The organism is Curvibacter sp. Hmag1.1, from assembly GCF_059769165.1.
The window spans coordinates 1,171,201-1,227,991 of the sequence record NZ_JBMBGX010000002.1 but is presented as its reverse complement, the minus strand read 5'-3'; the positions used below and the strand labels follow the sequence as shown (position 1 = coordinate 1,227,991).

Here is a 56,791-nt window from a genome sequence, read left to right as displayed (position 1 = left end):
GACTTGGTGGAGTGGCAGTTGCGTGTGGCCAGTGGTGAGCCGCTGCCTTTGCGCCAGGACCAATTGCAGATCCATGGTCATGCCATTGAAGCCCGTATTTGTGCCGAGAACCCCGACAACAACTTCCTTCCCGCCACCGGCTCATTGCAGGTCTATGGTTTGCCCCCCCATGTGAGCTTCATGCGTGCAGAGCGCGGCGTGCGGGTGGACTCCGGTGTGCGCGAGGGCGATGCCATCAGCCCGTTCTACGACTCCATGGTGGCCAAGCTGATCGTGCATGGCGCCAACCGCTCCGAGGCGCTGGCCCGTTTGGACGCAGCCTTGGCGCAGACCCACATCGTGGGTATGGCGACCAATGTGCAGTTTTTACGCCACGTGACCACTAGCGCCTCGTTTGCAGCCGCCCAACTGGATACGGCGCTGATTCCGCGCGAAGCAGACGCCTTGTTCCACCAAGACAAAGTGGGTCTGCCGATGGCTGCGGCTGCTCTTGTCGCCCGTACTTTGCAGACGGGAGAACGCCAAGCGGCGCAACCCGATGCACGGGGCTGGCAAGACCCCTGGGCGCAGCGCGATGGCTGGAAGTCCCACGGCGCGCAGGTGCGCAGCTTTACCCTCGAATACGCAGGCGAGCCCCACACCGCTTTGTTGCGCATGGTGCGCGGTGGCACGCTGGAGCTGACGGTGGACGGGCAGACGTATCCACTGCAGTGGTCGGCGCAAGGCCAAGCCTTGGATGTGCGCATCGGTGAGCAGCGCAGCTTGGTAAATGTGTATGCGAATGGGCCTCTGGCGTGCGTATTCACTGCGCGAGGCGCTACACAAATCATAGCGATTGATGCCCTGGCCCATGCCGGCGACGCCCAGTCTGAAGGCGGTCGCCTGACCGCACCCATGCCCGGCAAAGTGGTGTCGTTTGCGGTGAAGGCGGGCGATGTCGTCAAAAAGGGCCAGGCCCTCGCCGTGATGGAGGCCATGAAGATGGAGCACACCATTGCCGCGCCGACCGACGGCACAGTGGACGAACTGCTGTTCGCGCCGGGCGATCAGGTAACCGAGGGCAGCGAATTGCTGCGCATGGCTGTCTCCGCATGAAGGAAGGCAGCCCGCGCTGCGGTGAAAATGCGGGTATGAGTTCTTTGCGCATTACCTACTATTCGGCCGATTACGACGAGGCCACCTGGATCCCCGGCCTACAAGCTGCCATTCCCGGCGCCGAGGTCAGCCTCTGGCAACCCGGCGCACCGGCGGCGGACTACGCGGTGGTGTGGAAACCTCCGCAGCAAATGCTGGACGAGCAGCAGGGGCTGAAGGCCATCTTCAACACCGGTGCTGGTGTGGATGCCCTGATGAAGCTGAACCTGCCGGCCGGCATCCCCGTCATTCGCTTGGACGATGCCGGCATGTCGGTGCAAATGGCGGAGTATGTGTGCCACGCAGTGATCCGCCACTTCCGTGAGTTCGATGGCTACGAGGCCGACATGGCCAACGGCAAGTGGTCCTTCCGCAAGCCGCGCAGCCGGGTGGACTACCCTGTGGGCGTGCTGGGGCTGGGGGTCTTGGGCGAGCGCGTGGCCAAAGCTGTGGCGCAGTTCGATTTTCCGGTGAATGGCTGGAGCCGTTCCCCCAAAGCGCTGGATGGCATGCAGTGCTTCCATGGGGAAGCGCAGCTGAAGGACTTTCTGGCGGCCAGTCGCATCGTGGTGTGCCTGCTGCCTCTCACGCCAGAGACTGACAGCATTCTCAATGCCCGCACACTGGCCCATATCCGCCCCGGTGGTTATGTCATCAACGTAGCCCGTGGTGCCCATGTGGTGGATGCTGATTTGCTCGCCGCCATCGATAGTGGCCATCTTGCAGGTGCCACGCTGGACGTATTTCGTGTGGAGCCGCTACCCAAAGGCCATGCGTTCTGGGCGCACCCCAAGATCACGGTCACACCGCACACCTCGGCGCGCACCCTGCGTTCGGAAAGCATTGCCCAGATCGCCCGCAAGATTGCAGCGCTGCAAAGCGGGCAGTCGGTGGCAGGGTTGGTGGATGCTGGGCGGGGCTACTGAGCGGCATGTCGGAAGTCGACGCCTTCACCGCTTTGGCGCGCGCCCGCACTTCGGTGCGCGGCTTTACGGACCAGCCGGTGCCAGACGCTTTGTTGCATGAGCTGCTAGTGAGCGCGCGCCTGGCTCCTAGCGGTGCCAACCTGCAGCCGGGCAGTTTCATTCAGGTGCGTGGCGCGGTGCGCGAGGCCTTGTCGCAGGCCATGTCTGTTGCCTACCGGGAAGGCAGCGCGGAGGCCGAGGACTATAGCTACTTCCCCGACCCCATGCCCGGCCATTTGCGCCGCCGGCAGGTGGCCGCGGCCCGTGCCCTTTACGACAGCATAGGCATTGCCCGCGAGGACCGCGCCGGGCGCGACCAGCAGTTTGAGCGCAACTTCCGTTTCTTCGATGCGCCGGTGGCGTTGGTCGTGACCATCGAGCGGGGCTTGGGCAGCGGCAGCTTCATGGATTTGGGCATGGCGCTGTACGGCCTGTTGTTGGCTGCGCAGTCCCGTGGGCTGGCCAGCTGTGCCATTGGCGCGCTGGCATCGTACCCCGGTCTGGTGCGCGAGCACTTGGGACTGGGGCCGGAGAGCCACATCGTGTGTGGCGTGGCCCTGGGGTACGCTGAAGAGGCGGCTCCGGTCAACCGTACGCGGACCAGCCGCATTGACGTGGACAGCTTTTACAAAGTGGTCGGCTAAGCCGTTTCGCCTAGCCACTCTACTAACGTAGCGGCGCCAATGCCGCCTGCGCCAGCCACCGCCGCCAAGCCAAACGCACCCGGTCGGCCCAGGCGCTGCAAATCCGCCAACACGCGCACCAAGGCAATCGCCCCTGACGCGCCAATAGGGTGGCCCCGCGCGATGCCTCCGCCCAGCCGGTTGATGGAGTCAGGGCACAGCCCCAAGGCCGCGCAATACGAGAGTCCTTGCACGGCAAATGCATCGTGCAGTTCGATCACCTCGCAGTCACTGGCATCCCGCACGTTGGCCCGAAGCAGCACCGCCCGCGTGGCCGCTTCGGCGGCCAGCAGCGGCATGGCGGGGTCCTGACCCACAGACGCGCTGGCGCGCAATTGGGCAGCAGGCCGTACGCCATGTTTGCGGGCAGCGGCTTCCGTCATCAGCAGCACCATGGCTGCGCCATCGGCGCGGGTGGAAATGGCCAGGGTGCTGACGGCGCAGTCCATGGGGGCTGTACCTGCATCTTTCTGAGCGCCCACCGCTTGCACCGGCAGCCGGGCAGCCGCAGCAGGACGCATGGCGCGCGGGTAGGCATCCCAATGCAGACCCGCCACGGGCACGATTTCAGTTGCCTGCAGTTCGCGATGCGCCAAAGCCCGCTCGTGGCTGTCTAGCGCGTAGTCGTCCTGTTGCACCCGGCTGATGTGGTGGGTTGCCGCGTAGTCCGCAGCCGCTTGCAGCAAATCGGGGTCGCGCGCCGGTTCAGGGGCAAAAGCGGGACGCTCGTAGGGTGTGGCGGGTTCGCCGGCCATCAGGGGGCGGTGCTGCCGTATGGGCGCGCGGCTCCAGGCTTCGACGCCCCCGGCCACCACGACTTCGGCCTGGCCGCTGGCGAGCAGCCCGGCGGCAACAGCCACTGCATCCAGCCCGGCGCAGCATTGGGTGTCAACAGAAAACGCTGCACAGCGGTCCGGTAGCCCGGCAGCCAGTGCCACCATGCGGGCCGGGTTGCCGCCTGCGCCTAAAGCGTTGCCCATGACCACGGCATCCACCGCGCTGGCCGGTATGCCGGCGCGCTCCAGCAGCGCTTGCAGCACTGGGGCGCCGATCTCATGGGCATGCAAATGACGGAACGCGCCTCCGTGCGGCGCGACCGCGCTGCGGGCCCACGCAGCGATCAACGCAGCGGTGTCAGGCATGGCGCGGCCTCGTGCAGGTGAGAGGGCAGGTTGCGGCTCAGTGCCGGGTGGTCCGTCTTGCCACTGGCCGTGAAGGCCCAATCAGCGTGGCCCCACACTTGGCGCGGTACCTTGAAGGCTTCGAGCCGGCTGCGGCACCAGCTTTGCAGCGCATGCAGGTCGGTTCGTTCACTGCCCGTTGCCCACTGGATGATCGCCACGATCTGCACACCGCGCTGGGCATCCGGCAGCCCATGCACCGATGCGCGGGCAATGGCGGGGTGGGCTTCCAGCACGGCTTCCAGTTCTTCAGGGAATAGTTTTTTGGCCATGGTGACCAGCATGCGGCTTTCGCGTCCGGCCACCCACAATCGGCCTTGCGCGTCCAGGTGCCCCAGGTCGCGCACGCAGACCCAATCGCCTTCGCGCAGGGCGGCGGTGTGGTCGTGGGCCGCGCCCACATAGTCCATGAACACCATGGGGCTGCGCACATAGATCAGGCCGTCCGGACTGTCGGGCGTTGCGCCACGCACATCCAGCTCCACGGAATCAAACGGACGCCCCACCACTTGGTCGGGCAGGTCGGGGTGGGACTCGGTCCAGGCGATGAAGCTGGTCTCGGAGGCGCCATAAAACTCGATGATGCGCGCCTCCGGAAACAGCGCTTGCAAGTCCGGAGTGCGGCTGCGAGTCCAGCGCGCGCCGCTGATCAAAATGAGCCGCACGCCACGCACGGGAGGCAGTTGCCGGTGGGCGGCCCACTCCAGCATCAGCAGCAACTGACTGGGCACCGCCACCAGGCAAGGTGTTTGCCCCGTGGCCAAGGTGGCCAGCGCTGCAGAAGCCGAAAACTGCTCCTGTACCACCACGCCTGCGCCCGTCCACAAGCCCAGCAACATGCCGAAGAGAAACAGTGAATGTGAATCCCTGCCCGGTGCGAGGATGCGGGTGGAGGCAGCGTCGCCAAAGGTGCTCAGGCACAGCGCGAAGCTTTCCGTCCAGGAACGGTGATGACGCCGGAAGCCTTTGGGCAGGCCGGTGCTGCCGGAGGTGAAGCCGGTGTAGAACGGACTCAGCGGGGTCAGTGCGGCACCGTCGCAGGGCGTATCAGGCAGATTGGCACGCACGGCAGTCAGCACCGCCTCTGGCCAGGCCGGGTCGCTCACGGCAGCACAACGGCCGCTGGCAATGGTGCCCAAGAAAGCGGTCAAGCGTTGCAGCAGCGGCAAGCCGCTGTCTTGCAACACAGTGGCTGGTGCGCGGGAGCGAGACAAAGCCTCCGCATGGGCTTGTACCCGCTGAGTCAACTCCGCGAAAGTGATATTGCCGGCTTCGCTCTGGATGGCGAGCGCCGTTCCCCGCTCCCGGGCCCAGCGGGACAGCCGGCTGTGCACCAGCTCCGGGGTCTCAGGCATCAGGCGCCTTGTTTGCCGAATTTCCAGTCGGGCAGGCCGCGGGCCACGGTGTGGCAAACCACAGCGGTGAGCACGCACTTGATCAGGTCACCGGGCACGAACGCGCTGGTGGCGATCAAAGCTTGGGTGAAGCTCATGCCGGCGATTTTCATCAGACCGACAACGCCGCTCGCGTGGATGACCAAGAGGCCGCCGATGGCGGAGGCTACAAAGGCACTCAGGGCAACACGGCGTGGCGAGCTGGCGGGCAGCGTGCGCATCACCAGTCCTGCGACGAAGGCGCCCAAGGGCCAAGCCAACAGGTAGCCTGCAGCAGGAGTCGTGAAAACGCCAAAGCCGCCACGGCCGCCGGAGAGCAAGGGCAGGCCAATGGCCACGGCCACCAGGAACAACACCAGTGCCCGTAAGGCGAGGCGGGGGCCCAACAGGCAGCCGGCGAGCATGACGCCCAAGGTTTGCAAGGTGATGGGAACGCCAAAGGGCAGGTCGATTTTTGGGATCAAGCCCAGTACCGCCATGAGGGCGGCAAACAGGGCGACAAGAGCGATGGAATGGTTACGTTGCATGGGGTCTATTGTCGTGCTTTTGGGCTCGGCGGTTCGCCCAAGCGAACGTCGAGCGTGTCTGCCACGCGGCGTGCGGTTTGCAGCATCTGGATGGTCAGTGGCGCCAGCAGTCGCAGGCCGCCACCCTTGCCGGTGCGCAGCCGGTGCGATTCGTCCAGGCGCGTCCACACCGCAAAAAAATGTTCGATAAAGCGCAGCATCAGTGCGAGCTGCAGGGCAAACCGGTCTGCCCGTATGCCGAAGCGTTGCAGGGGCGTCAGCAGCCGTTCCAGCACGTCTTGGAGTTCGCCGCTGCGGGTGGTCAGCGTTAGTGCGATGCTCAGCAGCGAGGCCCCCGCCATGCGCAGCACGCTCACTATGCCCACTATCGGTTGTCCCAAAATCGCATGGAATACCAGCACCAATGTGGCGGCGATGAGCAGCGCACGCAGCAATCTCTGCCCTTGGGCCATGGCTTTACCCAGCGAGAGGTACAGACACAGGCAAAGTGCACATGCCAACCCCAGCACTCCAGGCGACTGAATCCAGAAAATGCCCGTGCTCAAGACCACCAGCAGGCCCAACTTCCAGCCGGCGGGCACGGCGTGCAGCCAGGTGCGGTGTTCGCTGTAAAGGCTGCCCATGATTCAGCGCGTCACGGCAGTGCGGGCGGCAATCCGTGCGGCTACATCCGCGCGGTATTGCGCGCACACCGCTTCGGCGTCGCCATCGGCACGCACCCTACCAGAGTCCAGCCAGATGACGCGATCAAAGTCGCGCAAATGCTCCAGCACGTGGGTGGAGACGATGATCTGCTGTGATGCCCGCGCCATGTCGTCATGCAGCAGCGCCTGGCCCGGCAGGTCCAGGCTGGCAAAGGGTTCGTCCAGCAGGATCAATGCGGGTTGGCACAGCAGGATCGCTAGCCAGCAGACATGCTGGCGCTGCCCCTGGCTCAGGCTGCTGATGGCGCGTTCGGCCCAGGCTTCCAGACCGCGGGTGGCAAGGAAAGCGCGGGCTCGGGTGATGGCGTCGCGCCGCGGCAAGCCGGTGGCCGTCAGACCCAGCGCCAGCTCTTCTTGCACCGTGGGAAAGACGATCTGGTCGTCCGGGTTCTGGAACATCATGCCCACGAGATTGGGCCGCTGGGCGTTGATGCGGAATGCTTGCAAGCCCTGCACGGTGACGCTGCCACTTTGCGGCGCTTCCAGTCCGCAGGCCATGCGGAACAGGCTGCTTTTACCGGCGCCGTTGTCGCCGATGAGCCCGATGCGGGGCTCATTCAGTTGCAGGGTCAGGCCGTCGAACACCGGGGTGATTCCCCGCGTCAGGACGGCGTTGGAGATGCTTAGCAAAACGGGCGCCTCTTAAGTGCTCCGGATGGGTGCTCCGGGAAAAGCCTGCCACTATAACAATGCCTCTACCCAGGCCCTCCGGGGTGGCTTGCGGGTTCGCGGTTTAATACGAAGCTTCGCGTTTGAAACTCTGAGTACGCCCCATGAACACTCCCTCCCGCGTCAAGATCATCGACGTCGGCCCGCGCGACGGGCTGCAAAACGAAAAGCAACCCGTGCCTGCCGCCATCAAGGTCGAGCTGGTGCACCGCCTGCAGGATGCCGGCCTCAAGGAAATTGAAGTCACTAGTTTTGTTTCTCCGAAGTGGGTGCCGCAAATGGGCGACAACGCCGAGGTAATGGCGGGTGTGCAACGCCGCGATGGCGTGCGTTACTCAGTGCTCACGCCCAACATGAAGGGCTATGAAGCTGCGGTGTTGTCCCGACCCGACGAAATCGTGGTGTTTGGCGCTGCGAGCGAAGCTTTCAGCCAGAAAAACATCAACTGCTCGATCGAGGAGAGCATTGAGCGCTTCCGCCCGGTGGCCCAGGCCGCCAAAGAAGCCGGCATCGCAGTGCGGGGCGCCATCTCCTGCGCGGTGGGTTGCCCCTATGAGGGCGACATCGCTCCCGAACGTGTGGCGCAGGTAGCCCAACTGATGCGGGATATCGGCGTGGAGCACGTGGGCGTGGCCGACACCATTGGCGTGGGTACCCCGGTCAAGGTGCAGCGCGCCTTGGAAGCCACATTGCAGTACTACAGCGTGGACCAGGTTTCCGGCCACTTTCACGACACCTATGGCATGGCGCTGGCCAACACGCTGGCGTCGCTGGAACTGGGTATCTGGCACTTTGATACCTCGGTGGCCGGATTGGGCGGTTGCCCCTATGCCAAGGGCGCCACCGGCAATGTGGCTTCTGAGGACGTGGTGTACATGTTGCACGGCATGGGTATAGAAACCGGCATCGACCTCGACAAGCTGATTGACGCGGGCAAATTCATCAGCGATTTTCTGGGCCGCAAGCCGCATTCGCGTGCGGCCAATGCGCTGCTTACCAAGCGTCTGGGCTAACTACAAAGTATGTGTGGAGCTGAATTGACTGAATTACCTGAAGGCGTGCAGCGCGTAGCGGCTGCATTGCGAGAAAAAAATCATCCCCATGGCCCTGTGATGTTGGATGGTGCTGCGCGCACCGCTCAGCAGGCCGCAGACGCGCTGGGCGTGGCGGTGGGCCAGATTGCCAAGAGCATCATCTTCAAGCGGGTTGCTGATGAGGCGGCTGTGCTGGTCGTGACCTCTGGTGACCGTCGTGTGGACGAAGCCAAGGTGGCCGCGCTGGTGGGGCCGCTGGCGCGTGCAAATGCAGCGTTTGTGAAGGAGCGCACCGGCTTTTCCATTGGCGGGGTGAGCCCGGTGGCGCATGCCATGCCCGGTGTCACCTTGATTGACCGCGAGCTATTCCGCTTTGAACAAGTGTGGGCCGCAGCCGGCCACCCGCATGGGGTGTTCCAGTTGCACCCGCAGGATTTGGTAGCGCTGACAGGGGCACCGGTGGCTGATGTGGTGGAAGTGCCGGAGGAAGAAAACGTGCTGGATACCCTGGCACGTGAAAATGCTATCAAAACGCTAGCTGCTCGCGCAGTATCGGTGGGCGCCATGGCCGAAAATATTCCTAGCCCCTGTGTGAATGTGTGCCGCATGGACACGGGCAGTGGCTTGTGCGAAGGGTGCTTTCGCACCATCGAAGACATTCGCGAATGGGGCCGCAGTGACGATACCGCCAAGAAGGTGATGTGGGGCCAGATCACCGAGCGTCTGCGCCAGACGCACCCGGAAGCCTTTGTTTAAGCCGACCCAACACGCGCAAGCCTGACAAACCACCCGCACCCGGAGCCCGCATGAAGCAAATCACGTTTTATCTGGATTTCATTTCTCCCTACGCTTACCTCGCGTTTGAGGAGTTGCCAGTAGCGCTTATGGGGCTGAGCTACAGCGTTCGCTACAAGCCCGTGTTTCTGGGCGGCTTGCTCAAGCACAACGCGGTGCTGGGCCCGGCTGAGGTGCCGCCCAAGCGCAACTGGATTTACCGTCATGTGCAGTGGTTGGCGCAGCGGCAAGGTGTGGAACTGGCTTTTCCCGCCATGCATCCTTTCAATCCGCTGGGTTTGCTGCGGCTGGCCATTGCCACACAGGCACAGGGCTTGCCCAATCGCTATGTGTGCGAGACCTTGTTTAAACATGTGTGGACAGGTGGTGCCGATGCGGCGGATGCCGCGCGGCTTCAGGCCGTGACCGCACAGTTGGCTCCCGGGCGCGAACCGGGTGACGACAGCGTGAAAGCGCAGCTCAAAGCCCATAGTGATGAGGCGATTGCGCAGGGTGTATTCGGCGTGCCCAGTTTCGAAGTGGACGGCAAAGTATTCTGGGGATTGGATGCCTTGCCGATGTTGCGCGCCTACCTTGAAGGCGACGCCTGGTTTGCTGACAACGACGCTGACAAACGCTGGAATGCCGTGCAAGCCATTCCCTCGGGTATACCCTCGCGCACTGCCTGATTTGCCGTTATGTGAAAAGCCCCTGCAGGGTTAAGCCCTATTTTGTCAGAGGGGCGTCAGTTTCGCGCAAGCCAGCGTTGGTTTGGCGTCAGAGCAGGGTCAGTGGGTACTCCAAGAATACGTCCAAGCCCTCATGTCGAGGGCTGAACATAATGATTGGAGAGACAACATGGCAAACGCAGCCCCACGGCCGATGTCTGCGGAAGAGAAGAAAGTTATCTTCGCTTCCTCACTCGGCACTGTTTTCGAGTGGTACGACTTTTACCTGTACGGTTCTTTGGCAGCCATCATTGCCAAGCAGTTCTTCAGCGGTCTGGACGAAGGTTCTGCCTTCATTTTTGCGCTGTTGGCGTTTGCCGCCGGCTTCATCGTGCGTCCTTTCGGCGCGCTGGTGTTCGGCCGCTTGGGCGATATGATCGGCCGCAAGTACACCTTCCTGGTGACCATCCTGATCATGGGCTTGTCCACTTTCATCGTGGGCGTCCTGCCTAACTACGCCTCTATCGGCGTGGCTGCTCCCGTTATCCTGATCGGCCTGCGTTTGCTGCAAGGCTTGGCTTTGGGCGGTGAGTACGGTGGTGCTGCTACCTACGTGGCTGAGCACGCTCCTCAGGGCAAGCGTGGTGCTTACACCGCTTGGATCCAGACCACAGCGACACTGGGCTTGTTCCTGTCCCTGATGGTGATTTTGGGTACACGTACCGCTATCGGTGAAGATGCCTTCGCGGATTGGGGCTGGCGCGTTCCGTTCCTCGTGTCCATTCTTCTCTTGGGCATTTCTGTCTACATTCGTTTGAGCATGAACGAATCCCCCGCTTTCACCAAAATGAAGGCAGAGGGCAAAACTTCCAAGGCACCTCTGTCTGAATCTTTCGGCCAGTGGAAAAACCTGAAGATCGTGATCTTGGCCCTGATCGGTTTGACTGCCGGTCAAGCGGTGATCTGGTACTCCGGCCAGTTCTATGCCTTGTTCTTCCTGACCCAGGCGCTGAAGGTGGACGGTCCTACCGCCAACATCATGGTGGCGATCTCCCTGATCATCGGCACACCGTTCTTCATCGTGTTCGGTTCGCTGTCTGACAAGATCGGCCGCAAGCCCATCATCTTGGCCGGCTGCTTGTTGGGCGCCCTGACTTACTTCCCCGTGTTTGAAGCGCTGACCAAAGCAGCTAACCCTGATTTGTACGCCGCACAACAGACCGCCAAGGTGACTGTGACTGCTGACCCCGCAGAGTGCTCGTTCCAGTTCAACCCCACTGGTACCAAGAAGTTCACTTCCAGCTGCGACATTGCCAAGCAGCGTCTGGCCGGTGCTTCCGTGTCTTATGAGAACGTGGCGGCTCCTGCCGGTACACCAGCTGTCATCAAGGTCGGCGAGACTGTGGTCAATGTGAAGTACAGCCCTGAAGACGTTGCTGCGGCCAAAGCCAAAGCCGAAGCCAAGCTGGCTGAGCTGTCTGCTGCCAACCCCGTGGACGAAAAAGCCGTGGCTGCTGCCAAGAAGTCTGTGGCTGACCTGAGCAACGAGAAGACCGCCGCCGGTACCCTGTTGGGCTCCAACCTGGGCGCTGCTTTGAAGGCTGCCGGCTACCCCGCCAAGGCTGACATGGCCAAGTTCGACAAGGTCAAGGTTGTGGTGATCCTCACCTACCTGGTGTTGTTGGTGACCATGGTGTACGGTCCTATTGCCGCCATGTTGGTGGAAATGTTCCCGACCCGCATCCGTTACACCTCCATGAGCTTGCCCTACCACATCGGTAACGGCTGGTTCGGTGGCTTGTTGCCAACTACTGCCTTCGCTATCGTTGCGCAGACCGGTAACATGTACAACGGCTTGTGGTACCCCATCATCATTGCGGGTGCAACCGTGGTGATCGGTGGCTTGTTCATCAAGGAAACCAAAGACGTTGACATCTACGCCAACGACTGATTTTTGCGAGTGAAGTGAGTTAACGCCCCGGTCTCCAAGCCGGGGCAATTTTCAGGCTCTCCGCTCCGGAGAGCTTTTTTTTTGAAGGAAGTGGTATGTGGAAAATTGCTGTGGGTTTTGCGTTGTTTGCCGGCCTGGCTTTGTACATCCTGAGCAAGGGTGGAGATATTGATATGAGTGGTGAGAAGCACGGCGCTGACGCGACGCACAGTGAAGCTCCTGCTGCCACGGTCTCTGCACCTGCAGCTGCACCTGCTGCGCCTGCTGCCAGCGAAGCCAAATAAGCGTCTCCCGGATAGGGTAAACGAGGGGGCCTGATGGCCCCTTTCGTTCGAGTGGAGCAGACCTGCAGTCCTAAAATGCCACTCATGAAATTCACAAAAACGGAAGCTGGACAAAAAGCGTTCAAAGAGCGGTCGCCCCTGTTTTCGGCCCGCCAACGCTCTGCGTTCATTCTGTTTGACGGCCAAAAGACGGCGGAACAGGTGCTGACAGCCACGGCCGGTATGGGCATGACCCAAGCCGATGTGGATTACATGGTGGAGCAGGGCTTTTTGGCGCCCGGTGCCGGTCAGGTGAGCGCGCCGGCACCTGTGGCCGCTGTAGCGTCTGCAGATGCCGTAGAACTGGCTGAAGAGACAGCCAGCCCTGCGCAGCCGGTGAGTGACCGCACACCCCAGGAACGCTACAGCGACGCCAAACCCATTGCCACCAAGCTCACCGCCGGCCTTGGGTTGCGGGGATTCATGCTGAACTTGTCTGTAGAGTCCGCTGCCGGTTTCGACGACCTTCTGGCCCTTTTGCCCAAGATCCAGGACGCCGTGGGCACCAAAGCCTGCCGCGAATTGGAGCGCGCACTGAAGGGCTGAACCCCTCGCTTTCGCCGCATTGCGTGAAGCCCGGGACGGCCCGGCGCAAAATTGCCCACATAGGCACCCATCCTTGCGCTGGCTGCCTAGAATGTCTCTCCCCACCGCAGAGAGCATTCACCATGACCCAGGGCACCATCCGCATTCGCGGGGCGCGACAGCACAATCTCAAGAACCTCGATCTGGACATCCGCACGGGTGAGCTGACCGTGGTTACCGGCCCCAGCGGTTCAGGAAAGTCCAGCCTGGTGTTCGACACGCTGTACGCCGAGGGTCAGCGCCGCTACGTGGAAACCTTCAGTGCCTATGCGCGCCAATTTCTGGATCGCATGGACAAGCCGGCTGTCGACAAGGTGGAGGGCGTGCCACCTGCGATTGCGATTGACCAGACCAATCCGGTGCGTTCAAGCCGCTCCACCGTGGGCACGATGACGGAGCTCAACGACCACCTCAAGCTCCTGTTTTCCCGTGCGGGCAGCCTGTTTGACAAAGACACTGCGTTGCCCGTGCAGCACGACACCCCCGAGACGATTTACACCACGCTGCTGCAGCGCGCCGCGGCCGAAGGCAACCCCCGATTGGTGCTGACCTTTCCTGTAGAGCTGCCGGGCAACGCCACCCCTGACGAAGTAACCCAGTGGCTGAGCGCCAGCGGCTTCACCCGTGTGCAGGCTGAGCGGGAGGTATCTACCGTCAATGGCGTGCGCAAAGTGCTGGACGTAGTGGCGGACCGCTTCCGCATCGACGGTGTGGAAAAAGCACGCGTTCTGGAGGCTATTGAGACCTCCCTCAAGCGCGGCAGCGGGCGATTGAACGCTTATGTGCTGAAAGAGTCCATAGCGCCCGTGGATAGTACGCGAGCAGCTCCTGAAATAATAGCAAACGCAGCGCCTGAGATCTGGCGCTTTTCGACCGGCCTGCACTGCCCTCAGAGCGATATCCGCTACACCGACCCGATTGCGTCGATGTTCAGCTTCAATTCGGCGGTGGGCGCTTGCGACGCCTGCCGCGGCTTCGGGCGCGTGGTCGGGGTGGACTATGGGTTGGTCATCCCCAATGACAAACTCACCCTACGCGCCGGCGCAGTCAAGCCCATGCAGACGCCGGCTTGGCAAGAGTGCCAGGACGACCTGATGCGCCACGCCGAGGCCAGCGGTATCCCGCGTGACACGCCTTGGTACAAGCTGACTGCAGAACAAAAGCACTGGGTACTCAAGGGCTCACCGAACTGGAACGGCAAGTGGAACCAACACTGGTTCGGGGTGGACCGCTTCTTTGAGTACCTGGAGACCAAGGCTTACAAGATGCACATCCGTGTGCTCTTGTCCAAGTACCGCAGTTACACGACTTGCCCGACCTGCAATGGCTCGCGCTTGAAGACCGAGAGCCTGCTTTGGCGCATAGGCACCAAGGACCAGGCTTACATGGCGCTGGACCCGGCCAAGCGTTTCATGCCCAAGGGCGTGAAGTGGTCTCGTGAGCAACTGGAAGCGCTGCCCGGCTTGTCGCTACACGATTTGATGCTGATGCCATTGGATCGTTTGAAGCGGTTTTTTGATGCCTTGCAGGCGGATTTGGGAATCTTTGGGGGGGCGGAGCCCGGCGTGCTGGCAGGGGCCTCATCAACTCGCTTTGCGAGTAGCAAATCGGCCCCTTCCAGCACACCGGACTCCGCTTCCCGCTCAGAGGATGTCGCGCCGAATACAGTGTCTGCAGCCACCTCGGAGAAAACCGTCAGCGCACCTACCGCCTCCGAGGCAGAGCACAAAACCCTCAAGCTGCTGTTCGAAGAGGTGGGTACCCGCCTCAAATACCTGTGCGATGTGGGCATTGGCTACCTGACGCTGGACCGGCAGAGCCGTACCCTCAGTGGCGGCGAAGTGCAGCGTATCAACCTCACGACCGCGTTGGGTACCTCGCTGGTCAACACGCTGTTTGTGCTGGACGAGCCCAGCATCGGCCTGCACCCGCGCGACATGAACCGCATCATCGTGGCCATGCAGCGCTTGCGCGATGCAGGCAATACCCTGGTGGTGGTGGAGCATGACCCGGCCGTGATGCTGGCGGCTGACCGCATGATTGACATGGGACCAGGTCCGGGTGAGAAGGGCGGTCAGATCGTATTTGACGGCACCACCGAGGCCCTCAAGGGCGCAGACACCATGACCGGCGCCTACCTGGGCGGCCGCAAGCAGGTGGGCATGGGCTTCAAGCGCATGGTCGCACCCAACAACCCGCGCCTGATTCTGGAGGGCGTGACCGAGCACAACCTCAAAAATGTCTCGGTGGAAATTCCGCTGCAGCGTTTGGTCTGCGTGACCGGTGTGTCCGGCTCCGGTAAGTCCACGCTGATTCAGGATGTGCTGGCCCCCGCCTTGTTGCGCCACTTCGGAAAAGCGACCGAAACACCGGGCGCCCACACCAGCCTGCTGGGTGCGGAGCAGCTCAGCGACATGGTGTTTGTGGACCAGTCGCCCATTGGTAAAACGGCGCGATCCAACCCGGTGAGCTACGTCGGCGCGTGGGACGCGATCCGCGAATTGTTCGCGGGCGCCGCCTTGTCCAGGGAACGCAGCTACACCGCCGCCAAGTTCAGCTTCAACAGCGGCGATGGTCGTTGCCCTACCTGCGGTGGCTCGGGCTTTGAGCACGTGGAAATGCAGTTCCTGAGTGACGTGTATTTGCGCTGCCCGGACTGCGATGGCAAGCGTTACCGTCCCGAAATTCTGGAAGTGACGATTGAGCGCAAGGGCCGCCATGTGAATGTGGCCGATGTGCTGGAACTCACAGTGAGCGAAGCGGCGGACCTCTTCAGTGCGGACCGCGAAGTCATCCGCGTGCTGCAACCCATCGTGGATGTGGGGTTGGAATATGTGAAGCTGGGCCAACCGGTGCCCACGCTGTCGGGTGGTGAAGCGCAACGTCTCAAACTCGCAGGCTTTCTGGCCGAAGCAGCCAAGAGCTCCAGTGCGAGCAAGCAGTTGCTGGCGCGCAAGGGCTCGCTGTTCATGCTGGACGAGCCGACCACCGGTCTGCACTTTGAAGACATCGCCAAGCTGATGCGCGCTTTGCGCAAGTTGCTGGACGCCGGGCATTCGCTGGTGGTGATTGAGCACAACCTCGATGTGATTCGTGCCTCTGACTGGTTGATTGATCTGGGGCCCGAGGGCGGGGATGCGGGCGGGCAGGTGGTGGCGTATGGCACGCCGGAGGACCTGTTGTTGCATGCCACGTCGCACACGGGTAAGGCGTTGCGGGAATACGCGGCTGCGATGGGAGTGGTGCATGAGGTGGCGGAGTCTTCGGCTACGTTTACTTCTGTTGCTGCGGCGGACGGGCTCACGCCGGGCGCCTCATACGCTCGCGCTGCGAGCTCGAAATCGGCTTTCGGCGCGAGCCCATCCGCCTCCGGTGCCGGGGTGGTCGACACGTCGAATTCCATTCGTATCGTCAATGCGAAGGAGCACAACCTCAAGTCTTTGTCGGTGGATATTCCGCGCGGCAAGTTCAGCGTGGTCACTGGCGTGTCCGGGTCTGGCAAATCGACCTTGGCTTTTGATATTTTGTTCAACGAAGGCCAGCGACGTTACCTCGAGTCCTTGAATGCCTATGCGCGCTCCATCGTGCAGCCTGCCGGCCGCCCCGAGGTTGATGCGGTGTATGGCATCCCGCCCACGGTGGCGATCGAGCAGCGCCTCTCGCGCGGCGGGCGCAAGTCCACGGTGGGCACCACTACCGAGGTGTGGCACTTCTTGCGCCTGTTGTACGTGAAGCTGGGCACCCAGCATTGCTACAAAGACGGTGCGGCCGTGGAGCCGCAGTCCGCAGACAGCATTGCGGCCCAGTTGCTCAAGAACTACCGCGGCCAGCACATCGGCCTGTTGGCACCACTGGTGCAGGGGCGCAAGGGCGTGTACACCGAGCTGGCCGATTGGGCGCGACCCAAGGGTTTCACGCACCTGCGGGTGGACGGCAACTTTTTGCCCACCAGCGGTTTCCCGCGGATTGACCGTTTCAAGGAACACAACATTGAGCTGCCCGTGGCCAGCCTGGACGTGACCCCTGCCAACGAGTCCGCGCTGCGCACCGCGCTGGCGGACGCGCTCACCCACGGCAAGGGCGTGGTCTATGTGCTCAGCGACATTGGCAGCTTGCGTGAGGTGATGGCGGCCGGTGAGTCGGCTGCTGGTGTGGGCAAGGTGCAGGTGTTTTCTACCAAGCGCGCATGCCCGGTGTGCGCGACTTCGTATGCGGAGCTGGACCCGCGTTTGTTCTCGTACAACAGCAAACACGGCTGGTGCCCCGACTGCGTAGGCACGGGCGTGGCGCTCACCAAAGAGCAGCGCAAGGTGTTTGACGACTCGGTCAAGGACGATGACAACAAGGGCCGCGAGCAGACCTTTGCCGAAGCCGACATCGAAGACCTGCACGACAAGGCCTGCCCCACCTGCAGTGGCACGCGTTTGAATGCCACTGCGCGCAACGTGAAGTTTGCAGGTGTGGGTATCACCGACATTGCACGCCTTTCCGTGACCGATGTGCGGCAGTGGGTGCAGACCTTGCAAGTGGCCGGCGGCATGACCACCCGCGAAGGCGACATCTCCCGCGATCTGGTGCCTGAGATCCGCAGCCGCCTCGAGTTCTTGGAAGAAGTGGGCCTGGGCTACCTCACGCTGGACCGGGGTGCGCCCACGCTCAGTGGCGGCGAGGCGCAACGAATCCGCCTCGCAGCCCAGCTGGGTAGCAACCTGCAAGGCGTGTGCTACGTACTCGACGAGCCGACCATCGGTCTGCATGCCCGCGATAACAAGATTCTGCTAGGCGCCTTGCAGAGCTTGAGTGACAAGGGCAACACGCTGGTCGTGGTGGAACACGACGAAGACACCATCCGCCATGCGGACCACATCATCGACATTGGGCCAAGTGCCGGCAAACGCGGTGGGCGCTTGGTGGCGCAGGGGTCGATTGCCGATGTGCAGAACGCTCCTGAGTCTCAGACCGGGCGGTATCTCTTACATTCCATGAAGCATCCCTTGGCTGTGCGGCGAGGAATGGTTTCGTTTAGTGAGACATTGGCGCTGGACGCGGCGGAGGCGCTTGCGCCGGGCGCCTCATACGCTCGCGATGCGAGCTCGAAATCGGCTTCCGGCGTAAGCACCTCCACCGCGGGTGCCGGTAAGCCTGCGAAAAAGCTCAGTGCCAAAGCACAGAAAGCAGCAGTGGAGGCGGCGCGCATTCTGGACAGCGCAGCCGCCAATACGGAGCTAGCAGAACGCACCAAAGTTGCCGCCGAATACGCCGCTCTGGCGGACCGTCGCACCGCCCAAATGTCCGTCGCAGCCAAGGGTAGCCCGGCAGCGGGTGACGATTTGGAGCTCGCGCAGCGAGCGTATGAGGAGCCCGGTGCCGGGCTACCCATGGCGGGTTCAGCAACTACAGCCGCAACGTACAAACCCAAAATCGACTGGCTCACCGTCCACAACGCCACCATGCACAACCTGCAAGGCGTGACCGCCCATGTCCCGCTTAAACGCCTGGTGGCGATCACCGGCGTCAGCGGTTCCGGCAAATCCACCCTAGCGCGCGACGTGTTGCTGGCCAACGTGCAAACCGCCGTGCAAAAGCGCAGCACCAAAGCCGGTCGCGATGCCTTGGAGGCCGGTGAAAAAATCGACTGGCTCGGCTGCGAAGGCGTGACCGGCTATGAATCCATAGACCGCGTCCTCGAAGTGGACCAAACCCCCATCGGCAAAACACCACGCTCCTGCCCGGCGACCTATATCGGCTTCTGGGACACCATTCGCAAACTGTTTGCCGACACGCTGGAAGCTAAGGCGCGCGGCTATGCGTCCAACCGCTTCAGCTTCAACACCGGCGAAGGCCGCTGCCCCAGCTGCGAAGGGCAGGGCATGCGCACCATCGGCATGAGCTTCTTGCCGGACGTGAAAGTGGTCTGCGAAACCTGCAAGGGCGCGCGCTTCAACCCCGAAACACTGGCCGTTACCTGGCGAGGCAAAAACATCGGCGACGTGCTGCAGATGGAAGTCGATGAAGCGGTCGATTTCTTCGCAGCCATGCCCGTCATCGCGCATCCGCTACAGCTGCTCAAAGACGTGGGCCTGGGCTACCTGACCTTGGGCCAGCCCTCACCCACACTGAGTGGCGGCGAGGCACAGCGCATCAAGCTGGTCACCGAACTCAGCAAGGTGCGCGACGACGTGGGCAAGCGCGGCAACAAGGTGCCGCACACGCTCTACGTGCTGGACGAGCCTACTGTTGGCCTCCACATGGCCGATGTGGAAAAGCTCATCCATGTACTGCACCGCCTGGTCAACGGCGGCCACAGCGTGGTGGTCATTGAGCACGACCTCGATGTGATCGCTGAAGCCGATTGGGTGCTGGACCTTGGCCCCGAAGGTGGCAACGGCGGTGGCCGCGTGGTGGCGGCCACTACGCCGGAAGACGTGGTCAAGTTAGGTACCCACACGGGCGTGGCGCTGGCGGGGGTATTGTCGCGGGTTTGAGGCGATCGCGACGTGATCACTAACGGCGGATTCGACCGACTTCGATGCCGTGTTGCTTTGCCCGGTACAGCAGGGTGGCCCGGGTAATGCCCAGTTGCCGGGCGGCAGCGGCGATGTTGCCTGCGCTGCGGCGGAGTGCGGCGGCAATCCATTCCTGTTCGGCGCCGCCCAGGGTCTGGCCCGGAGTGAGACTGACGTGGGATGAGGAGGACTCTGTGCCGCCCACCAAGCGGCCGCCTGCATCGCCCGCAGCTGAAGCGGGGAGGGAGAGTACGCCTTCGCTCAGCTCCTCGCCGCCCCGGAACAGCTGGTGCACATCGATCAGCTCGCCGTCGTTGACCATGATCACCGCGCGCTCGATTAGGTTTTGCAGCTCCCGGATATTGCCGGGGAAACCGTAGTTGAACAGGGCTTTCACTGCCCGCTGGCTGAAGCCGGGTACCTCGCGCTGGTAGCGCTCACGGTAGTGGTTCAGGAAGTGCTGCATCAGCAGCGGAATGTCGTCGCGCCGTTCGCGTAGCGGCGGCAGGTGGATCGGGAACACATTGAGCCGGTAAAACAGGTCTTCACGGAAGCTGCCTTTGCGAACGGCCTCGCGCAGGTGTTCGTTGGTCGCGGCCACCACACGCACGTTGACCTTTACCGTTTTGGTCCCGCCGACCCTCTCGATCTCGCCTTCTTGCAAGGCCCGCAGAAGTTTGCCTTGGGCTACCAGGCTAAGCGTGCCGATTTCGTCCAGAAACAAGGTGCCACCGTCGGCACGCTCAAAGCGCCCTGGGCGGGAGGCGCCCGCCCCGGTGAACGCGCCGCGCTCTACGCCGAAAAGTTCGGACTCGATCAGTGTCTCCGGAATGGCCGCGCAGTTGATAGCCACAAAAGGTCTGGCCGCCCGGTCGCTGTTGCGGTGCAGGCTGCGCGCAAACATCTCTTTGCCCACGCCGGATTCCCCGGTGAACAATACGGTAGCCGGTGTAGGGGCAACACGGCGCACCATATGAAAAGCCGCATTGAAGGCAGAAGACGCGCCGACCAGAGTCGGGTCCTGGCCACTGGTGGGAGTGTGTTCGCCCAGCGCTTCTGCAGTCGCAGCTACAGGCTCTGCATTCGGGCCCCGGTCACCCAGCTGGAGGTGGCGCAAGTCTTCCTGCGGGTCTTCCCATAGTTCCACTGAGCGTCCGATCACGCGACATTGCGCGTCGCCCGCAGAACGGCACGCCACTTCACGGAACAGGATCAAGCGGCCGAACAGCGTGCTCACATAGCCGGTGGCATAGCCGGTCTGCATCCAGCAGGCGGGTGAACCGCCCACACCATAGACGGCAATGTGCTCGTCGTCTTCGCTGGAGTTGTGCCAGATGAATTCCCCCTGGTACTCGCCGCTGGCGGCGTCAAAGCGCACCCGCACTACTTCCACTTTGACTTGGCCCTCCAAGGCGTGTAGCCGGGTACCTGCCATGGCGGCTACTGACGGCTCGGCATCCGGCCACTGGCGCCTTATCAGCTCTGCATCGCGCGCCCCACCCATGTAGCCCATGCGGGTCAAAAGGCCGCGGGCCTTGTCCAGGCCCATGCTTTCGATCAGTTCCCGGCGCAAGCTTCCCATGGCTTCGGCGTGCATCAGCACCATGCGTTGGTCCTGCAACCAGATGCGTCCGTCACCCGGCGAAAAGAACAGACATTCGCTCAGGTCGGCCAGGGTCGGATGGCTGATGCCGTCGACCTGGTGAAGCTCGAACCCCTGTTGGCCGGGAAAGCGGGCATTCACCGGCGGGGTCGACGGCGAGACGCCGGTGACCTGCATGAGTTGCGCCAGAGATATGCGGTTGCCAGGCATAAATGCACCAAATATGAATGTATCGATTCAATTTTGGCAGTCAAAAATGAATCTAGACATTCATATTTACCCTCGAGAACGGCAGTTCCGGAGTCTTGAAAGCCGCTCAGGGTTTGTCCGGAGTTTTCACTCGGAGAGTCCCCCTTCCCGTGCCCTTCTCGGGCGTGTTGCGGCGGGGCCTTGGTATGCCCATTGCGAAGCAGTGCACATGGCACGGTCCGTCCGGCCACCCAACCTCAACCACAAGGAGATAGACATGGGCGTAGCACAACACATCAATTGGGTCGATACGGCATGCTGGAACGGCACAGCCTTTGACGGCGGATGGCACACACGACTGGCCGACAGCCAGGACGTGCTGGAGCCCGCAACCGGTAAGCCACTGTGGAGTGTCGGCGTGGCCAGTGCCGCCAACATGACTGCGAGCATCGCACGGGCGCATGCGACCCATGCAGCATGGGCAGACGTGCCCCCTCGTGACCGCGCTGCCATCCTGCTGAAGGCCGCCGCCCTTTTTGAACTCCACTTCGATGAACTGGCCTTGCTGATTGCCCGTGAGACCGGCGGCATCATTGCCAAGGGCCAGCACGAGGTCCGCGAGGCGGTGGTGTTGTGCCGCCTCGCTGCGGCTATGCCGATGCAGTCGCAAGGCCAGGTGTTGCCGAGCACGCCGGGGCGCCTGTCCATAGCGCGCCGGGTTCCACACGGCGTGGTGGGCGTGATTTCCCCGTTCAACTTTCCCCTGATTTTGAGCCTGCGCTCTGTGGCTCCAGCGCTGGCGCTGGGCAATGCGGTAGTCCTGAAACCGGACGTGCGCACACCGGCCAGCGGCGGCTTTATTCTCGCGAAGGTGTTTGAGGAAGCCGGGCTTCCGCCTGGCGTCTTGCAGGTGCTGCCCGGCAATGCCGAGGTCGGAGAAGCCTTGGTCACTGACCCCCGCGTGCCCATGATCGCCTTCACAGGTTCGCCCGCAGTGGGGCGCCGCATCGGCGAGTTGGCCGGCAAGCATCTCAAAAAGGTGTCCCTGGAATTGGGTGGTGCGAACAACCTCATCATTCTGGAAGATGCAGACCTTGATGCCGCGGCCAGTGCCGCCGCGTTCGGTGCCTGGTTCCACCAGGGCCAGATCTGCATGGCCAGCAACCGTGTGCTGGTGCACAGCGCCATCGCCGAAGGCCTGAAGGCACGGCTCGTTGGCAAGGCCAACCACCTGCCGGTGGGCGATGGAGCCAGCGGCCAGGTCGCACTCGGGCCGATGATTGATGCCAAACAGTTGGCACGTTTTGACGCCGTGGTGCAAGAAACCGTCCGCCAGGGCGCCAAGCTGGAAGCCGGCGGCACCTTTGACGGCCTTTGCTACAAACCCACGGTGCTGTCCGGGGTGAAGCCGGGTATGCGCAGTTTTGATGACGAGCCCTTCGGGCCGCTGGTCAACCTCGTCACTTTTAACTCCGATGAAGAAGCCATCGCATTGGCCAATACCAGCCAGGGCGGGCTGTCGGCCGCGGTCATCAGCCGTGATGTCGGTCGTGCCATGGCCATTGGTGAGCGCATCAACGCCGGCATGGTCCACATCAACGACCAGACCGTGAACGACGACTGCACCAACCCCTTCGGCGGCCCAGGCTTGGGCGGCAACGGCAGCGCGGTCGGTGGCCCTGCCGATATCGATGAATACACACGTTGGAAGTGGATCACTGTCAAAGCCTCGGTGCCGCAGTTCCCCTTCTGACCCACTGATTCAACCCCTTTCCCCGCCTGCGGCGGGGACTTCCTTTCCAGACAAGAACCGGAGCAAAGACTCCGGTCAGGAGACAGACATGACACAACAAAACACATCCTCCGGTACCGGAGTTTCCCGCCGCCGCGCGCTATCTGCCGGGCTGGCCGTGGCCGGAATCGGCGCCTTTCCGGTGATCGCACGCGCGCAAACCCAGACCCTGCGCATTGGCGTTGTCAGTCCGCGTTCCGGTCCCTTGGCGCTGTTCGGCGAGGGTGATGGGTTCGTGCTCGACCAGGTGCGCAAACAATGGGCGGGTGGCGTCGAGTCGGGCGGCAAACGCTACAACATCGAGTTCATCGCCAAAGACACCCAGAGCAACCCGGTGCGCGCAGCGGCCATGGCCAAGGAGTTGATCAACTCCGACAAGGTGGATTTCGTGCTCTCCACCTCCACCCCCGAAACCGTGAATCCGGTGGCCGATGCGTGCGAAGCCGCCGGGGTCCCGGCGCTTTCCACGACCAGCCCATGGGAGGCGTTCTATTTCGGGCGCGGCGCCAAGCCCGGCGAGCCCTCGCCCTTCAAATGGACGTACCACTTCTGTTTCGGCGTGGGCAACTTTGCCAAGCTGTATGCCGACCAGTGGAGCAAGGTCCCCACCAATAAGAAGGTGGGCATGCTGCTACCCGCCGATGCCGACGGAAACGCCATCCGCGCCATGTTGATTCCCTCCTTGCAGAAGGCCGGTTTCACGGTGGTGGATGCCGGGCCCTACCAAAACGGACTGACCGACTTTTCTGCGCAGATCGCGCTGTTCCGCAAAGAAGGCATCGAGATCTTCAACACCTTCCCCTTCCCACCCGACTTCGCGGTGTTCTGGCGCCAGGCGGCCCAGCGGGGCCTGGCCAAGCAGGTCAAGATCGTGCAACTGGCCAAGGCCGGCCTGTTCCCGGCCGAGCTGGAGGCCATGGGCCAGTTGGGCGACGGCCTGCATGCCGGCGCGTACTGGCACCGCAGCTTCCCGTTTTCCTCACCCGCTACCGGCATGACCAGCATGCAGTTGGCCGACGGATACGAAAAAGCCAGAGGCAAAACGTGGAACCAGCAGATCGGTGCAACCGCATCCCTGTTTGATGCGGCCATAGCGACCGTGCGCAGCGCAGCAGACCCCAAAGACCGTGCCTCGCTGGCGCAGGCGATGTCCCGTTTGAAAACCGAGACCGCTGTGGGCCAGGTGGACTTCACCACCGGACCGGTCGCGAACTGTGCCACGACCGGCCTGGTCGGGGTGCAGTGGGTGCGCGGCAAGGTCGGTGCGAACAAGTTCGGCCTGGAAATCGTCTCCAACGCGGATAACCCGAAAGTTCCGCTGACCGCTGCGATGAAGCCTTACCGCTTGGGCTGAGCCCGCGCACGCACAGAGACGACCATCGATGTCTGAACAATTCATCCTGGAGGCCGGGGGCGTGTGCAAGCACTTTGGCCGTCTACAGGTCTTGCATGGTGTGGATGTGAGTCTGCGCCAAGGCGAGGCGCTCGGGGTTGTGGGTCCTAACGGTGCCGGCAAAACCACGCTATTCAGCGTGCTGGCGGGTACGGTGCCTGCCAGCAGCGGCAGCGTCCGGTTCGATGGCAAGTCCATCGACACCTGGGACGCAGCCCGTCGCTGCCGCGCGGGCATTGCCCGCACCCACCAAGTGCCCCGGCCCTTTCTCAATCTGAGTGTGTTCGACAACGCGCTGGTCGCCGCCCAGCATGGCGCCGGGCTGCGCGGGCCGCAGGCAGAGCGCGCGGTGTTGGACAGTCTGGAGCGCTGCGGACTCACCGCCATGGCACAGCGTCCCGCAGCCAGTTTGGGTCTGATGGACCGCAAGCGGCTCGAACTCGCACGCGCGCTGGCGACCGGGCCCCGGGTGCTGTTGCTGGACGAAATCGGCGGTGGCCTGACGGAGGCCGAGCTGATTCACCTCTCGGGTCTGGTGGCCTCTTTGCGGGATGAAGGTTTGACGGTGATATGGATCGAGCATGTGCTCCACGCGCTGCTCAAGGTCGTGGACCGGCTGGTCTGCATGGACTCTGGCACCGTGCTGGCGCAGGGCGATCCGCACACGGTGATGAATGATCCGCTGGTGGTCGAGGCCTATCTGGGTGGGGTGCCTGCATGACTCAGCATGGTTCGATGAATCCTATTCTTGAAGCCCGCGAGCTGCGCGCCAGCCACGGGCAACTGGTGGCGGTGCGGGATGTTTCGCTGGAACTCAAAGCCGGGGAAACCGTGGCGCTTGTGGGCTCCAACGGAGCGGGCAAAACCACCTTGTTGCGCACCCTGGCGGGCGTACACCCCACGCAAGCCGGCAGTATCTGGCTGGGCGGGACCAAATTGAGCGCCCAGCCTGCGCATCGCCGGGTGCAGCAAGGTCTGGCCTTGGTGCCAGAGGGGCGACGACTGTTCGCCGACATGACGGTGCGCGAAAACCTGTTGCTCGCACAAGAGCACCGGGGCCGCCAGCGGGATGGTGATGCCGGCTGGTCGATCGAACGCGTGGTGCAGGCCTTGCCTGCGCTCAAGCCACTCATGCACCGGCCCGCAGGGGCACTCTCGGGCGGTCAGCGGCAAGCGGCGGCCATCGCCCGTGCGCTGATGACCAACCCCACCGTGCTGCTGATTGATGAGGTGTCCTTGGGCCTGTCGCCGCGTGCGGTGGACGAGGTGTACCTGCACCTGGAAGAGCTGCGCCGTGAGGCCGGCACCACCTTGCTGCTGGTGGAGCAAGACTTGGGGCGCGCCATGGCGTTCGCCGACCGGGTGCTCTGTCTGCGCGAGGGCCGCATTGTGCTGGCCGCTGCTGCGGCCGGGCTGGACCGCAATCTTGTTACCGAAGCCTACTTCGGTGTGGAGTACACCGCATGATGGATGCATTGATTCAAGGCACCCTGCTGGGGGGCTATTACGCCGTGCTGGCGGCCGGGCTGTCGCTGATGTTCGGCGTCATGCGCATCATCAACCTGGCACACGGCGACCTCGCCATGCTGGGCGCTTTCGTGGTGTTGTGGTTGGTGGGCCTGGGCTGGTCGCCCTGGCTGGCCGTGCTGGCCACGGTCCCGGCCATGGGGGTGGTGGGCATGCTCTTGCAGCATTGGGTGCTGGCACGCACGTTGCGGTCAGGAGTTCTGCTGCCCCTGCTGGTCACCATGGGCTTGGGCGCATTGATCCAGAACGCGCTGTACGGTGTATTCGGCTCCGAGGCCCGTTCGCTGGCGGATGCGCTGGGCGAGCTTTCTTGGGCGAGCTGGACTTTGCCGGGCGACATCAACGTGGGCCAACTCTCCGTACTGACGTTGGTGCTGGGAGTGGCTGTGCTGGCTGCCTTGCAAGCCCTGCTGAGCTGGACCCGGCTGGGCCGCTCCATCCGTGCAGCCTCGTCTGACCCGGAGGCCGCCGCACTCTGCGGTGTGGACGCCGGGCGGGTACACCGCGCCGCTGCGGCCATTTCGGTGGGCTTGGCGGCTTTGGCCGGCGCCATGCTGGCCACACGCGCCACGATAGAACCCTACGGCGGCCCATTGCTGTTGATCATGGCCTTTGAGGCGGTGGTCATCGGGGGCATCGGCTCGCTGTGGGGTACCTTGCTGGGTGGCATCCTGCTGGGCCTGGCGCAAAGCTTTGGCGCATTGGTGTCGCCTCAAGGGTTCCAGCTCGGGGGACACCTCTTGTTCCTGGTGGTGCTGGGCGGACGTCTCTGGAAGCAATACCGGGACGGACTGGGCCTCTCCATCTGGCCGGTACCCGGGGGTAAAGCGTCGTCCATATCTGCGCACAAGACGCTGGAGGCGCAGCCATGAAACACCCTATTTCCTGGATGGCGGGTACCGCTGTGGCCCTGGCTGCTTTGCCCCTGCTGCTGGGGGCGAATGCAATCGACAAGCTCACTACCCTGTTTGTATTCATGCTGCTGGCCTCTACCTGGGGCTTGCTGGCGGGGCAGGCGCGCTTGGTATCAGTCGGGCAACAGGCTTTCTTTGGCGTGGGTGCCTACTTTGCGCTGCGCCTGGTCGACGGCGGCTGGAGTGCCTACCCGGCGCTTTTCGCGGGTGCATTCGGCGCGGCCGTGGCTGCCTTGGTGATGTCATTCTTTGTGCTGCGGCTCAAGGAGGGGGAGTTCGCCATCGCGACCTGGGTGATTGCCGAGGTCATCCGTATTCTGGTGATGCTCAATCCGATGGTGCAGGGCGAAACCGGCACGTCTTTGCTGGCCCTCAATGCGGTCGAGCCTGAGCTGCGTCGCAACATCGGTTTCTGGATGGCGCTGGGCTCGCTGGCCTTCATGCTGGGTGTCACCATCTGGATGATGCGCAGTGCGGTCGGTACTGCCACCCGTGCCATCGGGGAAGACGATGAGGCCGCCGCATCCCTGGGCGTGCGGGTGATGAGCACACGGCGCTGGGTGTATGTGCTGGCTTCACTGGGTGCTGCCCTGGCCGGCGTCGCCTGGCTGGCAACCGCGATCACTTTTCTGCCCCGCACTAACTTCGGCGTCCAGTGGTCGGTGCTGATGCTGTTCATGGCCCTGGTGGGCGGGCTGCGCAGCCAGTGGGGTCCGCTGCTGGGGGCACTGTTGTTATTCGTCCTGCAGGAAAGCATCGGTCACCTGGGCGCCTGGTACCTCGCGGGACTGGGTGTCGTTGCCATGGTCTTTGCGCTGTGGCTGCCACGCGGTCTCGCCGGGCTGTGGGATGACTGGCAGGCGCGCCGCACCGCAGGCACCGCGCAGTCTGCGGGGCCTGTCACCCCTTCTTCAACTGTTTCCCCCATCACTTTTCAAAGGAAATCCGCACCATGAGCTTTCAAGGAAAAACCATCGTTATCACCGGAGTTAGCTCCGGCATCGGCAGCGACACCGCCAAGCTGTTGCGCCTTCAGGGCGCACGCGTGATCGGCGTGGACCGAAACGACCCGACGCTGACGCTGGACGGCTTCGTCAAGGCAGATCTGTCCACTCCCGCCGCCATTGATGCTGCCATTGCCCAGTTGCCGGCGCGCATTGATGCTCTGTGCAACATCGCCGGTGTACCCGGTACTTCGCCCGTGGATCTGGTGGCCAAGGTGAATTACCTTGGCCTGCGGCATCTGACGCTCGGCCTGCTGGACCGCATGGAAGGTGGCAGCGTGGTGAATATCTCTTCCATCCTGGGCGCCGAGTGGCCGGCCCGCCTGGAGCTGCACCGCACGCTGGGCCAGACGAACTCCTTCGCGGAAGGGCAGGCGTGGCTGGCCAAGAACGCCGTTGCGCAAGAGACTTGCTACCAGTACTTCAAAGAGGCACTGATTGTCTGGACGTACACCCAGTCTCAAAAGCTGTTCCTGGAGCGCAACGTCCGTATGAACTGTGTTGCGCCCGGCCCGGTGTTCACGCCCATTCTGGGTGACTTCGTGCAAATGCTGGGCAACGAGCGGGTAGAAAAAGATGCCCACCGCATGAAGCGCCCCGCCTTCAGCGACGAAGTGGCTTCTGTCATCGCATTCATGTGCAGCGATGCGTCCCGCTGGGTCAGCGGGATCAACCTGCCGGTGGATGGCGGACTGGCCTCCACCTATATCTGATAACACGCAAAGCCCAGCCTCAGCATCCCCTCAACCAACCTCTACAGGAGCACGAACTTGGTGCCTCAATCCGTATTGCTATCGACTGGAAAAGTTCGTTGTATTGACACTGGTGGCTCCGGCCCCGCCGTGCTCTTGACGCACGGCATCGGCGAATCACTGGAGTTCTGGCAGCCCCAGATCGAGGCATTGGGAAAAATGATGAGGCTGGTCGCTTGGGACATGCCAGGCCATGGCGAGTCGGATATCCCGACTGCTGCCATGGACCTGCAAGCCTTGGCTCGCAGTGCGTGGCTGTTGCTGGACCACTTGGGAATTGAGTCCGCCCATCTGGTGGGCAACTCGCTGGGCGGGGCCGTTTCACTGCGCATGCTGGGGCAGCAAGCTTCACGTGTGCGTAGCCTGTTGCTGGCGAACTCGGCCACCCTCGGCCCCGAGGTTTTTGGCGCATTCAAGGTCATGACCTTGCCCTTGCTGGGTGAACTGATGAACAAGCCCAGTACCAAAGGTGTCGAGATGCAGGTCAAAGCCCTAGTGCACCGTGCGCACGCCATCACGCCCTCTGTGCGGGCGGCCATCGAGCGCAACATCTACAGGCCTGGTGCCGCCGCGTATTTTCTGGCTACGTTGCGCATGATCTCCGGATTGCGCGGCCAGAGTGAGGTCGCTTGGAAAGAGACGCACCAATTGCTCCGCCAGGTGAAGATTCCCACACTCGTCCTGCATGGCAAGCAAGATACGGTGGTGCCGTTCAAGCATTCCGAGCAGGCGCACGCCCTGGTGCCAGGCTCGGAACTTCAGATCTGGGAAAACTGCGGACATACGCCGCAGCTGGAAATGCCAGATGCTTTCAATGCCCAATTGGCGGCGCTGGTGCAGCGCACCGTGCCGTAACCAAAAGCTGCTTTGACATAAACCGAAACAAACCGCAACCGCCCTGACACCCTGTGTCAGGGGCACTTCGGCACCATCACGGTCATATTCCAACTACCCGACTGGGTTCAGAAAGACCGTGATGACCAACTTCTTCCTTCGTAGCCATGCCAAACGTACGCTCATCGGTGCCGTGACCGCCTTGGTGCTGGTCGGTGGCCTCGCAGCCTGCGGCCACCGCCCGCATGATTTCGGTGCCAACATGAGCGCCGAGCAATACGCCACCCAGCGCGACAAGATGGTCGACAAAGTGGGCGGCAAACTCGACCTGAACGCTGACCAGAAGAAGCTGCTCGCCGTCGTGGGTGACAAGATGTTCGAGCAGCGTGCGGCCCTGATAGGCCAGACCAAGGACCCGCGCGCTGAAATGAAGGCACTTGTGGCCGGCGACAAATTTGACGCCACCCGCGCCCAGACCCTGATTAACGACAAAACCGCCGCCATCCAGACCAGGAGCCCCGAAGTCATTGCGGCCATGGCCAACTTCTACAACAGCCTGAACCCCGCCCAGCAGCAGAAGGTGCGCGACTACATGGACGGTCGCGGTCACTGGTTCAGCCGGGGTTGATCGTCATGGCGCCCGCAACCCTGAGCGCCATTGCAGCACCCTTGCGCGCCTACGGGGCCGTGGTGCTGGAGGGCTATGAAGAACCTCACGCCGAAGTCATGGCCCTGGTGTGGGGCCCGCGCTTTGACCGGGAGCACGCCCTGCGCCTGCTGGAGCGCCGCCCCGGTTACGTGCCCCAGGTGCTGCACGATGTGCAAAAGGCGGCTGACCTGTTTGACCGGATGGCCGATGCCGAGCGCGACCGCCTGCGCAGCCTGATCCAGCGCCACCGCAGCTTGCTGTCCGGGTGTGACAATAGGCCCGCAACCCACTGACGCCTATGCACCGCATTCTGCTCATCGATGACGACACCCAGCTCGGCGGCCCCCTGGCCGCCTACTTTGCGCGCTTCGACATGGCGCTGGAGCATTGCCTGCGCCCCAGCGATGGTCTGGCGCGGCTGGCGCAGGGCGGCATTGATGCGGCCATTCTGGATGTGATGCTGCCCGAGATGGATGGCTTTGCCTTGTGCCGCGCCATCCGCAAAGACAGCGACCTGCCTATTGTCATGCTCACCGCGCGTGGCGAGGTGATGGACCGGGTGGTGGGCCTGGAACTGGGTGCGGACGACTATGTGCCCAAACCGTTTGAGCCACGCGAGCTGGTAGCCCGCGTGCAAACCGTGCTTCGCCGCCGTGCCCCCGCCGCGCCCAAGGCTGCAGCGGCCGACCCCAACCACCTGTGCTTTCAGGGCCTGCGCATCGACGTGGCTACCCGCACAGTGCTGCGTAATGGCGAGGCGGTGGACCTTACCGGAACTGAGTTTGATTTGTTGCTCCTGCTGGCTCGAGCGCCGGGCAAGGTGTTCAGCCGTGACGACATCCTGAACCAGCTGCGCGGTCATGAGGCCGAGCTCTATACCCGCGCGGTGGACATTGTGGTCAGCCGCCTGCGCAAAAAGCTGGAGCCGCTGGACTGCATCAAAACCTTGCGCAACGCCGGCTACACGCTGGCTTTGGCCCCATTGGCGGCTTCAGCAGCAGGAAGTGCCACATGAGCATGTGGGCTGATTGGTGGCGCGTCTGCCGAGGCTGGCCGGCGTTCAAGGCCTGCATCAAGGCCCAGCGCCAGGCCAAGCACGCCTTGGTGCACTCACTGCGCGTGCGGCTGATTGCCATGTTTGTGCTGCTGGCCCTGGCCATGGCAACCACTTTCATGTTCGGCATGCAGGCGGCGCTCAGCATCGGCTGGCGCGATGCGGCCAAGCCGCTGGTGGCCGACTACATCGACAAACTGGCCGTTGAGATTGGCGACCCGCCCGACATTGAGCGCGCTCGCGCCATCACCCAGCGCCTGCCCTTGAGCGTGCGCATCAGCGGCCCGCAGATCAATTGGCGCAGCAACCCGGAGCAACTCGACAACCAGCACGACTGGATGGACGACAAACCTGCTGACCCCGAGAGTCCCCGCTTCTATGTGCGCACCACGGCAGATGGCCACCGCATTCAGTTCGGGGTGAGTGTGCAGGCCTGGCATGACCGCCCCCGCTTCATCGGCTGGGTCACGCTGTTCAGCCTTTTGGTGCTCACCACGCTGGCTTATGTGCGGGTACGCCGCATGCTGCGTCCTTTGGACGATATCCGCGCAGGCGCCCTGCGTTTTGGCGCGGGCGACTTTGCACAGGCCATCCCCGTGCGCCGCTCCCACCACCCGGACGAGCCGGGTGAGCTGGCCGCCACCATCAACACCATGGGCGCGGACATCCACCAGATGCTGGAGGCCAAGCGCACCTTGTTGCTGGCCATCAGCCACGAGCTGCGCAGCCCGCTCACCCGCGCCCGGCTGAATACCGAGCTGCTGCCTGAAACGGCCGACGTGCAGCCCGGCCGCGATGCACTTCTGCGCGATCTGGCCCTTATGCGCGACCTGGTTACCGACTTGCTGGAAAGCGAGCGCCTGGCCAGCCCGCATGCCGCGCTCCACCGCGAGGCGGTAGACGTGCGCGCATTGGTGGAAGACGTGGTCTGCGAGCTGCAAACCGCCCACTCCGCGGAAGCTGATGCCGGCCCTGCCATCGACATGCATGTGCCCCCCGCCTTGCCCTGTCTGCAGCTGGACCCGACCCGCATCCGCCTGCTGGTGCGCAACCTGCTGGACAACGCCTTGCGCCACAGTGCGGGGGCGTCTGCCTCTCCGCAAATCACCGTGAATTGGACGGACGGGCAGTTGTCGATCGCCGTGCGCGACTTCGGCACTGGTGTGGAGGAAAACCAGCTCCCCAACCTGGGTCAGCCCTTCTTCCGGCCTGATGCCGCCCGTACCCGCGAAGGCGGTGGCGTGGGGCTGGGCTTGTACCTGTGCCGCCTGGTGGCGCAGGCGCATGGCGGCAGCTTTGCTGTACGCAATGCCCATCCGGGCTTGGCGATTGAAATCGCCTTGCCAGCCGCTACAGTGTGAGCTGCAGCGCCGGGCAGGCAAGTTTTTGCCCTGGCGCTTTCATGAATTCACTATGATTTTGATAGCTGCTTGCGCATATTCTGCGGGCGCTGGAGCCTGATTTGACTACCAAAAACCTCGTATTGCTCCCCGGCCTGATGTGCGACGCCGCTGTCTGGGCGCCGCAGGTGCAGGCCTTGTCGGCCACCCACCACTGCATGGTGATGGACTGGGGTCTGACCGATTCGCTCACCGCCATGGCGCAGCAGGTGCTGGAGGCGGCCCCCGCCACTTTTGCCCTGGCCGGCCACAGCATGGGCGGGCGCGTGGCTCTGGAGGTGATGCGTCTGGCCCCCGAGCGGGTAGAGCGCCTGGCCTTGCTGGACACCGGCGTGCACCCCTTGGCCGAGGGCGAGGCGGGCGCCAAAGAAAAAGCCGGCCGCATGGCCTTGCTGTCGCACGCGCAGCGCGCCGGCATGCGGGCCATGGGCGCCATGTGGGCGCGCCCCATGGTGCACCCCGCCGTGGTGGGCGGCCCGGTGTTCGAGCAGGTGCTGGCCATGCTGGAGCGCAGCAGCCCCGCCCAGTTTGCGGCGCAAATCAACGCGCTACTCACCCGGCCCGACGCCGCTCCGGTGCTGTCCGGCATCACCTGCCCGGCCCTGGTGCTCACCGGCCGGCAAGACGCCTGGAGCCCGCCCGAGCAGCACCAGGCCATGGTGGACGCCATGCACGCAGTGCGCGCCGAGCTGGCGGTGCTGGAGGACTGCGGCCACATGGCCACCCTGGAGCAGCCGGACGCCGTCAACACCGCCTTCGTCCGCTGGCTGGCCGCCTGAAAAGTGCCAACTTCGTCGCGGTTCCTGTAACCGTTACAGCACAAAGTTACATGAAGCGGGCCCGGAGCGGTAACAATCTCCCCCTCGGCCGGAAAACCCCGGCCTCCCAACACTGAATCTCACCATGTCGACATTTGAAATTGAAGGCGGCGTGCCCCTGCGAGGCACCATTCGCGCTTCCGGCAACAAAAACGCCATCCTGCCCATGATTGCGGCCTGCATCCTGACGGACCAGGAAGTCATCCTCGACAACGTGCCCGACATCATCGACGTGCGCCATATGCTGGACGTGATCGTCGAAATCGGCGGCAAGGTCGAACGCAGCGGCGAGCGCGTCAGCATCCATGTGGCCAGCGTGCGCATCAGCGAAATCGGCCAGGCCCTGTGCAACAAAGTGCGCACCTCCATCCTGTGTGTGGCCGGCCTGTTGCACCGCACCGGCTCTGCGCGCCTGTTTCCGCCGGGGGGCGACGTCATCGGCCGCCGCCGTTTGGACACGCACTTCTACGGCCTCATGAAGCTGGGCGCCAAGGTCAGTATCAATGGCGTGTACGACTTCACCATGCCCGGCCCGCTGACGGGCGCCGAGCTGTTTTTTGACGAGCCATCCGTCACCGGCACCGAGCACATCCTCATGGCTGCTGCGGTGAGCCGCGGTCACACCCTGATCCGCAACGCCGCCTGCGAGCCGCACGTGCAAGACCTGGCCCACCTGCTCAACGCCATGGGCGCCAAGATCAGCGGCATCGGCACCAACCAGCTCAGCGTGGAAGGCGTGGACTCGTTGCACGGCACCACCTACACCGTGTGCCACGACCACATCGAGGCCGCGTCCTACCTGGCGCTGGCCGCTGCCACCGGTGGCGAAATCACGGTCGAGGGCACCGACAAGCACGCCTACGGCATGTGCCACCGCGTGTTCGAGACCCTGGGCGTGAAGATTGATTTGCACGACAAACACATCTTCTTGTCCGGCAACCAGCGCATGCAGGTCACCCGCGACTTTGACGGTGCCATGCCTGTCATCGGCGACGGCCCATGGCCCCAGTTCGCCACCGACCAGATGAGCTGCATGATCACCCTGGCCACGCAGGTGGAAGGCAATGTGCTGTTCTTCGAGAAGATGTTCGAGTCCCGCCTGTACTTTGTGGACAAGCTCATCGGCATGGGCGCCGCCGCCGTGGTGTGCGACCCGCATCGCGTCGTCATCAGCGGCAAGAGCCGCCTGCGCGGCACCACCTTGCCAAGCCCCGACATCCGCGCCGGCATGGCCCTGTTGGGCGCCGCCTTGTGCGCCAGCGGCAAGTCCACGGTGCAGAACGCCAACATGATCCAGCGCGGCTACGAAAAGCTGGACGAAAAGCTGCTCGCCCTGGGCGCCCGCATCACCCACAAGCCCAACTAAAGGCAGCACGCGAAAGCGTGCTTGCTATCAATAAAAGAGCTGCTCGCGCATATCCCATGGGCGCTGGTGGCTGATTTGAGAGGGATTTGATGAAGCCATTTCCTGTTCGTCTCACCCCCGGCCAAGACCTGCGCGCCGCGCTGGAAGCTGCGGTTCTCGCCCAAAACTGCCGCGCAGCGTTTGTGCTGTCCGGCATCGGCAGCCTGTCCACGGCGGGCATCCGGCTAGCGGGCGCGGCGCAGCCCACGCGGCTGACCGAAAGCATGGAGATACTCACCCTCTCGGGCACCGTGGCTGCCAGTGGCGACAAGACGGGCTCGCACATGCACATGGCCATTTCCACCGCTACGGGGCAGGTGCTGGGTGGGCATGTGGCGCCGGGCTGCATCGTGCTCACCACCGCCGAGGTGCTGCTGGGCCTGCTGCCCGACTGGCAGTTCACCCGCGAGCCGGACTCGCTCACCGGATACGATGAACTGGTGATCCGTCCCCGGAACTGATTTGCTATTTATTTAATAGCTACTCGCGCATATTCCACGGGCGCTAGCGGCCAATTTGTTACGTAATCCATCATGAAGACCTTTTACAACCACCTCCACGCCCAACACCAGGGCAAAGTCGAAATGTTCCGCGGCGCGCTGGTGCCGTGCTTTGAGGTGCCGGCCCGTGCCGACCATGTGTTAGCCGAGCTGCAGCGCCGCCAGCTGGGCGCGGTGCTGGAGCCGCAAGCCTTTGACGAGGCGGCGCTCACCGCCATCCACAGCCCGCGCTACCTGAACTTTTTGGCCACCGCCTGGGACCAGTGGGTGGCGTTGGACGCAGCCAATGCGGACAAAGACATCCTGCCCTCCGTCTGGCCCACGCGCACCTTCCGCACCGACATTGAGCCTGACAACTTTGCCGCCAAGGTGGGGCTGTATTCGTACGACGCGGGCACGCCCTTCACCAGCGGCACTTGGGTGGCCGCCCGCGCCGGAGCGCATTGCGCCTTGAGCGCTGCGCAAGCCGTGCTGGCCGGCGACCGTGCCGCCTTCGCCCTGAGCCGGCCGCCCGGCCACCACGCAGGAGCCGACTTTTTTGGTGGCTACTGCTTCCTGAACAACGCAGCGCTGGCCGCCCAGCACCTGCGCAATGCTGGGATGCACAAAGTGGCGGTGCTGGATGTGGACTACCACCACGGCAATGGCACGCAGGCCATCTTTTACGACCGGCCCGATGTGTACTTCGCCAGCATCCATGGTGACCCGCGCACCGAGTACCCGTTCTATCTGGGCCATGCGGATGAAACTGGCTCCGGCGCTGGATGGGGTGCCAACCTCAACCTGCCGCTGCCTCGCGGTACCGACTACGCCACCTGGGCCCAGGCCCTGGAGACCGCCTTGGCGGGCATTGCCAAATTTGGCGCAGATGCATTGGTGGTGTCGCTGGGTATGGACACCTTTGAGGGCGACCCAATTTCCGGCTTCAAGCTCAAGACGGACGACTACCTGCGCATCGGCGAGCGCCTGGCAAAAGCCGGCTTGCCCACGGTGTTCATCTTTGAAGGCGGTTACGCCGTGGAAGAGGTGGGGGTGAATGCGGTGAATGTGTTGCAGGGCTTTACCAATCCGTAACACGCGCCGGGGCGGGTAGCCCGCCCGGAGCGGCTAAGCTTGCGTTTATGACTTCGATTTTTCAAATCTGCAGCTCTGTGTGGCTGCGGCGCGGTGTGCGCGCAACCGTTGTAGCCATGGCTTGTGCTGTGGCTACCCCCGCACTGGTGCTGGCCCAGGGCGTGACAGCCACCCTCGACAACGCAGCTTCCACAGAGCGGCTGATCTCCGAGTTCGGTGGCTGGATCGGTAACCGCCACGATGCGGATCAGCTGGTCACCACCTTGCGCAGCGGCCGCCCGACGGCTACCGAAGGTGCGGCCAGCAAAGAACCAGCGACCGGACCTTTGGGTTACGGCGAAGTGCGCTTGGCGCTCAAACTCGCGCAAGGCGCACTGGCGCAGCAAGGCGTGGCCTACCCCAATCCGGATCAGCTGCAGGCGGCGCTGCATGGCGGGGTGTTGCGCACTCCGCAGGGCGAACAGGTGATGGATGGGGTCTTGCCCCAAAAGGCGAGGGGCACCGGGTGGGCCAACATGGCCGAGCGCTATGGCCTGACCATGGAAGATTTGCTGCCCCCGCCGGGCAAGGCCGTGACGGTGAAGAGCGCAAAGCAGTCGGCCGCCAAGGGCAAAGCCAAGGCGGGTGCCAAAGCCAAAGCATCTGCAAAAGCATCATCTAAAGGCAAGGCCAAGGCTTCGGCTAAAAAACCGGCAGCCAAGTCTGCCAAGCCAGCGGCCAAAGTCGTCAAAAAAGCGACCTCGGGCAAATAAGCGTTACGGGCGGCAAGGCCGCGCGGTGGCGTATCAGGCGGGGTTGCGGCGGGCGCGCAGCAGTGCGGCCAGACCCACGGCCGCCACCAGGATCAACACCGCCGGAAAAGCCACCGTGGCCGACCAGTCAATCAGCGCGCCGCTGATGCCGGAGGCCACCAGCCCGCCCAAGGTGTAGTTCAACACCAGCACCGCGGTGCAGTTGACCAGGGCAATGCCTTTTTCGCGTGCGCCTATGTCGGTCATGCACAGGGTGTAGAGGCTGCTGCCGGCAGCGCCCAGCAAAAACACCACCGGCCACGCGACCCAGATGGCGTGCTCCACCAAAGGCAGGGCTGCAGCACACACTAAGGCGACGGCGGCCACGGCCACCATCAGGCTGCGGCGGCCACGCACCGGGTCGGCAAACCGGTCTGCCGCCATCCCCACCGGAATGGCTGCCAGCGTGCTGCCCAGACCGCTCACAGAAATCAACAACGCAGCTGCACTGGCGCCCAGACCCATGCTCAGGCCGTAGAGCGGCAGGATGGAGGCCAGGCCCAGCTCAAAGAAGCCGCCGATAAACCCGGCCAGCATCAGGATAGGGTGCTGCTGCACCGCCTGCCACAGGCCGCGCGGTCCGACGCTGGTGTTGCCGGCCTCTGCAGGAGTGGGGATGGGCGGTATGAACATGGTCCATACCAGGCCCAGGGTCAGCAGTGCGATCACCAGACCCAGCGCCACATGCCCTGTGCTGCCGGCCCAGGCCAAGAGGCTGGGGCCGATGATGAAGGTCGCGCCCACCATGGTGGCGTACATGCCCATGGTGCGCCCCAGGCGCTCGGGCGGCGAGAACTCGGCAATCAAGGCCTCTGCCAGCACCCAGCGCATGCCGCCAGCAATGCCCGCCAGAAGCTCCAACACAAACCACACCGGTATGGAGTCGGTACTCAAGAAGCCCACTGCCGCTGCCAGCGGCACGCCGGAGGCAAACCACATGGCGCGCCGGCGGCCCCATCGCCGCGTGAGCGCTGATGCAAAGGGCGTCACGATAAATATGCCCAGCCAGGTGGTCGCCGCAAACAGGCCGGCGATGGTGGTGGACACCTCCCGCTCTGTGAGCAGCACCAGCATCAGCGGCGACAACATAAAGACGCCCGAGAGCTGAAACAGCGTGGAGCCGAACACGGCCAGCAAGCCCGTGCGGGAGCCGGGGTGCGCAGTGGCGCCGGTGGTGGGTTCGTTATGCAAGAGAACGTGCTTCCAGAATGGCGCGGGCCACCTCGGCAAAACCTGCGCCTCGCGCAGAAGGCGTGACGTAGGTCGGCAGGTGGCTGAGCTGTGGCACAAAGCGCGCAATGTTGGCCACGCCCGCGCTGTGGGTGAAGTGCTGGAACATGGCCTGGTCATTGCCCGAGTCGCCCACAAACACCCACTGGTCCAGCTCGGTGCTCAGGTCACGGCCTATCAGCTCGCGGACGATCCAGCAGGCGCCGGTCCATTTGTTGAAGTCCCCGAAGCAGCCGTGGATGTGGATGCTGCTCACCGTGGTTTGCATGCCGTGGCTTTGCAGCAGGGCCAGCACGCGTTGGACCGTTTCGGGGGCGTGATGGGCGAATTCGGCGTAGTCGAACGCGAGGTCGGTTTCGCGGCCCGCGCTGTCGCAGCTGAGCTCCATGCCCGGCACTTCGGCACAGACTTGGGCGGCAATGGCGTCCATGCGCAGGCGGTTGGCGGTGCGCACTTCAGCACTTTGTTGATATCGTTTTGATAGCGCCCCGCGCATATCCGACGGGCGCTGGAGGTCAATTTGGCTAGTAACCGCGTAGGCAGGGCCGGGTACAAAAGCCACGGCCCCGTTCTCCGCCACCATGGCATCCACCGGCCAGGCCGGGCCGTTGGTGCCCGCCATGAAGGGCTCGCACCAGCCGATGGGCCGCCCGGTGATGGGTATCACCGTGAGCCCCGCAGCCTTCAAGTCGCCCAGCGCCTGCAGCGCCTCGGGGGCGATGTGACCGTCGTGGGTGAGGGTGTCGTCGATATCGGTGAACACCCCGCGGATGGCACGGCGGCTGTCCACCGGCCAATGCGCCAGGGGTTTCACGAGGGGGCCTTTTGTTTAGCCTGCTGTTTGCAGTGCCAAGCCCGCATGCTCGCGCAGCGGGTGGAAGTGGATCTTTGGAAAGCGCTCCTGCGCCAAGCGCACGTCGTAGGGGCTGGTGCACAGGTAGGCAAGCGTGTCTGCCGCGTCCTTGGCCATGCGCATGGGGTAGGCGTTCACGAACTCCTGCAGTTCCTTCGGCGTGTCGGCCGTGATCCAGCGCGCACCGGTGTACTGGCTGCTTTCCAGGCGGATGTCGGCGTCGTACTCGCCCTTGAGGCGGTGCTGCACCACTTCAAACTGCAGTTGACCCACGGCGCCCAGCAGCATGTTGCCGCCCATTTCGGGTTTGAACACCTGGATCGCACCTTCCTCGCCCAGCTGGGCAAGGCCTTGCTGGAGCTGCTTGGTGCGCAAGGGGTTCTTGAGCACCACAGTCATGAACATTTCGGGCGCGAAGAAGGGCAGGCCGGTGTACATGAGGTTGACACTGCCATCGGTGATGGTGTCGCCCAGCTGCACGCCGCCGTGGGTAGTAAATCCCACGATGTCGCCGGCATACGCCTCTTCCACCGCCTCGCGGCGCTGGCTCATGAAGGTCACCACCGAGGTGGGGCGCAGCTCTTTGGCGGTGCGCATGACCTTGAGCTTCATGCCTGGCGTGTACTTGCCGCTGGCCATGCGTACGAAGGCGATGCGGTCGCGGTGGTTGGCGTCCATATTGGCCTGCACCTTGAAGACCACGCCGCTGAAGGCTTCGTCTTCGGGCTGAATCTCTTTGACCACGGGCTGGCGGTTCACCAGCGTGGTGCTGATGCGCTTCTGGGGTGCGGGCGCGAGGTCGACTAGCGCGTCCAGCACCTCCATCACACCGAAGTTGTTCACCCCGGAGCCGAAGAACACGGGCGTTTGCTTGCCGGCCAAAAAGGCTTCGTGGTCCCAGGCGGGGGAGGCGCCGGTGGCGAGCTCCATGCTCTCCACTGCTGTGTCCCACTCGTGGCCGAAGCGGGCTTGCAGCGCGGCAGGGTCGCTCAGGGGCATGGCGTCAAAGTCTTGCGGGCGGCGCTCGCTGCCGGACTCAAACACGGTCATGGCCTGGGTGCGCAGGTTGATGATGCCGCCGAACAGCTTGCCCTGGCCCACAGGCCAGGTCATGGGCACGCAAGGCATCCCCAGCTCGCGCTCGATTTCGTCCAGGATGTCCAGGGGCTCGCGCACTTCGCGGTCCATCTTGTTCACGAAGGTGATGATGGGCGTATCGCGCTGGCGGCACACTTCGATCAGGCGGCGGGTCTGTGCTTCCACACCGTTGGCCGCGTCAATCACCATCAGTGCCGAGTCCACTGCAGTGAGCACGCGGTAGGTGTCTTCCGAGAAGTCCTTGTGTCCCGGGGTGTCCAGCAGGTTGACTACGTGGTCGCGGTAGGACATCTGCATCACCGAGGATGCGACAGAGATACCGCGCTGCTTTTCAATTTCCATCCAGTCGGAGGTGGCGTGGCGGCTGGCCTTGCGGGCCTTTACCGAACCGGCGATCTGGATTGCGCCCGAGAACAGCAAGAGCTTTTCGGTGAGCGTGGTCTTGCCGGCGTCCGGGTGGGAAATGATCGCAAAAGTGCGGCGGCGCTTGGTCTCGGGTGCGTAGGTCACAGGGGGGTCCAGGGTCGGGTGGGCCGCGCATCACAGGCGGGCCGCAGGAGGAGAGGGCGTATTTTACAGAGCTGCCCCGACAGCCGCGCGCGGGGCAGGCCTTAAACTCATCTCCATAACAAACGAGCAATCCCGGAGACACGCGTGAGCATCAAGCAGTTGGCCCAGGCATTGGGTCTGTCCACTTCCACGGTCAGCAGGGCCTTGAACGGTTACACCGACGTCAATGCCCTGACCCGCACCCGTGTGCAGGAAATGGCAGACGCCATGGGCTACCGCCCCGACGCGGGCGCGCGCCGGCTGGTGCGTGGCAACACGGATGCGATTGGCATCGTGTATTCCGCTGCGGTCGAAAACCTGGGTAACCCGCAGTTTCTGGACATGGCCGATGGTTTGGGCGAGCGCCTGGAGCGCGAGCACCAGGACTTGCTGCTGGCGGTGGCCAAAAATGAAACCGAGCTCGAAATTTACGAGCGCCTGTTCCGGGGCGGCCGGGTGGATGCGGTCATCGTGCCCAACACCCGGGTGCAGGACCCGCGCGTGGATTTCCTGCTGGAGAACAACTACCCCTTTGTGGGCTACGGCCGCACTGCCGATTGCGCGCATTACTCCTGGCTGGACTTTGACAACGATTTGGGCAGCCAGCTGGCGGTAGAGCATTTGCTGGCCTTGGGCCACACGCGCATTGCCTATGTGCACGCTCCACTGGAGCTGAACTTCGCCTTTCAACGCCACCGGGGCTACATCAGCACCCTGCAGGCTGCAGGTGTGGAGTGCCCGCCAGGCTATTGCATAGGGGGTGTGAACGACAGGCGTAGCGGCCTGAATGCCGTGGCGCAGGTCTTGGCCTTGTCACCCCGGCCGACCGCTGTGCTGGTGGACAACAACTTGGGCGGCGTGGGCCTGATCCGTGGCTTGATGGATGCCAACCTCCGGGTGGGGCAGGACATATCGGTGGTGGTGCACGGCGACATTCCGCAGGACACGTTGCTTACCGGCTTGAATGTCACCACCGTGACCCAGCCTACGCCACAAACCACCGGTTTTGCGCTGGCCGAGATGGTGATGAAGGTGCTGCGCGACCCCGAGGGCGGCCCTTACCAGCTGCTGCGCCAGCCGGCATTGCAGGTGGGTACCAGTACCGGCCCGGCGGCCTGAAGGCCGGACGCGGTCGGGTGACTTTGACCTAGTGGCTTGGTGCGGCAATCGACACGAGGTTAAAATCCGCAGCTTCCGAGGAGCGTTGCAGCCCGCCAAGTGCCCATACCGGCACCGCGAGTGAGGCTCGGAACCCACGATGCGCCCTGCATCGTGTCCCCCAACGGCGCTCACCCACTGGAAATGTGTGCGGTGAGTGGCCTCAAAAACCCCCGTGTGCGCCAGTGGCAATGCAAATCAACGTTTGGAGCACACCATGAGCGCTGTATTGAAACTGGTTAAGAACGCCAAGACCCCCAAATCTGTGAAGGCCGTCAAAGCGGTTTCCGCTGCCAAGGCCGTCGTGGCCCAATTTGAAGACTACAAAGTCGCCGACCTGAGCCTGGCCGATTGGGGCCGCAAAGAGCTGACCATCGCCGAAACCGAAATGCCCGGCCTGATGGCCATCCGTGAAGAGTTCGCCAAGAGCCAGCCTCTGAAGGGCGCACGCATCACCGGTTCCCTGCACATGACCATCCAGACCGGCGTGCTGGTCGAAACCCTGCAAGCCTTGGGCGCAGATGTGCGTTGGGCTTCTTGCAACATCTTCTCCACCCAGGATCACGCAGCCGCTGCGCTGGTGGCCAAGGGCACTCCCGTGTTCGCTCACAAGGGTGAGTCGCTGGAAGAGTACTGGGACTTCACCCACCGCATTTTTGAATTCGGTGGCAAGAAGGGCACTGCGGCCGAAGGCCCGAACATGATTCTGGACGACGGCGGCGATGCCACCTTGTTGATGCACTTGGGCGCTCGCGCTGAGAAAGACATCAAGGTGCTGGCCAAGCCCGGCAGCGAAGAAGAAGTGTGCCTCTTCAATGCCATCAAGGCCAAGCTGAAGGTGGACCCCACCTGGTACAGCCGTCGCTTGAAGAACATCATCGGCGTGACCGAAGAAACCACCACCGGTGTGATGCGTCTGGAAGAAATGTCCGCCAAGGGCACTCTGGCCCTGCGCGCCATCAATGTGAACGATTCGGTGACCAAGAGCAAGTTCGACAACCTGTACGGTTGCCGCGAATCCCTGGTCGACGGTATCAAGCGCGCGACCGACGTGATGATCGCCGGCAAGGTGGCTGTGGTGGCGGGTTACGGTGACGTGGGCAAGGGTTCTGCCCAAGCGCTGCGTGCTTTGTCCGCCCAAGTGTGGGTGACAGAAATCGACCCGATCAACGCCCTTCAAGCCGCCATGGAAGGCTACAAGGTGGTGACCATGGAATACGCTGCCGACAAGGCCGACATTTTCGTGACCACCACTGGCAACAAGAACGTGATCACTTATGCGCACATGGATGCGATGAAGGACCAGGCCATCGTCTGCAACATCGGTCACTTCGACAATGAAATCGATGTGGCTTCCCTGTCCAAGTGCAAGTGGGAAGAGATCAAGCCCCAAGTGGACCACGTGATCTTCCCCGCCAAGGGCAAGAAGGCTTCCAAGCGCATCATCCTGTTGGCCAAGGGCCGCTTGGTGAACCTGGGTTGCGGTACCGGTCACCCTAGCTTTGTGATGTCTTCCAGCTTTGCGAACCAGACGATCGCCCAGATCGAACTGTTCACCAAGCCCAAGGATTACAAGGCCGGTAAGGTTTATGTGTTGCCCAAGCACCTGGACGAAAAAGTGGCACGTTTGCACCTGAAGAAGGTCGGCGCCATGTTGACCGAACTGACCGACGAGCAGGCTTCGTACATCGGCGTGAGCAAAGCCGGTCCGTACAAGAAAGACACGTACCGCTATTAATAGCACCCCCGAGGCGCCTCTGGCGCCTCCCCCTCGAAGGGGCGATACCAGCAGGTCGGCAGAGCCGAGCCTGCGGTATCTCTGGCTTTGAGGGTGTGTGTGGGTTAACTTTGGATAACGATGCGAATTGATCAACTTTTGGTGCAGCGCGGGCTGGCCAGCACTCGCTCGCAGGCTCAGCGCCTGATTGCGGATGGCGTGGAGTGGCTGAAGATGGAGCTTTCGGGCGAAGTCTGGAAGCGTGTGGCCAAAAATGGAGACGAAGTGCCCGATGGCGCCAACATCCGTTTGCTCGATGATTCCGAAGCGCGATATGTGTCCCGCGGTGGCCTCAAGCTCGAGGCGGCGCTGAAGCACGTCGGCTTGTCCGTCACCGGACTGCGTTGTCTGGATGTGGGGCAGAGCACCGGCGGCTTCACCGACTGCCTGCTGCAGGCGGGTGCGCAATCGGTGGTTGGTGTGGATGTCGGCAGTGCCCAGCTGCACCCTTCGCTTCGCGACGATACACGCGTGCTGTGTGTCGAGAGTGTCAATGCCCGCACCCTGTCTGCTGCAGATTTGATAGCTGCTTACGCAGACAGCACGGGCGCTGGTGGTCAATTTGATGTTGAACCCGATGGCGATGACGGCTGGGATGATGGGGACGACTTCGACGACGAAGATGACTCCCGCCCGCCTGTAGATGCGTCGGATGATGCTGAAGAAGAGGCCGTGGAGCTGCCGCCTGAGTTTGCGCCGCCGTTTGACCTCTTGGTCGCTGACCTGTCCTTCATTTCGCAGACCCTGGTGTTGCCTGCTGCAGTGCCCTTGTTGAAAGAGGGCGGCATCATGCTGACCTTGGTGAAGCCGCAGTTTGAGTTGCAGCCGGGTCAGGTGGGCAAGGGCGGTATCGTCAAAGATCCGGCCATGTACCCCATCGTGGAGCAGCGCCTGCGCGAAACCTGCGCCGATCTGGGGTTGACCGTGACGCATTGGTTCGACTCCGCCATTGAAGGCGGAGACGGGAACCGCGAATTCTTTATTTGTGCCCGCAAGGCGGGCTGAACCCGGTGCCTGCCATGCAGGCGCGGGAGACGGAGATGACTATGTCTACCAACCAACGGATTCCACTGAGCCTGGAGTTTTTCCCGCCCAAAACCCCGGAAGGCGCTGAAAAGCTGCGCACCGTGCGCCAGCAGCTTTATGGACTGAAGCCTGAGTTTTGCTCGGTGACATTCGGTGCAGGCGGCTCCACACAGGAAGGTACGTTCAACACCGTGCGCGACATCCTGTCGGAAGGCGTGAGCGCAGCGTCCCACTTTTCGTGTGTGGGGGCGACCAAGTCCACCGTGCGCGAGCAATTGGCTACCTTGAAGGCCATGGGCGTAAAACGATTGGTGGCCTTGCGGGGCGACTTGCCCAGCGGCTATGGTGCTGGCGGCGAGTTCCATTACGCCAGCGACCTGGTGGCATTTATTCGTGCCGAGACGGGCGATGACTTTCACATCGAGGTGGCGGCCTACCCGGAAGTGCACCCGCAGGCCAAGTCGCCGGCCAGCGATTTGCAGGCTTTCGCCACCAAGGTGAAAGCAGGTGCCAATTCAGCGATCACCCAGTACTTTTACAACTCTGACGCCTACTTCCGCTTTCTGGAAGAGGTGGATGCACTTGGCATCACCGTGCCTGTGGTGCCCGGCATCATGCCCATCACCAGCTCCACCCAGTTGATGCGTTTCTCGGACGCGTGTGGTGCGGAGATTCCCCGTTGGATCCGTCTGCGGCTGCAGAGCTACGGGGATGAGGTAGCTTCCATCAAGGCCTTCGGTCTGGAGGTGGTGACGGACTTGTGCGAACAGCTGCGTGCCGGTGGCGCGCCTGCACTGCATTTCTACACCATGAACCAGAGTGCGCCCACTCTGGCTTTGTGCAAGAACCTGGGTCTAGACGCTTAACGCGTCTAGACCTTAGCCGCCGGCGTCCAGAGTGGACGTCGCGTTAGTGTCCTGACCCAGCAGTTCCACCATCTGGGGCAGCGCATCTTTGAGCGCAGCCTTGAGGGTGTGTGGCGGGTTGATCAGAAACATGCCGCTGGCGGGCAAGCCTGGGCGAACGACTTCACCTTCGGCATCTTGCGTGAGCTTGCTGGACTTGACGGTCAGCGTAGCGTGCAGCCAAGACTTGCCGGCCTTGTTCGCCATGGTCTTGAGCTTTTTAGGGACGTCGTGGGCTTCCGGGCATGGAATGATGGGGTACCACACCGCATACGTGCCGGTCGCAAAGCGTTGCATGGCATCTGCCACCATGCCGACCACGCGGGCGTAGTCGTTTTTGACTTCGTAGCTCGGGTCGCACAGCACCAGCGCACGGCGAGATGGTGGCGGCAAAAACTTCTTGAGCCCTTCAAAACCATCTTCCCGCAAAACAGTCACTTGACGACCGGCTTCCAGTTGGGCAACGTTGGCGATCAGTGTTTTGGTGTCGGTGGGGTGCAGCTCGAAGAGCTTGAGCTTGTCGCGACCGCTCAGTAGGCTTTGGATGATGAAGGGCGAGCCGGGGTACACCGACCAGTGGTTGCCGGCGTTAAAGCCCGCCACCATGTCGATGTAGTCTTGCAACGCGGGGGCAAACGGCTTTTCAGGCTTGGTGGCAACCAGCTTCAGAAAGCCTTCAGCGGCTTCTTCACTGGTCTTGGCAAAGTCGCCATCCAGTCGGTACAAGCCCGCACCGGCATGGGTGTCAAAGACGTTGAGGGCGGTTTCTTTTTGCGTCATGTGACGCAACACAGCCAGCAATGTGGTGTGTTTCAGCACGTCGGCATGGTTGCCGGCGTGGAAGGCGTGTCGGTAACTAAACATCCCCTATGATACCTAGCGACCCGTGATGCCATGTCGCATCCAGATTGGAACAGCGCTTTACCCGAGCGCTTGCGGGCATAAAAAAGACAGATTTCACCTCACCTCATGGCTGACATCACGACACCGACCAGCAAACCCAAGGCCACCGCGGCCGGGCATCTGGACGCCCTTGCGCCGGGCACCCGATTGGCTGAGTTCGAGGTCCAAGGCCTGCTGGGCGTCGGCGGTTTTGGCATGGTTTATCGTGGGTACGACCACTCCCTGCACAGGGCGGTAGCCATCAAGGAATACATGCCCACCAGCTTGGTGGGCCGCGATCGCAATCATTCGGTCACGGTGAAATCCGCGGTAGATGCCGCATCCTTCGAATCCGGTCTGCGTTCTTTTATTGCGGAAGCGCGTTTGCTGGCACGGTTTGACCACCCGTCGCTGGTGAAGGTGTACCGGTTCTGGGAGGCGAATAACACTGCCTATATGGCAATGCCCCTCTACGAGGGCATCACGCTCAAAGAAGCGCGGCGCCGCATGAGTGGCCCGCCCCCACAGGCTTGGCTGCAGTCGGTGTTGTGGTCGGTGTTGGCGGGGCTCAAGGTTCTGCATGACAACAGCACCCTGCACAGGGACGTATCGCCTGACAACATCTTTTTGCAAAACGTCGGACCGCCGGTGCTATTGGATTTGGGCGCCGCCCGCCGCGCGATTCTGGACACCAGCCACAAGCACACTGCGGTGCTCAAGGTGAATTACGCGCCGATTGAGCAATATGCTGATGCCAAAGACATGCAGGAAGGTCCCTGGACGGATTTGTATGCCGTTGCCGCCGTGATGCACGGCTGCATTTGCAATGAGCCGCCTTTGCCTGCCACCTTCCGTGCAGTACGTGACCGCATGCCGAGCTTTGAGCAGGTCACGCAAACCGCCCAGACCCATTTCAACCAGACGTACTCTGACAATTTCGTACAGGCGATTTCGCACGCCCTCGCAATTGAGCCCACCGAGCGGACGGCCAGCGTTGAGGCTTTTGCCCGCGAAATAGGCATGAAATCGCCTCCTGACCTGGCCCGGTTTGATTGGCGTAAAGCTTTGGGTGATGCGGTTACCTTGACTGAGACCGGCGATGATCCATCGCCGATAACGACGGAGTTGTTGACGACCCAGCCCGCATCGGATTTTCCGGATACCGTTTTCCAGCCGACGACTTACGACCATTCCAAGACCGTCAAAACACCGTCACGAGCCGATGCGGCGGTCAAGCCACGAGCAGCCAGAGGCTCTGCGAAAGTGAATAAAGGCATGCCTTTTTGGCTATGGCTGGTGCCGGCTGCGTTGCTGCTGGCGCTAATCGCGTGGTGGGTGCGACCGGCTGCCTCCCCGGCAGTCGTCGCACCGCCGGCGCAGGCCTCAGCCCCCGTAGCGGTGATCACAGAGCCGGCAGAGACTCCTTCCATGCCCCCTGAAACTGCACCGGTGCTCAAGCAGACTGCGCCGGTCGCCGCCAGTGGTGGGAAGACACCCGGCGCGGAGGCCGTTGTTGGTTCGCAGCGCACAGGTGTGCCTGCAAAGCCTGTGGTACAGGCGCCTGTAGCGGCCACAGAAAAGGTGGTGCCTCCCAAGCCGCAGCCACGATCAGACGCCAAGCCTTTGGACGACAAACCCACTCCCGCCAAAGACCCGATTGCAATTTGTGCGGAGGCCAGCATCCTGACCCGGACCATGTGCGTCTATCGGGAGTGCCAGAAGCCGGAGTTCTACCAGTTGCCGGTATGTGTGGCAGACCGCAAACATTGGGAAGAGAAGAACAAGGCCCGGAACTGAGCAGTTCGGGCCGCATTTGGTGAATTTGCCAGCTCTTTGTATAATCGGGGGCTTCGCAGCGCTTTTGTGGCTCCGCGGCGAAGAATTCAACCCACCTAAGAGATTCCCATCAGAGGAACGCCGACCGTGGAAAAGAGCCCTCCCAAACCTTCTTTTTAAAGAGAAAACTCATGTCTACATTCAGCGCAAAACCCGCTGAGGTCGTGCACGAGTGGTTTGTGGTTGACGCGACCGACAAGGTCCTCGGACGAGTAGCCAGCGAAGTTGCTCTCCGTTTGCGCGGCAAACACAAGGCCATTTACACGCCTCACGTCGATACCGGTGATTTCATCGTCGTTATCAACGCAGCCCAACTCAAAGTGACTGGCACCAAGTCCTTGGACAAGGTGTACTACCGCCACTCCGGTTACCCCGGCGGTATCACAGCCACAAACTTCCGTGACATGCAGTCCAAGCATCCCGGTCGCGCTTTGGAAAAAGCCGTCAAGGGCATGCTGCCCAAGGGTCCCCTGGGCTACGCCATGATCAAGAAGCTCAAGGTGTACGGTGGTGCTGAGCACCCCCACACTGCCCAGCAACCCAAAGTGTTGGAACTGTAAGGAGCTCACATGATTGGTGAATGGAACAATGGAACAGGCCGTCGCAAATCCAGCGTAGCCCGCGTATTCCTGAAAAAAGGCACTGGCAAGATCACCGTGAACGGTAAAGACATCGAAAACTTTTTCGGTCGTCAAACCTCCATCATGATCTGCAAGCAACCCCTGCTGTTGACGAACCACGCAGAATCGTTTGACATCATGGTCAACGTTGCTGGCGGCGGTGAATCCGGCCAAGCGGGTGCTACCCGTCACGGCATCACACGTGCTTTGATCGATTACGACGCGAGCCTCAAGCCCGCACTGAGCCAAGCCGGCTTCGTAACTCGTGACGCACGTGAAGTGGAACGTAAGAAGGTCGGCTTCCACGGCGCACGTCGTCGTAAGCAGTTCTCCAAGCGTTAATCACGCTGCAACATTACGTTGCAATCCAGAAGCCGCCAGAGTGCAAACTCAGGCGGCTTTTTTCGTTCTGGCTGATAGACTTCGCCCTCCATGAGATTCCGTCTATTACGTCGCCGCCTCACCATCAGTGCCCCCCGCATGGCCGTGCGCAGTGCGCTACCGTGGCCATTCCGTTGGGCCTTGCTGGCCATTGTTCTGGGCTTTTGTGCAGCGATCGGTCTGTGGGCCTTTGAATTCGGCAAGGATATCGCTGGCCTTGAAAAAGGCTCGAAAGACGAATTGATGCAGCTGCGGGCGAACGCAGCCGCTCTGCAAACGGAAATGCTGGCCCTGAAGGCTGAGCGGGACAAAGCCCAATCGATTGCCAACACTGCGGATACATTGGTGACGGCAGAAAAAGCTTCCCAGGAAAAACTCATCGCGCAGGTCAAGCAATTGGAGGCGGATAACCGAACGTTGCGGGACGACCTCGGATTTTTTGAGAAACTGATCCCGTCAGGTGGCACCGAAGGCGTAGCAATCCGGGGCCTTCAAGCGGAACTGATTTCCCCGACCACACTAAAATGGCAGGCGCTGGTCATGCAGGCCGGCCGTAACGCCCAAGAGTTTGCAGGTCGTTTGGAAATAACTCTGGTGGGTACGGCCAACGGAAAAACCTGGACCGCTTCGTTGCCTGACGGCTCCATGCCCGTCAAGCTCAAGCAGTACGGGCGTCTTGAGGGAGAATTCCAAATCCCTCCACAAACCGTGGTGAAAAGTGTGTCAGCACGTGTCCTTGACGGTACGACGGTCCGCGCGACCCAGACCCTCAAGCTTTAGGTCATTCTGAGGTAAGCCATGTTCAACAAAAATAAGCAGCCCCCCATCAAAAGCTTGATTGCCGACGGCACCGAAATCCAGGGCAATTTGTCTTTCTCAGACGGCTTGCGCGTAGACGGAATCATTGTTGGGAATGTGTTGGCGGCAGAAGCAGTTGCAAGCATTCTGGTGATTTCGGATTCAGCAAGAATTACCGGCGCAATCACTGCAGACCACATCATCATTAATGGGACCGTAAAGGGCCCTATCCATGCACGGCGCATGCTGGAACTCCAGCCCAAGGCCCGTATTGAAGGTGACATTGAATACGCCGCGCTAGAGATGCACCAGGGTGCCCTCATTGCGGGTCAATTGCGCCCCATGTTGGTCGGCGAAGAAAAACCCACACTGAAATTAGCGGCAAATAACCAGTAAGAGAATTCCCGAGCGAATTCCTGTACTATTTGTCAATTCCTGAATATGAATGGAGCCGCCATGAGCGCTGTTGCCGAAAACATCCAAACTGAAATGCCCGCCCCGATCCTGTTTACCGACAGTGCCGCGGCCAAAGTGGCTGACTTGATTGCCGAAGAAGGCAACCCTGATTTGAAACTGCGTGTATTCGTGCAGGGCGGTGGTTGCTCCGGCTTCCAATACGGCTTTACCTTCGATGAAATCACTAACGAAGACGACACCACCATGACCAAAAACGGTGTGTCCTTGTTGATTGACGCCATGAGCTACCAATACTTGGTAGGCGCCGAGATTGACTACAAGGAAGACTTGCAAGGCGCCCAATTTGTGATCAAGAACCCGAACGCCACGACCACCTGCGGTTGCGGCTCTTCTTTCTCGACCTGAAGCACCATCCCGCCGCGTCCGATGGGTCAGGCGGGGTAGATTGCTCCCAGTATGCGGGCGCCTCTGGCGCCCGTAACTTTTGGAAGGTTGGCCGTGTGCCGCAGAATGGCTTGGCGTGCCAGCCATGCGAAGGCCGTAGCCTCTACTTGCAAGGGAGGCAGCCCGAGTTCATCAGAGCTTTGAACTTGGCAGCTGGGTAACAGCATTTGGATGCGCTGCATCAAAAGCCGGTTGTACGCGCCTCCCCCACACACTGCCAAAGACTCGCATCCGCGCATATTCCGGCGCAAGGCATCCGCACAAGCGCGTGCTGTGAGCTCTGTGAGCGTGGTTTGGACATCTACCGCTGATGCAGGGCCATGCCGGTCTTCATGGGTTTTGAGAATGTTCTCAAGCCACGCAGCGTTGAATAGGTCACGTCCTGTGCTCTTGGGCGGCTGGCGATCCAGAAAGGGCTCGGCCAACATGTGGTCCAGCAAGTCTGGCAACACGGTGCCGGAGGCTGCCCAAGCTCCACCATCGTCGTAATGCTGTCCGGTATGGCGGTGACACCAGCCGTCCATCAATGCATTGCCCGGGCCGCAGTCGAATCCCAGCACTGGGTTCTCCGCGCTCGCGTGCAGCAGTGTCAGGTTGGAGATACCGCCGATGTTCAATACCGCCAATCGTTCGCCATGGGGGCTGAAGAACGCCTGGTGAAAAGGTGGTACCAGTGGAGCGCCTTGTCCGCCTGCTGCGACATCCCGACTGCGAAAGTCCGCCACTACGTCCACGCCGCACAGCTCTGCCAAAAGTGCCGGTTGATTCAGCTGGGTGGTGTAACCGGTGCCATCGAATTCGCCAGGCCGGTGCCGAACCGTCTGGCCATGTGCTCCGATGGCACGAACAGCGGACGGGGGAAGCCCGGTCTCTTGCAGCAGCTTGCCAACCACCGAGCCATACACGCGGGCCAGCCCACTGGCTGCCAATGCGCCACGATGAATTTCGTCGCTGCCGGAGGCGTTAAGTGCCAGAAACTCAGCGCGTAAAGCATCGGGAAATGGGGCCGCCTGATGCGCCAGGACGCGCATTCTCTCGCCGGAAAAGTCGGCCAGCACACCATCCACGCCATCGAGCGACGTGCCGGACATCAGTCCGATGTAAAGCTCTGACACAGAGTGGCCGTGGCTTACTCAGCCGAGCCTGGAGTCAACTGGGCAGCACTGGCCAGCTGTGCGCGTACGCTTTGTGCAGCTTTGTCAAACAAGGGCTTGGCCGCTGTGGACACCGGCACCGCTTCGCTCTGGCGCGCGATGGTCAACGGATCATGGTGCACGCCATTGACGCGGAACTCAAAGTGCAAATGGGGTCCTGTGGCCCAGCCCGTGGCGCCTACCGCGCCGATGTTCTGACCTTGCGAAACGTTTTGGCCCTTTTTGACATTGATGCGGCTCAAGTGTGCATATACGGTGGTCTGGTTGTTCCTGTGCTTGACCATCACTACATTGCCAAAACCACCCTGCACACCTGCAAAGTCCACGGTGCCGTCACCAACGCTGCGCACGGGTGTGCCGGTAGCAGCTGCATAGTCCACGCCCAGATGGGCTCTCCACGTTTGCAAAATGGGGTGGAAGCGCATTTTGAAGCCGCTGGTTACGCGGGAGAATTCCAGCGGAGAGGCCAGAAAGGCGCGGCGCAGGCTTTCGCCGGCCAGGGTGTAGTAACCGCCTTTGCCGGGAGCCACCGGGTCCTTGAACCACATGGCTTGGAAAGGCTTGCCGGCATTCACGAACTCGGCGCTGAGTACCCGCCCCGCGCGCATCGGTTCGCCATCACCTTCCAGGGTTTCATACACCACCGAGAAGCGGTCGCCCTTGCGCAGCGCGCGGTGGAAATCGATGTCACCCGAAAAAATTTCTGCGATCTGGGTTGCAATCGAATCCGGCAGGCGTGCATCGTCGGTGGCGGCAAACAGCGAGCTGTTGATCACACCACTGGCCAGGCGCGTGTTGGCCACCAAAGGCAGAGTTTCCACTTGAGAGCGGAAGCCACTCACCGTCTTTTCAATGGTCAGGCGTTTGAAAGTGCCGTCATCAACAGGGCTCCAGCGGGCGCTGAGCTTGAGCAACCCTTGGCGTTCGTTGACTTCCGCAGTGACGTTGCGGCCGGCGCGGCCCAGTAACGCAGACTGCGCCTGAGCATCAGCCCGCAAATAAGCGGCAGCCTGCGGGTCAATCACCCCGAGGCGCTTGAGCAGGGTGTCAGCCGTGTCGCTGGAGCGCGTGGTTTCCGAGCGGTAGAGGCGCATCGCCAGCTCGGTAATGTCCTCATTGCGAGCGGCGAGCAGGTCGCTTTGTACGGTCTCGACCACGGTGCGCACCGGCAAGTCCGATGCGTCCGGTGCGAAATTGGCCACGGCAAAGGTGGCGCCTGTGCCGCCCACCAGCAGGGCTGCAATGATGGCGGTTATCCGCTTGGGATACTGCTGCCCGAGAGCCGCGGCACGCGCCACGCACTGTTCTACAGCCTGGTTCAGTCCATGCTTCAAATCAAAGACTCCGGTATGGGGGATGCGGCCCGACTAAAATCCAGCCGCTGGCAACGCTTGCGTTGCTGAAGGGAGCAGGCAGTATAGCCTTCGCTTCGATCCCGGCCACAAGAAAAACCCTTATGAATCAAGCCTTAAGCCCTCAGTTAGTTGTAAGCGATCGTGTGCGCGAGGCCCTTGCGGTCACCCTGCGCGGCGTGGAAGAACTGCTCCCGCAAGACGAATGGGTGAAAAAGCTCGCCAAGTCCGAGGCCACCGGCAAACCGCTGCGCATCAAGCTGGGGCTGGACCCGACCGCGCCTGACATTCATATCGGTCACACCGTGGTGCTGAACAAGATGCGTCAGCTGCAAGATCTGGGCCACACGGTGATCTTTTTGATCGGTGACTTCACCAGCATGATCGGCGACCCTTCCGGCCGCAACAGCACGCGCCCGCCGCTGACGGCCGAGCAAATCAAGGTGAACGCCGAGACCTACTACCGCCAGGCCAGCCTGGTGCTGGACCCGGCAAAAACCGAGATCCGCTACAACAGCGAGTGGAGCGACCCGCTGGGAGCGCGCGGCATGATTCAGCTGGCCAGCCGCTACACAGTAGCCCGCATGATGGAGCGCAACGACTTCCACGACCGCTTCAAGGCCGGCACCCCTATTGCGGTGCACGAATTCCTCTACCCGCTGATGCAGGGCTACGACTCCGTGGCGCTGGAGAGCGACCTGGAGCTGGGCGGCACCGATCAGAAGTTCAATCTGCTCATGGGCCGCACCCTGCAGGCCGAATACGGCCAGGAGCCCCAGTGCATCTTGACCATGCCACTGCTCGAAGGGCTGGATGGCGTGGAGAAAATGTCCAAGAGCAAGAACAACTACATCGGCATCTCTGAAGAGCCCAACACCATGTTCGCCAAGGTGCTGTCCATCTCCGACGTGCTGATGTGGAAGTGGTACACGCTGCTCAGTTTCAAGAGCGAGGCGGAGATTGCTGCGCTGAAGGCCGAAGTCGAGGGCGGGCGCAACCCCAAAGATGCCAAGGTGGCGCTGGCCAAAGAAATCACGGCGCGCTTCCATAGTGCTGCTGCGGCCGATGCGGCAGAGCAGGACTTCATCAACCGCAGCAAGGGCGGCATCCCGGACCAGATCGACGAAATCACCTTGCCACTAGGTGAGGGTGGCGCAGCGGTGGGCATTGCCGCGCTGCTGAAGTCTGCGAACCTGGCCGCCTCCAGTGGTGAAGGCAACCGCCTGATTGACGGTGGCGGTGTGCGCGTGGACAGCAATGTGGTGAGCGACAAAGGCTTGAAGCTCGGCGCGGGCACCTATGTGCTGCAAGTGGGCAAGCGCAAGTTTGCCCGCGTGACCCTGGCCTGAGTCCGGGCCTAGCGCTTCTCCAGCAAGCGCACCATTTCTGCGTAGCCATAGCTGCGCGCCAGATCCAGCGGTGTTTTGCCGTGGCGGTCGGTCAGTTGCAAGTTAGCACCAGCTTCCACCAGGGCCTTCAAAGTGGCTTGGTGGCGGGCGCCTCCGTTGCCCAGCACGATGGATTCGATGGTCGCGGTCCAGTGCAGATTGTTCACATGGTCCAGCGGGGCGCCGGCGGCAAGCAGCTGGCGCACCACGCCGTCGTGGCCCAGGTGGGCGGCCGCAATCAGCGCTGTGCCGTCGTAGCGGCTTGTCACCAGCTTGGCGCTGGCGCCCAGGCTCAGCAGGGTGCGCAAGGTATCCTCGTCATCAGCTACTGCCGCGATGGTGACGGCGTCGTACCGGTCATTTTCCAACGCGCCGGTGTCAGCGCCCGCTTGAATCAAGGCGCGCACCGCCGCGCGCTGTTTGGCAAAGGTGGCCACATGCAAGGGCGTGCGGCCATAGGCATCGCGCTGGTTGATGTCGGCTTTGGCGCTCAGCAGCTGCGTGATTGTGGCCATATCGCCCCGCGCCGCCGCCGCGTGCAGGCCGCGGTAGGCAGCTGTCTCGGCGGCCGTGGGCGCTACCTGCGCCTGAGATAGCGGCAGCCATGCCATGCCCGCCAGTAGCAGGGCTAATCGAAGGGTCCGGACAAGCCGGGTGCTACCGGGGGGTGACATGGTGCTTTACCTTTTAAATGCTATAAAAACAGGAGCTTCTCGCGCAATATCCACGAGCGCTAGGGAGTCATTTACTTCAAAGAATCCTTGACCTTGTCCAACGCGGCCATCGCGCACTGCTCATCCAGGTGGCCGCCGGGTGCGCCGCCTACGCCCACTGCGCCAATCACTTCGTTGCCCACCTTGACCGGCACACCGCCACCCACCAGCAGGAAACCGGGGATGTAGACCAAGTTGGCTGCGGCCGGGTTCTTTTGGGCGCCTTCCATCATGGCCAGGGTGGTGTTTTTGGCGGAGGCTGAGGTAAAGGCTTTTTCCTGGCTGGCGGCCAGGGTGTGGGGGCCGGCATTGTCAGCGCGTTGCACGGCGCGCACGCTGCCGGCGCGGTCCACCACGGTGGCGGTCACGGCATAGCCGTTGGCGGAGCAGGCGGCCACGGTAGCGGTGGCGATCTGGTTGGCCAGTTCCAGCGACATGTTGCGCTCGGTGCGCACGGCTTGCGCGCTGGCTGCGCCAGCAACGGTGGAAAGAATCAAAGCGAGGAGGTGGGAAGTACGCATGGAATGCTCCGGATATTGAGGTGTACAAGCGGTTCGATCAACCGTGCAGGTACTGTAAAAATCCGGGGGCGATTTGCCCATGCGTACCGCTACGCCCGCGCCTCCGTACAACTACGGAGCGCCCAGAGCTTTATGCGGCGGTGTCTTCGTCCACCAGTGCGGCGTACTGTCGCACCAGCTGGGCCAGCGCGTCAATCTCCAGCTTGGCGAACAGGTTGGCGCGGTGGGTTTCTATGGTGCGGGGCGACACGTTGAGTGCGCGGCCGATTTCCTTGTTGGTCAGCCCGGACACGATCAGGCCCAGTACCTCGCGCTCGCGCTCCGACAGTTGCGCGTAGCGCTGTCGCGTGACGCGGTCACCCTGGTTGCGTTGGCGGGACTGCACATGCTGGCGCACCGCGGTTTGCAGCGCTTCAAGCAGGCGCTCGTCGTCCACCGGCTTCTCCAGAAACTCGGCGGCGCCGGATTTGAAGGCGCGGCGGCACATGTCGATGGTGCCGTGCCCGGTGAGCATGATGACGGGCTGGTCCACCTTTTGATCCTTCAGCGTGTCGAGCACCGTCAACCCGCTGATGCCGGGCATGCGCACATCGAGCACGATGGCGCCAATGCTCTCGCGGTCAAAGGACTGCAAAAACGTCTGCGGGTCGGCCCACGGCTGCACGCGCAAGCCTACGGTGCTGATCAGCAAGGCCAGACTGCTGCGCACGGCTTCGTCATCGTCAATCAGGTGGATCAGGGGAGAAAGCGGTGCGGTCATGGGGCGGGCGTTGCGAGAGGCATCTGCAGGGTGAACTCGGCGCCTTGCGTTGGCAGATTGGCAGCGCTCAAGTGCGCGCCCATGCCCTGCGCCAATGATTCGCACAGGCTCAGGCCCAGACCGAGGCCGCCT

At 62.4% G+C, this 56,791-nt stretch carries 54 protein-coding genes and 1 riboswitch (2 of these 55 running past the window's edge); of the genes, 38 read left to right on the top strand and 16 right to left on the bottom strand.

Annotation, left to right across the window (positions count from 1 at the left end; all coding sequences use genetic code 11):
• The 3 genes in view from ACOAP0_RS06370 to ACOAP0_RS06360 are tightly spaced (at most 35 nt apart) and all read left to right on the top strand, a layout consistent with a single transcriptional unit that may run on beyond the window.
• A protein-coding gene (locus tag ACOAP0_RS06370; RefSeq protein ID WP_498375111.1) for an acetyl/propionyl/methylcrotonyl-CoA carboxylase subunit alpha crosses the window boundary here: on the top strand, positions 1-1,095 show its 3' portion. It extends 942 nt beyond the left edge of the window; the window shows 1,095 of its 2,037 coding nt (coding positions 943-2,037); the start codon falls outside the window, past its left edge; it ends in the stop codon at positions 1,093-1,095.
• A 35-nt stretch (positions 1,096-1,130) separates the two neighbouring features.
• The gene (locus ACOAP0_RS06365) at positions 1,131-2,060 is read left to right on the top strand and encodes a 2-hydroxyacid dehydrogenase (protein ID WP_498375112.1); all 930 of its coding nucleotides are present in this window, start codon (positions 1,131-1,133) and stop codon (positions 2,058-2,060) included.
• A 5-nt stretch (positions 2,061-2,065) separates the two neighbouring features.
• The gene (locus ACOAP0_RS06360; RefSeq protein ID WP_498375113.1) at positions 2,066-2,743 is read left to right on the top strand and encodes a nitroreductase; all 678 of its coding nucleotides are present in this window, start codon (positions 2,066-2,068) and stop codon (positions 2,741-2,743) included.
• On the opposite strand, the gene ACOAP0_RS06355 is transcribed toward ACOAP0_RS06360, so the two are convergent.
• The 5 genes from ACOAP0_RS06355 to ACOAP0_RS06335 are packed head-to-tail and all read right to left on the bottom strand — an operon-like array spanning position 2,740 to position 7,218.
• The gene (locus ACOAP0_RS06355; protein WP_498375114.1) at positions 2,740-3,924 is read right to left on the bottom strand and encodes a thiolase family protein; all 1,185 of its coding nucleotides are present in this window, start codon (positions 3,922-3,924) and stop codon (positions 2,740-2,742) included. The two genes, ACOAP0_RS06360 and ACOAP0_RS06355, sit on opposite strands and share 4 nt — an antisense overlap.
• Positions 3,903-5,318 carry an AMP-binding protein gene (locus tag ACOAP0_RS06350; protein WP_498375115.1) on the bottom strand — a complete coding sequence of 472 codons (1,416 nt, stop codon included), beginning with the start codon at positions 5,316-5,318 and terminating at the stop codon, positions 3,903-3,905. The genes ACOAP0_RS06355 and ACOAP0_RS06350 overlap by 22 nt, the downstream gene beginning before the upstream one ends.
• Positions 5,318-5,884 carry a biotin transporter BioY gene (locus ACOAP0_RS06345; RefSeq protein WP_498375116.1) on the bottom strand — a complete coding sequence of 189 codons (567 nt, stop codon included), beginning with the start codon at positions 5,882-5,884 and terminating at the stop codon, positions 5,318-5,320. Before ACOAP0_RS06345 ends, ACOAP0_RS06350 begins: the two co-directional genes overlap by 1 nt.
• A gap of 5 nt (positions 5,885-5,889) precedes the next feature.
• Positions 5,890-6,507, bottom strand: a complete 618-nt coding sequence (locus ACOAP0_RS06340; RefSeq protein WP_481872522.1) for an energy-coupling factor transporter transmembrane component T family protein — start codon at positions 6,505-6,507, stop codon at positions 5,890-5,892.
• 3 nt (positions 6,508-6,510) lie between these two features.
• A complete protein-coding gene (locus ACOAP0_RS06335; protein WP_498375117.1) occupies positions 6,511-7,218 on the bottom strand; it encodes an energy-coupling factor ABC transporter ATP-binding protein in 708 nt (235 codons plus the stop codon).
• A gap of 143 nt (positions 7,219-7,361) precedes the next feature.
• On the opposite strand from ACOAP0_RS06335, the gene ACOAP0_RS06330 reads away from it, so the two are divergent.
• The 7 genes from ACOAP0_RS06330 (at position 7,362) to uvrA (ending at position 19,077) form a co-directional block, all read left to right on the top strand.
• Positions 7,362-8,270 (top strand): hydroxymethylglutaryl-CoA lyase, encoded by a 909-nt coding sequence (locus ACOAP0_RS06330; protein WP_498375118.1) that lies wholly within the window; start codon positions 7,362-7,364, stop codon positions 8,268-8,270.
• Positions 8,271-8,294: 24 nt separating this feature from the next.
• Positions 8,295-9,047 carry a YbaK/EbsC family protein gene (locus ACOAP0_RS06325; protein ID WP_498375119.1) on the top strand — a complete coding sequence of 251 codons (753 nt, stop codon included), beginning with the start codon at positions 8,295-8,297 and terminating at the stop codon, positions 9,045-9,047.
• Between the two features lie 50 nt (positions 9,048-9,097).
• Complete coding sequence (locus ACOAP0_RS06320; RefSeq protein ID WP_087495151.1) at positions 9,098-9,754, top strand: 2-hydroxychromene-2-carboxylate isomerase; 657 nt, start codon at positions 9,098-9,100, stop codon at positions 9,752-9,754.
• Positions 9,755-9,947: 193 nt separating this feature from the next.
• Positions 9,948-11,684 carry an MFS transporter gene (locus ACOAP0_RS06315; RefSeq protein ID WP_498376085.1) on the top strand — a complete coding sequence of 579 codons (1,737 nt, stop codon included), beginning with the start codon at positions 9,948-9,950 and terminating at the stop codon, positions 11,682-11,684.
• 95 nt (positions 11,685-11,779) lie between these two features.
• Positions 11,780-11,968: a hypothetical protein gene (locus ACOAP0_RS06310; RefSeq protein ID WP_481872527.1), complete on the top strand. Its 189-nt coding sequence runs from the start codon at positions 11,780-11,782 to the stop codon at positions 11,966-11,968.
• Between the two features lie 84 nt (positions 11,969-12,052).
• Positions 12,053-12,553 carry a hypothetical protein gene (locus ACOAP0_RS06305; protein WP_498375121.1) on the top strand — a complete coding sequence of 167 codons (501 nt, stop codon included), beginning with the start codon at positions 12,053-12,055 and terminating at the stop codon, positions 12,551-12,553.
• A 122-nt stretch (positions 12,554-12,675) separates the two neighbouring features.
• On the top strand, positions 12,676-19,077 hold the full coding sequence (gene uvrA, locus ACOAP0_RS06300; protein WP_498375122.1) for an excinuclease ABC subunit UvrA: 6,402 nt from the start codon (positions 12,676-12,678) through the stop codon (positions 19,075-19,077).
• Between the two features lie 19 nt (positions 19,078-19,096).
• On the opposite strand, the gene ACOAP0_RS06295 is transcribed toward uvrA, so the two are convergent.
• A complete protein-coding gene (locus ACOAP0_RS06295) occupies positions 19,097-20,911 on the bottom strand; it encodes a sigma 54-interacting transcriptional regulator (RefSeq protein WP_498375123.1) in 1,815 nt (604 codons plus the stop codon).
• A 256-nt stretch (positions 20,912-21,167) separates the two neighbouring features.
• Here ACOAP0_RS06295 and ACOAP0_RS06290 point away from each other — a divergent pair, with 256 nt between their 5' ends.
• The 17 genes from ACOAP0_RS06290 (at position 21,168) to ACOAP0_RS06210 (ending at position 36,758) form a co-directional block, all read left to right on the top strand.
• Entirely contained in the window at positions 21,168-22,643 is a 1,476-nt protein-coding gene (locus ACOAP0_RS06290) for a benzaldehyde dehydrogenase (RefSeq protein ID WP_498376086.1), read from the top strand.
• 88 nt (positions 22,644-22,731) lie between these two features.
• Positions 22,732-24,036, top strand: a complete 1,305-nt coding sequence (locus ACOAP0_RS06285) for an ABC transporter substrate-binding protein (RefSeq protein ID WP_498375124.1) — start codon at positions 22,732-22,734, stop codon at positions 24,034-24,036.
• 28 nt (positions 24,037-24,064) lie between these two features.
• The gene (locus ACOAP0_RS06280; RefSeq protein WP_498375125.1) at positions 24,065-24,796 is read left to right on the top strand and encodes an ABC transporter ATP-binding protein; all 732 of its coding nucleotides are present in this window, start codon (positions 24,065-24,067) and stop codon (positions 24,794-24,796) included.
• A gap of 14 nt (positions 24,797-24,810) precedes the next feature.
• Entirely contained in the window at positions 24,811-25,542 is a 732-nt protein-coding gene (locus tag ACOAP0_RS06275) for an ABC transporter ATP-binding protein (protein WP_498375126.1), read from the top strand.
• A complete protein-coding gene (locus tag ACOAP0_RS06270; RefSeq protein ID WP_498375127.1) occupies positions 25,539-26,474 on the top strand; it encodes a branched-chain amino acid ABC transporter permease in 936 nt (311 codons plus the stop codon). The genes ACOAP0_RS06275 and ACOAP0_RS06270 overlap by 4 nt, the downstream gene beginning before the upstream one ends.
• Positions 26,471-27,472, top strand: coding sequence for a branched-chain amino acid ABC transporter permease (locus ACOAP0_RS06265; RefSeq protein ID WP_498375128.1), 1,002 nt, complete (start codon positions 26,471-26,473; stop codon positions 27,470-27,472). The genes ACOAP0_RS06270 and ACOAP0_RS06265 overlap by 4 nt, the downstream gene beginning before the upstream one ends.
• Positions 27,469-28,233, top strand: a complete 765-nt coding sequence (locus ACOAP0_RS06260) for a coniferyl-alcohol dehydrogenase (protein WP_498375129.1) — start codon at positions 27,469-27,471, stop codon at positions 28,231-28,233. Before ACOAP0_RS06265 ends, ACOAP0_RS06260 begins: the two co-directional genes overlap by 4 nt.
• Positions 28,234-28,293: 60 nt before the next feature.
• Positions 28,294-29,127, top strand: coding sequence for an alpha/beta fold hydrolase (locus ACOAP0_RS06255; RefSeq protein ID WP_498376087.1), 834 nt, complete (start codon positions 28,294-28,296; stop codon positions 29,125-29,127).
• A 121-nt stretch (positions 29,128-29,248) separates the two neighbouring features.
• Entirely contained in the window at positions 29,249-29,734 is a 486-nt protein-coding gene (locus ACOAP0_RS06250) for a Spy/CpxP family protein refolding chaperone (RefSeq protein ID WP_498391347.1), read from the top strand.
• Between the two features lie 5 nt (positions 29,735-29,739).
• The gene (locus ACOAP0_RS06245) at positions 29,740-30,048 is read left to right on the top strand and encodes a hypothetical protein (protein ID WP_087497266.1); all 309 of its coding nucleotides are present in this window, start codon (positions 29,740-29,742) and stop codon (positions 30,046-30,048) included.
• 5 nt (positions 30,049-30,053) lie between these two features.
• The gene (locus ACOAP0_RS06240) at positions 30,054-30,770 is read left to right on the top strand and encodes a response regulator transcription factor (RefSeq protein WP_498375131.1); all 717 of its coding nucleotides are present in this window, start codon (positions 30,054-30,056) and stop codon (positions 30,768-30,770) included.
• Positions 30,767-32,170: a sensor histidine kinase gene (locus tag ACOAP0_RS06235; protein ID WP_498391345.1), complete on the top strand. Its 1,404-nt coding sequence runs from the start codon at positions 30,767-30,769 to the stop codon at positions 32,168-32,170. The genes ACOAP0_RS06240 and ACOAP0_RS06235 overlap by 4 nt, the downstream gene beginning before the upstream one ends.
• A 101-nt stretch (positions 32,171-32,271) precedes the next feature.
• Complete coding sequence (locus ACOAP0_RS06230; RefSeq protein ID WP_498375133.1) at positions 32,272-32,988, top strand: alpha/beta fold hydrolase; 717 nt, start codon at positions 32,272-32,274, stop codon at positions 32,986-32,988.
• A 124-nt stretch (positions 32,989-33,112) separates the two neighbouring features.
• A complete protein-coding gene (gene murA, locus ACOAP0_RS06225; protein ID WP_498375134.1) occupies positions 33,113-34,393 on the top strand; it encodes a UDP-N-acetylglucosamine 1-carboxyvinyltransferase in 1,281 nt (426 codons plus the stop codon).
• Between the two features lie 89 nt (positions 34,394-34,482).
• Entirely contained in the window at positions 34,483-34,893 is a 411-nt protein-coding gene (locus tag ACOAP0_RS06220; protein WP_498375135.1) for a PPC domain-containing DNA-binding protein, read from the top strand.
• A 72-nt stretch (positions 34,894-34,965) separates the two neighbouring features.
• Positions 34,966-36,006, top strand: a complete 1,041-nt coding sequence (locus ACOAP0_RS06215; RefSeq protein WP_498375136.1) for a histone deacetylase family protein — start codon at positions 34,966-34,968, stop codon at positions 36,004-36,006.
• 47 nt (positions 36,007-36,053) lie between these two features.
• Positions 36,054-36,758, top strand: coding sequence for a hypothetical protein (locus ACOAP0_RS06210; RefSeq protein ID WP_498375137.1), 705 nt, complete (start codon positions 36,054-36,056; stop codon positions 36,756-36,758).
• 33 nt (positions 36,759-36,791) lie between these two features.
• On the opposite strand, the gene ACOAP0_RS06205 is transcribed toward ACOAP0_RS06210, so the two are convergent.
• The 3 genes from ACOAP0_RS06205 to ACOAP0_RS06195 are packed head-to-tail and all read right to left on the bottom strand — an operon-like array spanning position 36,792 to position 40,488.
• A complete protein-coding gene (locus tag ACOAP0_RS06205; protein ID WP_498375138.1) occupies positions 36,792-37,988 on the bottom strand; it encodes an MFS transporter in 1,197 nt (398 codons plus the stop codon).
• Entirely contained in the window at positions 37,981-38,841 is an 861-nt protein-coding gene (locus ACOAP0_RS06200; RefSeq protein ID WP_498375139.1) for an HAD family hydrolase, read from the bottom strand. Before ACOAP0_RS06200 ends, ACOAP0_RS06205 begins: the two co-directional genes overlap by 8 nt.
• 15 nt (positions 38,842-38,856) lie before the next feature.
• Positions 38,857-40,488 (bottom strand): peptide chain release factor 3, encoded by a 1,632-nt coding sequence (locus ACOAP0_RS06195; RefSeq protein WP_498375140.1) that lies wholly within the window; start codon positions 40,486-40,488, stop codon positions 38,857-38,859.
• Positions 40,489-40,632: 144 nt separating this feature from the next.
• On the opposite strand from ACOAP0_RS06195, the gene ACOAP0_RS06190 reads away from it, so the two are divergent.
• From ACOAP0_RS06190 to metF, 4 genes are all read left to right on the top strand, one after another.
• Entirely contained in the window at positions 40,633-41,646 is a 1,014-nt protein-coding gene (locus ACOAP0_RS06190) for a substrate-binding domain-containing protein (RefSeq protein ID WP_498375141.1), read from the top strand.
• Between the two features lie 71 nt (positions 41,647-41,717).
• Positions 41,718-41,825: riboswitch (S-adenosyl-L-homocysteine riboswitch) on the top strand.
• 77 nt (positions 41,826-41,902) lie between these two features.
• Positions 41,903-43,423, top strand: a complete 1,521-nt coding sequence (ahcY, locus tag ACOAP0_RS06185) for an adenosylhomocysteinase (RefSeq protein ID WP_498375142.1) — start codon at positions 41,903-41,905, stop codon at positions 43,421-43,423.
• 120 nt (positions 43,424-43,543) lie between these two features.
• Positions 43,544-44,467: a TlyA family RNA methyltransferase gene (locus ACOAP0_RS06180; RefSeq protein WP_498375143.1), complete on the top strand. Its 924-nt coding sequence runs from the start codon at positions 43,544-43,546 to the stop codon at positions 44,465-44,467.
• Positions 44,468-44,502: 35 nt separating this feature from the next.
• On the top strand, positions 44,503-45,354 hold the full coding sequence (metF, locus tag ACOAP0_RS06175) for a methylenetetrahydrofolate reductase [NAD(P)H] (protein WP_498375145.1): 852 nt from the start codon (positions 44,503-44,505) through the stop codon (positions 45,352-45,354).
• A gap of 12 nt (positions 45,355-45,366) precedes the next feature.
• Here metF and ACOAP0_RS06170 read toward each other — a convergent pair whose 3' ends face one another.
• On the bottom strand, positions 45,367-46,257 hold the full coding sequence (locus ACOAP0_RS06170; protein ID WP_498375146.1) for a 23S rRNA (adenine(2030)-N(6))-methyltransferase RlmJ: 891 nt from the start codon (positions 46,255-46,257) through the stop codon (positions 45,367-45,369).
• Positions 46,258-46,362: 105 nt separating this feature from the next.
• Between ACOAP0_RS06170 and ACOAP0_RS06165 the strand changes: the two genes are divergently transcribed.
• The 6 genes from ACOAP0_RS06165 (at position 46,363) to erpA (ending at position 50,732) form a co-directional block, all read left to right on the top strand.
• The gene (locus tag ACOAP0_RS06165; RefSeq protein ID WP_498375148.1) at positions 46,363-48,072 is read left to right on the top strand and encodes a serine/threonine protein kinase; all 1,710 of its coding nucleotides are present in this window, start codon (positions 46,363-46,365) and stop codon (positions 48,070-48,072) included.
• Between the two features lie 170 nt (positions 48,073-48,242).
• Positions 48,243-48,671, top strand: a complete 429-nt coding sequence (gene rplM, locus ACOAP0_RS06160) for a 50S ribosomal protein L13 (protein WP_087495115.1) — start codon at positions 48,243-48,245, stop codon at positions 48,669-48,671.
• Between the two features lie 9 nt (positions 48,672-48,680).
• Entirely contained in the window at positions 48,681-49,073 is a 393-nt protein-coding gene (rpsI, locus tag ACOAP0_RS06155; RefSeq protein ID WP_087495114.1) for a 30S ribosomal protein S9, read from the top strand.
• A 90-nt stretch (positions 49,074-49,163) separates the two neighbouring features.
• On the top strand, positions 49,164-49,892 hold the full coding sequence (locus tag ACOAP0_RS06150; RefSeq protein WP_498375149.1) for a DUF6776 family protein: 729 nt from the start codon (positions 49,164-49,166) through the stop codon (positions 49,890-49,892).
• Between the two features lie 18 nt (positions 49,893-49,910).
• Positions 49,911-50,306: a bactofilin family protein gene (locus ACOAP0_RS06145; RefSeq protein ID WP_498375150.1), complete on the top strand. Its 396-nt coding sequence runs from the start codon at positions 49,911-49,913 to the stop codon at positions 50,304-50,306.
• Positions 50,307-50,366: 60 nt separating this feature from the next.
• Positions 50,367-50,732: an iron-sulfur cluster insertion protein ErpA gene (gene erpA / locus ACOAP0_RS06140; RefSeq protein ID WP_087495111.1), complete on the top strand. Its 366-nt coding sequence runs from the start codon at positions 50,367-50,369 to the stop codon at positions 50,730-50,732.
• A 26-nt stretch (positions 50,733-50,758) separates the two neighbouring features.
• Here erpA and ACOAP0_RS06135 read toward each other — a convergent pair whose 3' ends face one another.
• Positions 50,759-51,886, bottom strand: coding sequence for an anhydro-N-acetylmuramic acid kinase (locus ACOAP0_RS06135; RefSeq protein ID WP_498375151.1), 1,128 nt, complete (start codon positions 51,884-51,886; stop codon positions 50,759-50,761).
• Between the two features lie 14 nt (positions 51,887-51,900).
• Positions 51,901-53,259, bottom strand: a complete 1,359-nt coding sequence (locus ACOAP0_RS06130) for a peptidoglycan DD-metalloendopeptidase family protein (protein ID WP_498375152.1) — start codon at positions 53,257-53,259, stop codon at positions 51,901-51,903.
• 122 nt (positions 53,260-53,381) lie between these two features.
• Between ACOAP0_RS06130 and tyrS the strand changes: the two genes are divergently transcribed.
• A complete protein-coding gene (tyrS, locus tag ACOAP0_RS06125) occupies positions 53,382-54,626 on the top strand; it encodes a tyrosine--tRNA ligase (RefSeq protein ID WP_498375153.1) in 1,245 nt (414 codons plus the stop codon).
• 8 nt (positions 54,627-54,634) lie between these two features.
• Here tyrS and ACOAP0_RS06120 read toward each other — a convergent pair whose 3' ends face one another.
• The 4 genes from ACOAP0_RS06120 to ACOAP0_RS06105 form a co-directional block, all read right to left on the bottom strand.
• Positions 54,635-55,339 carry an ankyrin repeat domain-containing protein gene (locus ACOAP0_RS06120; RefSeq protein WP_498375154.1) on the bottom strand — a complete coding sequence of 235 codons (705 nt, stop codon included), beginning with the start codon at positions 55,337-55,339 and terminating at the stop codon, positions 54,635-54,637.
• A 71-nt stretch (positions 55,340-55,410) separates the two neighbouring features.
• Positions 55,411-55,899, bottom strand: coding sequence for a GlcG/HbpS family heme-binding protein (locus tag ACOAP0_RS06115; protein ID WP_498375155.1), 489 nt, complete (start codon positions 55,897-55,899; stop codon positions 55,411-55,413).
• A 130-nt stretch (positions 55,900-56,029) separates the two neighbouring features.
• Positions 56,030-56,659 (bottom strand): response regulator transcription factor, encoded by a 630-nt coding sequence (locus ACOAP0_RS06110; RefSeq protein ID WP_498375156.1) that lies wholly within the window; start codon positions 56,657-56,659, stop codon positions 56,030-56,032.
• Positions 56,656-56,791: the final stretch of a sensor histidine kinase gene (locus tag ACOAP0_RS06105; protein ID WP_498391344.1), read on the bottom strand. It continues 1,337 nt past the right edge of the window; the window shows 136 of its 1,473 coding nt (coding positions 1,338-1,473); its start codon lies beyond the right edge, outside the window; it ends in the stop codon at positions 56,656-56,658. Before ACOAP0_RS06105 ends, ACOAP0_RS06110 begins: the two co-directional genes overlap by 4 nt.

Bases quoted from the DNA above. Each gene is read 5' to 3' on its own strand.
- ACOAP0_RS06285 (WP_498375124.1), top strand. From the start codon at position 22,732: ATGACACAACAAAACACATCCTCCGGTACCGGAGTTTCCCGCCGCCGC.
- ACOAP0_RS06250 (WP_498391347.1), top strand. From the start codon at position 29,249: ATGACCAACTTCTTCCTTCGTAGCCATGCCAAACGTACGCTCATCGGT.
- ACOAP0_RS06115 (WP_498375155.1), bottom strand. From the start codon at position 55,899: ATGCGTACTTCCCACCTCCTCGCTTTGATTCTTTCCACCGTTGCTGGC.
- ACOAP0_RS06215 (WP_498375136.1), top strand. From the start codon at position 34,966: ATGAAGACCTTTTACAACCACCTCCACGCCCAACACCAGGGCAAAGTC.
- murA (WP_498375134.1), top strand. From the start codon at position 33,113: ATGTCGACATTTGAAATTGAAGGCGGCGTGCCCCTGCGAGGCACCATT.
- ACOAP0_RS06310 (WP_481872527.1), top strand. From the start codon at position 11,780: ATGTGGAAAATTGCTGTGGGTTTTGCGTTGTTTGCCGGCCTGGCTTTG.
- ACOAP0_RS06180 (WP_498375143.1), top strand. From the start codon at position 43,544: ATGCGAATTGATCAACTTTTGGTGCAGCGCGGGCTGGCCAGCACTCGC.
- ACOAP0_RS06240 (WP_498375131.1), top strand. From the start codon at position 30,054: ATGCACCGCATTCTGCTCATCGATGACGACACCCAGCTCGGCGGCCCC.
- ACOAP0_RS06295 (WP_498375123.1), bottom strand. From the start codon at position 20,911: ATGCCTGGCAACCGCATATCTCTGGCGCAACTCATGCAGGTCACCGGC.
- ACOAP0_RS06210 (WP_498375137.1), top strand. From the start codon at position 36,054: ATGACTTCGATTTTTCAAATCTGCAGCTCTGTGTGGCTGCGGCGCGGT.
- rpsI (WP_087495114.1), top strand. From the start codon at position 48,681: ATGATTGGTGAATGGAACAATGGAACAGGCCGTCGCAAATCCAGCGTA.
- ACOAP0_RS06320 (WP_087495151.1), top strand. From the start codon at position 9,098: ATGAAGCAAATCACGTTTTATCTGGATTTCATTTCTCCCTACGCTTAC.
- ACOAP0_RS06170 (WP_498375146.1), bottom strand. From the start codon at position 46,257: ATGTTTAGTTACCGACACGCCTTCCACGCCGGCAACCATGCCGACGTG.
- ACOAP0_RS06220 (WP_498375135.1), top strand. From the start codon at position 34,483: ATGAAGCCATTTCCTGTTCGTCTCACCCCCGGCCAAGACCTGCGCGCC.
- ACOAP0_RS06305 (WP_498375121.1), top strand. From the start codon at position 12,053: ATGAAATTCACAAAAACGGAAGCTGGACAAAAAGCGTTCAAAGAGCGG.
- ACOAP0_RS06355 (WP_498375114.1), bottom strand. From the start codon at position 3,924: ATGCCTGACACCGCTGCGTTGATCGCTGCGTGGGCCCGCAGCGCGGTC.
- ACOAP0_RS06235 (WP_498391345.1), top strand. From the start codon at position 30,767: ATGAGCATGTGGGCTGATTGGTGGCGCGTCTGCCGAGGCTGGCCGGCG.
- ACOAP0_RS06315 (WP_498376085.1), top strand. From the start codon at position 9,948: ATGTCTGCGGAAGAGAAGAAAGTTATCTTCGCTTCCTCACTCGGCACT.
- ACOAP0_RS06120 (WP_498375154.1), bottom strand. From the start codon at position 55,339: ATGTCACCCCCCGGTAGCACCCGGCTTGTCCGGACCCTTCGATTAGCC.
- ACOAP0_RS06260 (WP_498375129.1), top strand. From the start codon at position 27,469: ATGAGCTTTCAAGGAAAAACCATCGTTATCACCGGAGTTAGCTCCGGC.
- ACOAP0_RS06145 (WP_498375150.1), top strand. From the start codon at position 49,911: ATGTTCAACAAAAATAAGCAGCCCCCCATCAAAAGCTTGATTGCCGAC.
- erpA (WP_087495111.1), top strand. From the start codon at position 50,367: ATGAGCGCTGTTGCCGAAAACATCCAAACTGAAATGCCCGCCCCGATC.
- ACOAP0_RS06110 (WP_498375156.1), bottom strand. From the start codon at position 56,659: ATGACCGCACCGCTTTCTCCCCTGATCCACCTGATTGACGATGACGAA.
- ACOAP0_RS06345 (WP_498375116.1), bottom strand. From the start codon at position 5,884: ATGCAACGTAACCATTCCATCGCTCTTGTCGCCCTGTTTGCCGCCCTC.
- ACOAP0_RS06280 (WP_498375125.1), top strand. From the start codon at position 24,065: ATGTCTGAACAATTCATCCTGGAGGCCGGGGGCGTGTGCAAGCACTTT.
- ACOAP0_RS06365 (WP_498375112.1), top strand. From the start codon at position 1,131: ATGAGTTCTTTGCGCATTACCTACTATTCGGCCGATTACGACGAGGCC.
- ahcY (WP_498375142.1), top strand. From the start codon at position 41,903: ATGAGCGCTGTATTGAAACTGGTTAAGAACGCCAAGACCCCCAAATCT.
- ACOAP0_RS06275 (WP_498375126.1), top strand. From the start codon at position 24,811: ATGAATCCTATTCTTGAAGCCCGCGAGCTGCGCGCCAGCCACGGGCAA.
- ACOAP0_RS06165 (WP_498375148.1), top strand. From the start codon at position 46,363: ATGGCTGACATCACGACACCGACCAGCAAACCCAAGGCCACCGCGGCC.
- rplM (WP_087495115.1), top strand. From the start codon at position 48,243: ATGTCTACATTCAGCGCAAAACCCGCTGAGGTCGTGCACGAGTGGTTT.
- ACOAP0_RS06340 (WP_481872522.1), bottom strand. From the start codon at position 6,507: ATGGGCAGCCTTTACAGCGAACACCGCACCTGGCTGCACGCCGTGCCC.
- ACOAP0_RS06150 (WP_498375149.1), top strand. From the start codon at position 49,164: ATGAGATTCCGTCTATTACGTCGCCGCCTCACCATCAGTGCCCCCCGC.
- uvrA (WP_498375122.1), top strand. From the start codon at position 12,676: ATGACCCAGGGCACCATCCGCATTCGCGGGGCGCGACAGCACAATCTC.
- ACOAP0_RS06330 (WP_498375118.1), top strand. From the start codon at position 7,362: ATGAACACTCCCTCCCGCGTCAAGATCATCGACGTCGGCCCGCGCGAC.
- ACOAP0_RS06360 (WP_498375113.1), top strand. From the start codon at position 2,066: ATGTCGGAAGTCGACGCCTTCACCGCTTTGGCGCGCGCCCGCACTTCG.
- ACOAP0_RS06290 (WP_498376086.1), top strand. From the start codon at position 21,168: ATGGGCGTAGCACAACACATCAATTGGGTCGATACGGCATGCTGGAAC.
- ACOAP0_RS06265 (WP_498375128.1), top strand. From the start codon at position 26,471: ATGAAACACCCTATTTCCTGGATGGCGGGTACCGCTGTGGCCCTGGCT.
- ACOAP0_RS06350 (WP_498375115.1), bottom strand. From the start codon at position 5,318: ATGCCTGAGACCCCGGAGCTGGTGCACAGCCGGCTGTCCCGCTGGGCC.
- tyrS (WP_498375153.1), top strand. From the start codon at position 53,382: ATGAATCAAGCCTTAAGCCCTCAGTTAGTTGTAAGCGATCGTGTGCGC.
- ACOAP0_RS06270 (WP_498375127.1), top strand. From the start codon at position 25,539: ATGATGGATGCATTGATTCAAGGCACCCTGCTGGGGGGCTATTACGCC.
- ACOAP0_RS06245 (WP_087497266.1), top strand. From the start codon at position 29,740: ATGGCGCCCGCAACCCTGAGCGCCATTGCAGCACCCTTGCGCGCCTAC.
- metF (WP_498375145.1), top strand. From the start codon at position 44,503: ATGACTATGTCTACCAACCAACGGATTCCACTGAGCCTGGAGTTTTTC.